The sequence below is a fragment of the Streptomyces sp. NPDC059740 genome (assembly GCF_042733155.1).
Classification (GTDB): domain Bacteria; phylum Actinomycetota; class Actinomycetes; order Streptomycetales; family Streptomycetaceae; genus Streptomyces.
Genome location: NZ_JBHWGP010000046.1, coordinates 1 through 45,844, shown reverse-complemented (window position 1 = coordinate 45,844; position 45,844 = coordinate 1). Strand labels below are relative to the sequence as shown.

Below are 45,844 nucleotides of genomic sequence, written 5' to 3'. Positions count from 1 at the left end.
GCTGGAGCGGATGATGCGGGACGCGAAGATCACCCAGATCTACGAGGGCACCAACCAGGTCCAGCGCATCGTCATGGCCCGCAACCTGCCGTAGCACCGAAGGCACCGCGGCAGCGGGTGCGGCCGGCAGCACGGGTGCGGCCGGCCGCACCCGTCTACGGCCCGGCGTCCCCGGCCGCCGTCCCCGCCCCCGCTGCCGCGGGCCGTCCCCCGGCCGGAGCCGCCGTGCGCCCCGCCAGCCACCGCGTCGTCGCGTACGAGACCACCACCGCCACGATCACCAGCGGTGTCAGCCGCAGCGCGCCGTGCCCCAGCAACAAGGTGGCCAGGAGTACCGAGGTCATCGGCAGCCCCAGCATCGCCACCGCCATGGCCCCGAGCCCCGTCGCGAACCCGGCCACCAGGGAGAGCCCCGGCAGGTGGGAGAGGGCCAGACCACCGGCCGCACCCAGGTACAGCGCGGGGAAGATCGGGCCGCCGCGCAGGCAGGCCAGGCAGGCGGCGTACGCGAGCCCCTTGCAGACCAGCAGCAGGAGCAGCTCGCCCACCGGGCGGGACTCCCCGTGGTCCAGCAGCGGGCCGAGCGCGGACTGACCGGAGTAGAGGACGTCCTCGAACGCCCCGCCCGACCCGGCCGTGTACAGCACCGCCAGCAGGCCCACCCCCACCGCGAGCAGCACGGTCGCCGGCACCCGGCGCGGCACCGTCCACGCCTGCGCCCGCAGCGCACACCACCTCACGCCCGCCCCCACCAGCGCACCCGCCAACCCCACCACCACCGCCCAGCCCAGCTCGGCCGCCGTCGGCGCACCCACCTTCGGCACGTCGTGCAGCGTCAGCGAGTAGGTGCCCAGGCCCGTCCACGAGCCCAGCCCGGTGAAGACCAGCGAGCCCACGCCCGCCGCCAGCAATCCGGGGACCAGCACCGCCCCCAGCGTGGCCCCGCCCACCCCGGCCACCTCCATCAGCAGGAACGCGCCCAGCAGCGGGGAGCCCAGCAGCGCGCTGATGGCCGCGAACGAACCGGCCGCCCCCACCAGTGCCCCCGCCTGCTCCGGCACCGGCCTCGGGGACAGCCGCAGCGAGGCCGCCGCCAGCCCACCGCCCAGCGCGATGAGCGGCGCCTCGGGACCGAGCACGGCGCCGAACACCAGCGTGGCCAGTGCCGCCGCCACCACCCCGGGCAGCGCGGCAGGCGACGGCGCCGTCCCGGCCGTGAACCCTGCCGTCGGCTCGTGGCCGCCGGTCCCCGGCAGGTACCGCACCGCGAGAGCCGTGAGCAGTCCGCCGACGGCCAGCAGCGGAACCGGCCACCACAGCGGAGTGGCACCGAAGCCCAGCGCCCGCGGCACGTCCTTGGCCAACCAGGGCTGCGCCTCGCCGACCAGGGCGAGGAACCCGTAGGCGACCGCGCTCACCGGAGCCCCGATCACGGCGGCCAGCACCAGCAACGCCAGGTAGCGGCGGCTCCCCACCAGCTCCGCCACCTCCGCGCCGCCGGCCGGGGCCGGTCCCGTCCCCTGTGCCATCGCCGCCTCCCGAACCGCGCCCTGACGGGCACACCGGCCGGTGCGCCCCGCGGGCACCCGTACCAGGGAGCGCGGCGGGTGATGCGCTGTGCGCGGCAGGTTCAGCAGGGCGGCGGCAGTCAGGACGGTGCAGAGGGGAGGAGCCGCACCTGCGGCGGGCGGGCACTCCTCACCGCGACGGCCACTGGGTGAGCGAGAAGTCCAGCAACGAGTCGTAACTCCTGGCGTCGGCCTTCGTCACCTCGGCGCGCACCAGCATCCCCTTGTCGGTGAGGACGCACAGGGAGGCCCCCTTCTCCATGCCTCCGTCGGGGGTCCCGCGACGACCGCGGGGCACCCCCTCGCCGGAGGTGCACCCGTGGTCACGGCGACGGTGGTTGGGCGACAGTGCACCGACCAGGCGTGCGACTGAGGGCTGTCCGGTCGATCATGTGACTGGTTCGCTCGTGGCTCGTTGCTCCCAGCATGGGGCGGGCCTGCGTGGTGATCTGTCGGATGCCGAGTGGGAACGGCTGCGGCCGTTCCTGTCGGTGAGCAACGGTCGTCGCGGTCTGTAGCGGGACCACCGGGAGGCGATCGACGGGAATCTGCACCGGGTGCGGACCGGGGCGCAGCGGCGGGTTCTACCGGAGCTGTTCGGGTCGTGGAAGACGGTCTACGAGCGCCGCCGGTTGTGGTCGGCGGACGGCACGTGAGAGAGCCTGCTGCAGCGTGTCCAGGCCGCAGCGGACGGGGCGGGTGACCTCGGCTGGGACGTCTCCGTCGATTCGACCAGTGTGCGCGCTCATCGGCAGGCGGCGGGGGCCCGCAAGGAACCACCATCTGCCCTGTCCTTCTCACTAGGGGGTAGGCGGCGGAACACCAGGCCGAACCTCCGTGGCAGAGCCTGGTCGCCCGCCTGGCGGAGGTGGTGCGGGAGGCGAGGGACCGGGCCGCTCGCGGGGCGGTTTCACCAGCAAGATCCACCTGAGTGCCGACGGATACTGCCGTCCGCTCTCCTTGCTGGTCACTGCCGGACGGCGGGGTGACTGGCCCCAGTTCAGGCCGGTGCTGGAGAAGATCCGCGTCCCTCGCCTCGGACCGGGTAGGCCCGGCAAGAAGCCCGACAGCGTCGCTGAGGACAAGGCGTACAGCAACCGTCCCTGCCGCGAATACCTGCGATGTCGGGGCATCCCGCACACGGTCCCGGAGAAGACCGCCAGCCAGGCCGCCCGCCTGCGCCAAGGCTCACACGGCGGACGGCCACCCGGCTTCGACGAAGACCGCTACAAGAGACGCAACACCGTCGAACGGGCCATCAACAAGCTCAAGAATCACCGAGCCGTGGCCCCCGCTACGACAAACGTGGCTGCGTCTTCCTCGGCACCGTCACCGCTGCAAGCCTCGTCATCTGGCTCCGCACATGATCGACCGGACAGCTCCTAGCGCAACGGGCGTACCGTCTTCAGCGCTGCAATGGCGGCTCGAACCGGTAGAAGGTGATAACTAGACACGCAATGGCGTATACGCTGAACGCGAAACAAGCACTCAGGAATACCCAGAGCGCTATCCTTGCTCCCCTATTGATGATCAGATCGCTTTCTGCTTGCGCGTCGAGACGCTGGGTCGCCCGGTCATAGCGTGGTGGTCGTCTGTTTAGATTTCCCTTGGACGTCGAAGTCGCGGGCAAGCCCAACAGTGTTGAGGTGCGCCAGGTCTGCTTGCTCCAAAGTGATCCCGAAGGGTCCGATTGCCTGCGACTGCGTCGTTCTGTGCTCGCTGGGTACACCCCAGTCGTAGCGTTTCTTGATCTCTGTGTGATAGGTGACTTTGTTTCCGTGCTTCTCTCCTACCATGCGATACTGAAAGTGATTCAGGGCGTAGTAATAATCGAGGCTTTTACCTCCGTCAGCCCTGTTGGGTGCCGTGCTTTGCCATTTGGTCGCGAATGGCCCGTCAGGGCGGTTTTTCACGTCTTCCTGGAGAGTTTTATCGGAGTCTCGTCTGAACTGTGGCACGTCCTGCAGCAAAACTTCCGGATCTATCTCGACAGGTTTACCCGTTCCATCCAAGTAGTGCTGCACGAGGTAAGCCGTATTCACCCACCCCCTTGCATTGGCGGCAGCCCCAACGGTACTTAGTTTATTGGCCGCCTTGCGGTCTTTTTCGTCAGGCTGGGCCGTGCCGAACTTTCGGTTCTCCGACTCGAAGTTGTGGGTGGTGCCAAATATCACCTTCAGGTTCTGTGTCATCCACTGGTCTTCTTCGTCCGCCTCCCGAATTACGCCTCTAGCGCGACGTTGCAGCTCCTCCGCCTTTTTCTTCATCATTTGGGCGTTGCGTCTGGATTCGGGATCGTCAGGGTCATACATGGTGGCCCATTGGACGGATCCATCGTCGTCGACGCGCATCCCGGATTCCACTGCTTCCTGCTGTATTTCGCGGGCCTTGGTTTGAATAGCACGGAAACTGGCGGCCCCAGACGCCCCGTTCACTTCTTCGTCGATGAACTTCCTCAGGCCCTTGACTTCTGCATTGAGCGCTTCGATGTCCATACTGATGCGATCGCAACATTGCCGCGCAGAAGTCGCGGCCTGCCCTCTCCACTTCTCCTCATGCAGGTCGGTCACGACTAGGTCGTGAAACATTTCTCCCACCATTTCTATACGGGAGTGAACGTCCTGCCAGCGCTTGGAGAAGAGGTCGAGACCATCGACATCGAGCGTCAGGATATGTGCGAACGTAACCATCTTCCCTCTTCAGCGAACGATAGATGTGAAGTCGGATTGAACGGTGGTCTCGTTCATCTCATATTCGTTAGCGCATTTACGGAAGTTGGTTGCAGCATTTTCTATGCGCTCACTGATGATTTTATTGAGTGCATCCCAGCGTCTCTGCATGTCATGGATGCCGCCCGCGAAGGACCATGCGCCATCTGCTTTGGCTACTGCTTCGTCAGCGCTGTGCCCTGCTGACCGTGCTGCGTGCAGGGCGTCTGAGCATGTCTCGCAAGACTCCGCCATAGCGCGGAGATGGTTGGGGCTGACCTCGACATCAGCGGCTGTGGAGGTAGTGGCATCGGGTAGAGCGACAGGTCTCACTGCTGGCTGCTCCAAAGGCAGCGGCCTCGACGTGTGCGCAAGTGGCAGACCAGTCGAGTCCGTTTCTCGGTCCTGCGATATCTCGGTTGCATCGACCACGGGCCGTGCGTAAGCGATCCTGGGATCAGGTCCCGTCATGTAGTCCCCCTACCCGTCTGTTGCACCGAGTGGCGCTTACGGTGATCTGAGCCGAATTGTCCGTCACCGTCTCCTCTAGGTCTCCCATCACCTTTCCATAAGGCCACCGCGGCCCTCACCCAGCCCGGGCGTATGCGACCTCGTGAAGCAGGCTCGAACCGGCGTCACCTTGTGCCATCGACTTTTTCGGCTGAACGGCAGCGGAGACGGGGCCGAAGCTGGCAAGCCCCTACGCTCCTGTCCCCTGCTGGGTCCTCACCACGGAAAGTGGTGCCGACCCAGCCGCTTTCATCGCCCTCCAGCCACACCCGGCCCCCCGCTGCGCGCTGCTGCCACCGGTGGACCACCCGTAGCCCGGCGGATGCTTGAGTCAGGTGCGCCCTCGGCGGGGCGGAGAGGTTGTGGCAGCCAAGCCAACCTGGTGCGCATCAAACAGCCAGCCGGGGGCTATCGGCACGCGTTCGAAACCACCACTTCAACCAGCGTCTCGCGGACATGCCAGGCCACCGCGCTCAGGCTGCCTCGAAGAGGCCTGGCCGGGTGGGCCCTGGCGCTCACCGCCGTTGATCGCGAGGCCTGAACCACTCCTGTGCAGCTAGCGGAATGCGGTGCGTTACCTGCCCGTGAGGCCGTGGTCGAACTGGAGTCGGCCGGAAGCGTCTGGAGCACGGCTGGTGGAGAGACCGCCCCGTCTGCTCCGGATGCGCGGCGACCTCACGCCCGAGATGCTCACCGGCACCGGATGACGGTCCCTTTCGAAAGGTTCAGCCCAGGACTCCGAGGAGGGTGTCGGGGCGGCACTGCGGGGCAGGTAAGCGCGCCCTGGGTCAGGGCGTGGAGCGCGCCGGTGCGGTCGATGCCGCACGAGCGCTTGCCACGGGTAAAGCAGTCGCCCGCGTGGATGCGGGAGGGGCGGTCGACCAGGTCGCTCTCGACCAGCCAGTCCGGTGCCGGCGGCCGGGCCGCCTCGCCGCGAGCCCCTTCGACCTGCCGCCGCTCCTCCTCGGCTGTCCAGTTGTCGAGTTGGGCCAGGTGCTGCTGGGTCAGGCGGCGGGGGAAGTGCAGCATCTCCAGGTGTGCGGGCGGGCGCTCGGCTGCAGGCTTCACGGCAGACCCCGGCTGGGCAGGGCGCGGTCGGGGCGGCAGGTCGGGCACAGTGCGGTGTCCGGGTCGGTGAGCGCGTCCACGGCCTGATGGCCGGTTAGCCAGGTCGGGAAGGTGTCGGCGGCGGCGCAGTCGCTGCGGTGGAGAAGGAGACGGCCTTCGGTGTCGCGGGCCAGGCCCAGCGGCTGCGCTCGGCCGGCGGGGCGTCGAGGAGGCTGTAGTCCTGGTTCGGTGGGGGCTGCACTAGCGGCCGGACGGCGGGGTGACTGGCCCCAGTTCAGGCCGGTGCTGGAGAAGATCCGCGTCCCTCGCCTCGGACCGGGTAGGCCCGGCAAGAAGCCCGACAGCGTCGCTGCGGACAAGGCGTACAGCAACCGTCCCTGTCGCGAATACCTGCGATGTCGGGGCATCCCGCACACGGTCCCGGAGAAGACCGCCAGCCAGGCCGCCCGCCTGCGCCAAGGCTCACACGGCGGACGGCCACCCGGCTTCGACGAAGACCGCTACAAGAGACGCAACACCGTCGAACGGGCCATCAACAAGCTCAAGAATCACCGAGCCGTGGCCCCCGCTACGACAAACGCGGCTGCGTCTTCCTCGGCACCGTCACCGCTGCAAGCCTCGTCATCTGGCTCCGCACATGATCGACCAGACAGCTCCTAGTTTCCGTAGCCGCCCTTCATCGTCACCTTCTGGTCGTTGTTGAGCTCGTTGACCAGCTCCTTGACCTTCGGCTTGTCCCAGTTCAGCGAGTTCTGGGGGGCCGGGGTCGTGGTCAGCGGCATGTTCATGGAGTGGCCGTCGCCGCCCATGACGCCCTTCATCGCGAAGAACATCTTCCCGAGGTCGAACAGGCTCATGTCCTTGTCGACCACGAGGGTGTCCAGACCGGCGCTCATCGTCGGGTACAGCTTGAACGGGTTGAGCACGGTGCTGGGGGTCGCCGTCTGCGAGGCGAGGGCCCCGAGGAACTTCTGCTGGTTCTTCGTGCGGTCCAGGTCGCTGCCGGGCAGCGCGTAGCGGGTACGGACGAAGGCGAGCGCCTGGGTGCCGTTCAGGGTCTGGGTGCCCGCCTTGAAGTCGGCGCCGGACTTCTCGTCGTGGAAGGCCTTGGGGATGTCCATCTCGACGCCGCCGACCGCGTCCACGATGCCCGCGAAGCCGGCGAAGCCGATCTCCACGTAGTGGTCGATGTGCAGACCGGTGTTGTACTCGATGGTCCGCGTCAGCAGCTCGGGGCCGTCCGTCGCGTACGAGGCGTTCAGCTTGGACCCGCCGGGGGACTGGTACATCTTCCCCGACTCCGAGCCCCGGAAGGACGGGATGGTCACCCAGGAGTCACGCGGCAGCGAGACGAGGGTGGGACCGTTGGAACCGTCGTGCAAGATCATCATCGAGTCGGTGCGCTTGCCCTCGGCCGACCCGGTGTGCAGGCTCTTCTTCTCCGCGGCGGACATGCCCTCGCGGCTGTCGGAACCGACGATGAGGTAGTTCGTGCCGTCGCCGGACGCCGGGCGGTCGATGACCTTGCTCAGGTCCACCTCGCGGCGCAGCTTGCCGTCGGCCCAGAAGTAGGTGCCCACGGAAGCGGCCACGACCACCACGATCAGCGCGATGACGATGAACTTGATCCGCCGGCCCCAGTTCGGCCTCGACCGCGGACCGCCACCGCCCCGTCCGCCGCCGTAGACCTCACCGGTGTTGTAACCGTCGCCCCCGCCGTCGTACCCCGGGGGCGGCGCCTGCGGCGGCACCGAGGGATGCCGGCGCGGGGAGAGGGAGGGCGGCAGCGGCGGCTCGGCGTAGGGCTCACCGGAACGCTGGGCCCCCGGTCCGGCGGGCCGCGTCACGTGCGGCATGGCACGCGCGCCCTCCGGTTCGGCGCCACTGCCGCGCCCGTACCGGTTCCTGTCGTCGGGGGACCATCCGTCCGGCCACTGAGTCATAAGGGGAAGTGTGCCTGCCGCCGCCTGCCGGGCGGTATGGGAGCGACAGGATCGCGGCGGGCCTGTTGCAGAGCTGATGCACAGCGCCGGGCCTGGTCGCGGGCGTGTGACGGGCCCGCGGGGGTCCCTTGGCCGGGCCTGACCGGAACCTTCACACTGTGGTCAAGGTCGCACGCGGCGCCGGGCCGCGACGTCCCGCCGGCCGGGTCGCCGCAGGTGGCGGCGGTGGCCCGCGGGAGCGCCGGAGACCGGGCACATAAGCTGGACGCATGAGCCAGCAACCGTCCGCAGCCGACCTTCTGCCGGGGAAGCCGACCAGCGCCTCCCGCACCACGCTGAGCCACATCATGACGGGCAACGACACCAACCTGCTCGGCACCGTCCACGGCGGCGTGATCATGAAGCTGGTCGACGACGCGGCCGGCGCCGTCGCCGGACGGCACTCCGGCGGCCCCGCGGTCACCGCGTCCATGGACGAGATGGCCTTCCTCGAACCCGTCCGGGTCGGCGACCTCGTCCATGTGAAGGCACAGGTCAACTGGACCGGGCGGTCCTCCATGGAGATCGGCGTCCGCGTGCTGGCCGAGCGCTGGAACGAGTCCACCCCCGCCACCCAGGTCGGCTCCGCCTACCTCGTCTTCGCCGCGGTCGACGCCGACGGCAAGCCCCGCCAGGTGCCCCCCGTCATCCCCGAGACCGACCGCGACCGCCGCCGCTACGAGGAGGCCCAGATCCGCCGCACCCACCGGCTGGCACGGCGCCGGGCGATCAAGGAGCTGCGGGAGCGGGGCCGGGCCGGCGAGGGGCGCGAGACCGAGGACTGACCGCGGCACCGGCGACTGACCGCGGGGTCAGCCTGCCGTCTCCGTCCGCAGCCAGGCCAGGTAGGCGTCGCTGCCCGCGGTGACGGGCGTCGCGATGACCTCGGGGGTCTCGTAGGTGTGGACGGAGCGCAGGTGCGCCTCCAGGGCCGGGTAGCGCGCGGCCGTGGTCTTGTAGAGAACCCGCCACTCGGTGTCGGTCTCGACGGTGCCCTCCCAGCGGTAGACGCTGGTGACCGGGCCGTCGACCTGCGCGCAGGCGGCCAGACGCCGCTCCACGGCGTCCGCGGCGAGCCGGCGGGCGGCCTCCTCGCTGTCGGTGGTGGTCAGTACGGCGAGGAACTCGGCGTCGGCCACGTCCCACCCCTTCCGCCCCGCAGGGCCGGCGTCGCTCACGTCCGTCTGTCGGTCCGACGGTACCGGCCCCCGGCGACGCCCGGCCCCGCCCCCGCCTGCCTGAGGAGCCGCGCCGGAGCCGGGAGCCCGGCGCCCGAGGGGGCCCGCAGCCGGGAGTCAGGAGCAGGACACCTGGTCGCCCGTGACGGCCTGTGCGTGGCCGGGGGCCGGCTGGTTGCCGCGGACCGGGTGGACGGCGGTGAAGTCCTGCCCCACCGTCACCCGGATCGCCGCGCCCAGCCCCGGCACGGCCTGCAACCGGGCGCCGGGGAAGGCGGCGGCCACGCTGCGCACCGACCGGTCCCAGCGCGGGTCGTAGCGGACGACGGTGTGGGCGCTGTGGGGGAGCGGTGCGGTGCCGGGCGGGCCGTCGAGGGTGAAGCCGGTGGCCCGCAGGCCGTCCGCCACACGGGCGCCCAGGCCGCTGCGCGAGGTGCCGTTGTCGACGTGGACCCGTACCTGGTCCGGCGGGATCTCCACCGTGGTCGGGCGCGGGCCGCGGCCGGCCGGGCCCGGTGCGCCCGCAGCAGGGGTGGAGGCCGGCGCCGGGGAGGTGGCGGAACCCTTCGGCGCGGCCCCGTCGCCGGCGGGTCCGGTCCGCGGCACGAGCGGCCGGTCCTCGCGGACCGCCTGGAACAGGGCACGTGCCCGCTCCTCGTCCCACTTCACGGTCAGACCCACGTACGGCACCCGGTAGTTGACGTCGGCGACGGGCACCGAGGCGAACTCCGAGGAGCCGGGCTGGAAGCCGTGCATGGCCCGGCCCAGGTCCAGCATGTCGTCGGTGCCGAAGCCCTTGTCCGCCCGGACCGAGCCGAGCAGCGAGCCGGTGACGTCCCGCAGCCGCGTCGGGTCGGTGAGCACCCCGGAGCTGGTGACCTTGCGGATGAGGGCCGCCATGAAGCGCTGCTGCCGCCGCATCCGGCTGAGGTCGGCCGCGCCGTCGACGTGCCGGGAGCGGACGTACTGGAGCGCCTGGCCGCCGGTGAGCTCGTGCATTCCCGCGGGCAGGTCCAGGCCGGTGTAGGAGTCCTTCATGGCCCGGTCGGTGCAGATCCGCACCCCGCCCACGGCGTCCACGGTCCGCATGAAGCTCTGGAAGTCGACCTCCAGGTAGTGGTCGATGTGGACGCCGGTCATGTGCTCCACCGTGCGCACCGTCAGGGAGGGCCCGCCCTCGGCATACGCGGCGTTCAGCTTCAGGGGGTGGGCCCGGTGCCGCTTCCCGGTGGCGGGGTCGGTGTGCTCGGGCACCTGGGCGTAGGAGTCCCGGGGCAGGCTGACCACGCTGACGTGGTCCCGGCCGGGCGAGAGGCGCACCAGCATGATCGTGTCGGTGCAGTGACAGGGCTCACCGCCCAGGTGGTAGGCGCGGCGGTCGCGGCGGCTGAGCCGGCCGCGGCCGTCGGTGCCGACCAGGAGGATCGTCATGCCGCTGCGGGCCCGGTCGTCGGCCGGCGGACGGTCGCTCATGCCCTGGAAGGCGTCGACGCGGGCGATCTGGTCGGAGACGCCGGCGACCACCGCGTGACCGGTGCCGCCGGCGGCCAGGACCAGCGCGGAGAGACCGGTGGTGGCCCACACCCCCCAGCGCAGTCGCCGGGGCCTGCGGTGCTGTGCGCGGCGCGCTCTACGGCGTCGGGCGGGGGACGGCCTGGTCACGGGCGGGGACCTCCGCGGCGGGGGAAGGGGCGGGCGCGGCAACGGAAGGTGAGCGTTCGAAATGCACCGGAACCTACCGAAAGCACGGTAGGCCGATACGATCGGCGGGAAAGCGCCACACGCCGGGGCCCGGCCCGGGGGCCACCCGGCTGCCTGCGCCCGCATCGCCCGAACGCGGTAACGTGCAGGGGGTGCCGCGCCGTCCCGGCGGTGCCCGCGTCGCCGACCCAGGAGTCCCAAGGCGGCGGTCCCAGCCCACCGGGCCAGGCCACGGTGAACCTCCGGCCGTCCCGCGCCGGAGCGGCGGACAGGCGACGGAGGACCACCACCGTGCCGCCCGCGCCGCGAGCCCTCACCGTGCCCCGTAGCCCCCGTAAGCCCCGAGGAACCATGCCGCAGCAGCAGCCCCCGGCCGTCTCCGTGATCATGCCGGTGCTCAACGAGGAACGTCACCTGCGGGCCTCCGTCCGGCACATCCTGCAGCAGGAGTACGCCGGCGAGATGGAGGTGGTGATCGCGCTCGGCCCGTCCACGGACCGCACGGACGAGATCGCCGCCGAGCTGGTGGCCGAGGACCCGCGCGTCCACACCGTGCCCAACCCCACCGGCCGCACCCCCGCTGCCCTGAACGCCGCGATCCAGGCCTCCCACCACCCCGTCGTCGTCCGCGTCGACGGACACGGCATGCTCTCGCCGAACTACATCGCCACGGCCGTGCGGCTGCTGGAGGAGACCGGCGCGCAGAACGTGGGCGGCATCATGCACGCCGAGGGCGAGAACGCCTGGGAGGAGGCCGTCGCCGCGGCGATGACCTCCCGGATCGGCGTGGGCAACGCCGCCTTTCACACCGGCGGCGCGGCCGGACCGGCGGAGACCGTCTTCCTCGGCGTCTTCCGCCGCGAGGTGCTGGAACAGCAGGGCGGCTACAACGTGGAGTTCATCCGCGCCCAGGACTGGGAGCTGAACTTCCGCATCCGCGAGGCCGGCGGACTGGTCTGGTTCTCGCCCGAGCTGCGCGTCCAGTACCGGCCGCGGCCCTCGGTGAAGGCGCTGGCCAAGCAGTACAAGGACTACGGCCGCTGGCGGCACGTCGTCGCCCGCTACCACTCCGGCTCCATCAACGCGCGCTACCTCGCGCCGCCGACCGCCCTGTGCGCCATCGCCGCGGGCGTGGTGGTGGGCGTCGCCGTCACGCCGTGGGCCTTCCTGGTGCCCGCCGCCTACGCCGCCGCGATCACCGCGGGCTCGGTGCCCGCCGGCAAGGGCCTCTCGGCGAAGGCACGGGTGCAGATCCCGCTGGCGCTGGCCACCATGCACATGTCCTGGGGGTGGGGCTTCCTGACCAGCCCGCGCTCCCTGGCCCGCCGTGTCATCGCCAGCCGTCGCCCCGCCGTCCAGGCCGACGAGGCCGGCGCGCAGGTGTGACCCCTGGTGGCCGCCGCGGCTCCCGCGGCGGCCACCGCGCACCCCCGCCTACCAGGTGTAGTGCGGGTTGACCTCCATGCACGCGCCGGTGTCGTCGCCCATCAGCGGGTGGGCGCTGCTCGGCACCTTGCCGTGGCCCGGTGCCCGGGAGCCCTTCGGGTAGGACGTGCCGGTGCGCCAGTCGTCACCGATCACCAGCCGCAGCGTCCCCGGGCTGCCCGAGGCGGACGCTGAGGACGAGGCCGGGGCGGAGGGGGACGTGGCGGTGGACGACGAGGGCGAGCCGGTGCCCGTGGGGGACGCCGGGGTGCCGGCCGGGGCGGTGTCGTCCCCGGGTTCGGCGGCGCGCACCGCGTCCGAGGGCAGCTTCAGCGCTTTGGCCAGTGCCAGCGCGTCGCCCCGCAGGTCGGGCGTCGGGTAGGTCAGCGTGGTCTCGGGGACGCTGCTGAGCGTGTCCAGGGCCTTGGCGCGGGACCAGCCGAGCCCCGCCAGCCGGTCCCGGATCACGCTCGCCCGCCCCGGGGCGGCCTGCACGGCTGTGGCGCCCGTACCGTTCGCCACCTCCACGCGCAGCTCCGACCGCTCGGTGGAGGGCGGCGGCGCGGCCGTGGCCTTCTTCTTGTCCTTGCCGTCCAGGGCCCGGTCGTCCCGGATGAGGGCGAAGGTCTGCTCGGCGTCCTCCGGCCGAGGCAGCACGTACGCCAGTCCGGGGCCGTAGACCCACGGCATGGTGATGCTGGTGATCCGGGCGGCCGGCACCTTCTTCAGCTCGCCCGCCAGGTGGTACAGGGCGGTCACCGACCCCAGGTCGTCGTCGACGGTGAGCGCGCTGGTGGCGGCCTCCGCCAGGGCCTGCAGCTCGACGGGGTCGGAGAGCCGGGTGCTGGACTTCAACTCCCGGGCCAGGGAGTTCATGTACATGTGCTGGGCCTTGGTCCGGCCGATGTCGGAGTTGTCCTCGAAGCCGTAGCGGGTCCGCAGCCACTGGAGCGCCTGCACGCCCTTGACCGCGTGCGTTCCCTTGGTGAGCTTCAGGCCGCTGCCGTGGCCCTGCGCGTCGTGCGACCAGACGTCGGCGTCGACGCAGACCGGGACGCCGCCCACCGCGTCGGCCATGGCGACCACGCCCGCGAAGTCGACCATCATGAAGTGGTCGATGTAGATGCCGGTCAGCGCCTTCCAGGTGGCGACCGTGCAGCCCGGACCGCCGTGCTGGAGCGACTGGTTGATGGCGGCGACCGTCGAGGGGTAGACCGTGCCGGTCTCCGGGTCGGTGCACTTCGGGATGGTCACGCGGGTGTCGCGCGGTATCGACATCACCGACATGTTGCTGCGGTCCGCCGAGACGTGGACGAGCATCTGCACGTCGGCGAGCGGCTTGCGGCCGACGTCCGCGCGGGCCCCGCCGAGCCGGACGTCCTCCGCGGTGTTCCGGCTGTCGGAGCCTATGAGCAGGATGTTCAGCGGGGTCTGGCCGGCCTCGTTCGGCGTGGGCCGGGGCAGCGGATGCGGGGTGACACCGATGTCGAGGTGGTCCCGGTGCAGGTTGCCTTCGAGGTGCCGGTAGTAGAGGTAGGCGGCGCCCGCCGTGCCGAGCACCAGCAGCGCCAAGGCCGCGGCACCCCACCGCAGCAGCAGCCGGCCCCGCCGCCGGGGACGCCCGCCGCCGGAAACCCGGTCCGCCCCGGGGCCTCCGGGACCGCCTGCTCCGGCGGCGGCCTCCTGCGGCGGGGAGTCGTCGGCGGGTGCGTCGGCTGAGGCGGCGTCGGCGGTGGGGACGTCATCGGTGGGGACGTCGTAGGTGGGAGCGGCCTTCCCGGCGGCCGGGGGACGGGCGTCCTCGGCCTGCCGGGGGCCGGGTGTCCGGGCGCTCGCGGCGTCCCGTTCCGTGCCGGCCGCGTCGCCCGGCGAGTCCTCGTCCGCAGCCTCCGGGGCGGGGCCGTCAGACGACCGCTCCCCGTCCACCGCCTCGGGCTTCACCGCCTCGGGCTTCGCCGACGGCTCGGTCCCCGGCGGCCGGCCGTCGTGCCGGTCCGGTTCCCCGGCCCCGGGTGGCTGCGCTCCCGCGTCCTCGCCCCGTACCCCGCTCACCCGCATCGGGCCCCTCCCCCTCACTTCTGGTGCGCTCGGCGCCGAAGGACGGGGCATCGGTGCGGCGTGACGCGGGCGCCCCCGGAAGGGGCGCCCGTTCACAGCTACTGCACGACGCGACTACTTGGCGCAGACGTTCTTGTCGTCCGCATTGACGTTCTGCACCCCGTCAGGGGTTGTAGTCGGCGCCTCGATCGGTTCTCCCGCGCCGGAGTAGTCCTTGCCCAGGGTGAGCTTCATCGGCTCCCGCGCCCCGGCGTTCGAGCCCGACTTCTTCATCGCGCTCTTCGGCAGGCCCATCCAGTCCGCCAACGTGGCAGCCTGGTCAGCCTGGTTGGGAGCGTACTCGAGGACCGTCTTGTCGACCGTCGCGGGTGCGTTGCCGGCGTTGGTGGACAACTTGGCGCCCTTGTTGTTCTGCAGCCACTCGACGGTGTCCTGCGCCGCGCCGATCGGGCCGCCGCCGTTGGAGACGTCCACCCGCACCTCGGCGGCCGGGGCCTTCTTCACCGGCGCGGTCTTCTTGTCGTCGCCGCCCTTGGACTTGGTCTTGGTCAGTGAGTGGTCGGCCTGCACCATCTTGAACAGCGGCTCGGCCTTGGCCTTGTCCAGGATCACGGTGGCGGCGTCGTCCGGGTTGTCCAGGACCGGGACGGTGACGAAGGTGATGTTCTTGACGTTCACCCCGCTGAGGTCCTTGGCGAGGTCCACCAGCTTCGAGGCGGAGCCGATGCCGGTGTCGACGGTGAGCGCCTTCGTCGCCGCGTCGCTCAGCTTGTACAGCTTGCTGGGGCTGGTGAGGGTGTCGCCCGACTTCATCTTGCGCAGCAGCGAGCTGAGGAACTGCTGCTGGAGCTGGATGCGGCTCAGGTCGCTGCCGAAGCCGACGGTGTGCCGGGTGCGGACGAACGCCAGCGCCTGGTCGCCCTCGACGACGTGCCGGCCGGCCTTGAGGTGCAGGTGCGACTTGGGGTCGTCGATGTCGTGCGCCGCGCACACCTCGACACCGCCCACCGCCGTCGAGAGCTCCTTGATGGCGTTGAAGTCCGCCATCATGAAGTGCGTGGGCGTCAGCCCCGTCAGCTCCTTGACCGTCTTCCAGGTGCAGCCGGGGTCGCGCCCCTCCTGGCCGAGGCTGGTGTTGAACCGGACGCCCTGCTGGCCGGGGATCGTCTTCTTGGTCCCGTTCTCCTGCTTGACGGTGCAGGAGGGTATGTCGGTGATCAGGTCGCGGGGGATGGACAGCGCCGTGGCGTTGGAGCGGTCCGCGGAGATGTGCAGCAGGATCGTGGTGTCGGCGTGGCCCACGCTGCCGCTGTCGCCGTAACCGCTGTTGCCCTTGCCCTCACGCGAGTCGGTGCCCAGCAGCAGGATGTTGACGGGCCCCTTGACGACCGCTTTGTTGTTGACGCCGACGTCCACCTTCTTGATGTTGTTGTTCAGGTGGTTGTACAGGTACACGCCGAAGCCACCGGCGACGACCAGCACGAAACCCATCGAACCGGCCGTCCAGTACAGGGCCTTGCGCTTCCCGGACCGCTTCCCCGTCCGCGGCCCCTTGCCCTTGCGGCGACCGCCGCCGCCCTGGGCCGCGGCGGCCCGCCGGGCCGCCGCCCGCCCGCCGCCCTCGCCGGAACCCTCACCGCGCCGGTCGCGCTGGGTCGGCAGCTCCCGGGTCTCGCTGTCCCGTTCGGCTCCCGCGGCCGGACCGCTGCGCGAGCCCTCACCCCGTGCGCCCTCGCGCGGGCCGCCGGGCCGGGGAACTCCGGTGGGGGAGCCGCCCTGCGGCCCGGTGCGCGCGGCCCCCGCTCCCTGGGTGCCGCCGCCGTGCGTGGTGGCGCCCCGTGGCGGGCCGCCCTGGGCCGGTCCGCCCTGAGAGGGGCCGAACTGGCGGGGGCCGCCCTGGCGCGGGGTGCGGTTCGCGGGGCCCGATGCGGAACCGGGTCTGCGGGGTGAAGGGGGGGAGGGCGCGTCGGAGGCCGGGTCGAGCCTCAGTTCATAGGTGCCGGTGCTCGGATTGAACACCCACTGGTCGGCGGGGTCGATGTCGTCCCCCCGCCCACGGCCTTGCGCGTCCACGGTGCCTCAAGTCCTCCGTCGTGCCACGCGGCGCCCGTCCCCACGAGGCGCTCGGTCGGTCGATTGTGCGGTGCGCGGTCAGCCGGCAGTGCGGACCGGAGCGCTCACACTATCCGGCCGGTTCGGCGTCAAGCGACGTCGGTGACGATTTCCTCACCCCTACAACTGGGCAATCCGTGCATTATCTGCGCCGGGTTGGCGCGACCTTTGCAACCGTTTTAGGAGCAGACACCCCGGTCCGCGGTGGTTCCGTGGAAAGTGGGGGCGCCGTCCGGGGAGGTGAGGGAGGCGTCGGGGGTGGACGAGGGGGCGCTCGCACCGGGGGAGGCGCTGCCGCCAGTGGCGGCGCCGGAGGCCTCGGGGGTCCCCGGCGAGCTGCTCGACGAGGGCTGCACGGACACCGGAAGGTCCTTCCGCAACCTCCTGAACAGCTCTTTCGCGTCCGGCTCGGCCAGTTCGTCGCGGTTGGGGTCCAGGCGGTACGGGCGGCGCGGCACGGTCAGGAAGCGGATCTTCCCCGGGGTGATGTCGCGGGTGGAGCGGACCAGCCCGTAGAGGCCGCGCAGCGAAGCCAGTCCCTCGTCGGTGGTCAGTGCGCGGGTGGCCGCGTCCATCACCGGGTACAGCTTCGTCGGGTTGAGCAGCACCCCGTTGCTCCGCACCTTCTTCACCAAAGCCGCCAGAAACCGTTGCTGCCGGCCCATCCGCTGGGTGTCGCTGCCGTCGCCCAGCCCCTTGCGCACCCGGACGTAGCCGAGGGCCTGCTCACCGTCGAGGAGATGGCGGCCGGCGGGCAGGGCGAGATGGGCCTCCTTGTCGTGCACCGCGTGCGGCAGGCAGACCTCGACGCCGTCGACCGCGTCCACCATGCGCTTGAACCCGTTGAAGTCGACGCTGACGTAGTGGTCGACGCGGATGCCCGTCATGGCCTCCACGGTGCGGATGGTGCAGGCCGCGCCGCCCACCTGGAAGGCGGCGTTGAACTGCGTGGAGCGCGCCGCCGCGGGCCGGCCGCCCGCACCGGTGCACTCGGGCCGGTGCACCACGAGGTCCCGCGGGATGCTCACCGCGGTCGCGCTGCGGTGGTCCGCCGGCAGGTGCAGCAGGATGGTGGTGTCCGAGCGCCGCCCCTTCTCCCGGCCGTAGCCGGCGTTGGCGCCGCTGCGGTCGTCCGAGCCGATGAGCAGGACGTTCTGGGTGCCGCGGGCGCCGGCCGGCGGGCGCTGCGACTCGTACTTCTCCAACTGCCGGCGCACCGCGGGGTCGGTGTGGATGTTGCCCTCCAGTCGGTCGTAGACCACGTACCCGGCTCCGCCCGCGGCCAGGACCAGCAGGGACACCCCGACGGCGGTCCACCGCAGCCAGTGCCGGCGGCGCCTGGGCCCGCCCGGGCCCTCCCGGCCGGGCCCGGAGGAGGAGCCCTCAGGACCGCCCGCACCGCCTGGCCCCCCGGTTCCCCCCGGCCCGTCCGGCCCGCCGGCCCCGTCCGGTGGCTCCCCGCCGCGTCCGAAGCCGCCGGCTCCGGAGCCGCCGGAGCCCGTCCCGCCGGAGCCCGCCCCGCCGGACCCCGATCCGCCGGGGCCGCCCGCCCCGCCCGGAACCGAGCCGCCGGAGGCGTCCTCGGGCTGCGTTCCGGCGGCGAACGGACCGAAGGGGCCCGAGGGGCCGAACGGGCCGGTGGGCAGGCCCGGACGTCCCGGGCCGGGGTCCGAGGGCCGCCCGCGGCGGGCGGCCCGTCCCGCCCGGCCGGGACGGGGGCGCCGGGTCGGACGGGAGAGGCGGCGTGCGCTGCGGGACGGGCGCGGGGCGCTGCCGTCACCCGGCACCGTGGCGTCCGCGCCGGCAGTCCCGGCCCCTGCCTGTTCCTCCGGTCCCACGGTCACAGTGCGCCCCCTCGCGGAGTCGGCTCGTGCACCCGTGCGGCGTTCGCGCCGGCCGGCCCCACCGGGCACGGTCGGCGCGGCGTCCGGGCCCCGGACCGGCGCGGGAGGCGACGGGCCGACGGCACGAAGCCGCGCGTGCGTATCCCCCGATCATGGCGCGGGCCCGGCGGACCGGCGCGTGGGCGGGCGCCGGACTGCTCCGTCCGGGGGACGCCGGGCCTCGCGCGCCCCGCCGGGAAGGGAGCGGTGCGTCCCCCGACCGTCCGCACGACCGGGTGACGCCGGCCCGGGGGCGTGAGGGCCGGAGCGCCGCCCGGTCGTGCGGACGTCAGTGGCCGGGGTGACGCCGCAGGGGGCGAGGGGGCCGGGGTGAGGTCCAGGCGGGACGGACCGGGTGGCCGGGTGCCGCAGCCGTCGTCAGCTCGCGGAGTGGGTGACGCGCTCGTCGGTGCGCCTGCGCTCCAGGGCCTCGGCGTCGAGGTGCTCGGCGTGGCGGACCAGGACGACCGAGCCGCCCGTCGTCAGCGGTGCCAGGAGGCCCGCGGAGAGCCCCTCCCAGGAGTCGTAGGGCCGGGTCGACAGCAGGCGTGACCCGGCGGTCAGGCCCAGCCGGCCGGCGTCCGCCCGCGCCTCCTGCACCACCTGCGCGCCGGTCAGCTCCCGACCGGCCACCCGCAGTGCGGGCTCGTCCGGGTCGACCGGGGCCAGCGCGGTGAAGCGGTCGCCGTGTCCCGGCACCTCCGCGGCGTAGTCGGCGAACCCCTGCGGCGGCTGCGGGAAGCGGCCCCCCAGCGGGCGCAGCGAGAGGGCGACCCGTTCGCCCTTGCAGGTGCGTGCCCGCTCCAGCTCGTCGGGGCCGGTCACCACGAGGTCGGCGCCGGCGGGGTCGCCGGCCACGTCCGCGACGACACCCACCGACGAACAGGCCAGCAGCCACACGGCGGTCAGCCAGTGGGCGGGCAGCAGCAGCGAGGCGGTGTCGCCCGGCTCCGCGGCGAGGTCGGACTGGAGGTAGTTGGCGGTCTTGGCCACCCAGTTGTCGAAGGTGGCCACCGACAACTCCACCCGTTCACCGGTGGCGTCGTCGTAGAAGGTGAGCAGGGGGCGGGCGGGGTCCGCGGCGAGGGCGGACCGCAGGGTCGCGGCGGGGGTGCGGTCAGTGGCGTTCATGGTGGGGCCACTGTAGGACGCCGCCGCGGGCCGTCCACCGTGCCCCGTGGGGTCGGCGGCCGGTCGGCGGCGGCGGGGGCCGGGGCGCCCGTCAGCGGAAGGGTGGTCGGGGTGGCCCGGTCAGCCGAATCGATCGACACTCCGTCAGATAAGCATGACGGCGCAGTGGCAGATGCTCAGGATGTCCGCTATGCGTACCCTTCTCGCCGCATCGCTGGGCGCCGCCTGCTCCGCCGCCCTGAGCCTTCCCCTCGTCCCCGCGGCGAGCGCGGCGTGGTCCGCCCCGGCAGACGTCACCGCGGGCAGCCGGCCCCTCGCCGCAGGCAGCACCCAGTCGCTGCCGCTCGCCCGGCTCGGCGGGGGAGGGGACCGCGCGCTGCGCCCCGGCCCGGCGGCCGCCGACGGCGCGCAGGGGCTGCCGGCCCGCACGGTCCGGCCGTTCTCCCTGCTCGGCGTGGTCTGGGACGACCCCGGGGCCGAACTGGGCGGGCGCGCACAGGTCCGCACCCGCGCCCTCGGCAGCGGCAGGTGGTCGCCGTGGCAGGACCTGCAGGCCCACGACGAGGACGCCCCCGACCTCGACGCGGCCGAGCGCCGCGGTGAGGCCCCGCGCGGTGCCACCGCGCCCCTGTGGGTGGGTGCCTCCGACGCGGTGCGGCTGCGCGTCGTCCCCACCACCCGCCACCGCCCGTCCGAGCCCCCGCGGCTGCACCGCACCGCACTCCACCCGGGCAGCACGGCACGCACCCCCGTCCTCGCCCCGACCCCCAGCCGCAAGCCGCGTGGCGGCCGGCCCGACCCGCGCGGCGCCCGCACCACCACCCACCGGCCGCTGCCCAAGGGGCTGCGCCTCGAACTCGTCGATCCGGGGCCGGAGAAGACGACCGCCCGCCCCGCGAAGCAGAGCGGCACCACCCCGGCCCGGGACGAGGCCTCGGCCGCCAACGCCCCCCTGGTCAAGGCGGGGGCGCGCGCGATCCCGGCGGCCGGCAGGGCCGCGGCCCGGCGGGACGTGCGGCTCACCGGCGACCGGCCGCCCGCACACCCCCGCACCGGTCCCCGCCCCCGCATCGTCACCCGCGCGGGCTGGCAGGCCGACGAGAGCCTGCGCCGGCCCGGATTCGCCTACACCGGCCCGGTACGCGCGGTCTTCGTGCACCACAGCGCCACCGGCAACCACTACACCTGCCAGCAGGCACCGGCCGTCATCCGCGCCGTCTACCGCTACCACGTCAAGTCCAGCCACTGGCGCGACCTCGGCTACAACTTCCTGGTCGACAAGTGCGGCACCGTCTACGAGGGCCGTGCCGGGGGCGTCGCCCGGCCGGTGCGCGGCGCCCACACCCTGGGCTTCAACGAGAACACCACCGGCGTCGCGGTGCTCGGGAGCTACGACCGCACCGCCCCGCCGAAGGCCGTCACCGCCGCCCTGGCCCGGCTGGCGGCGTGGAAGCTCGGGCTCTCCGGCGCCGACCCGTCCGCCACCACCCGTCTCGTCTCCCGCGGCGGCGACCGGTACCCCAAGGGAACCCGGGTGGGCCTGAAGGCCATCTCAGGCCACCGGGACGGTTTCACCACGACCTGCCCGGGTGACCGCCTCTACGAGAAGTTGGGCGGGATCCGCACTTCCTCGGCCCACCTCCAGGGCCGTTGAACCACAGCCCCCGGCGGAGGGTGACATTCCCCTCCCGCCGAGGTGTACAACCTGGCGGGACCAGGACAATCCCCGCCACCCCGTCTGCCTACACTGGTCCGCCGATCCGGCCGACCCCAGCAGGAAGCAGAGAGAACAAGGTGACTGAAGCGATCCTCCTGGTCGGCGGCAAGGGCACCCGACTGCGCCCGCTGACGGTGCACACACCCAAACCCATGGTCCCCGCGGCCGGGGTGCCGTTCCTGACCCACCAGCTCGCCCGCGCCCGCGCGGCCGGCGTCGAACACATCGTCATGGCCACCTCCTACCTGGCCGAGGTCTTCGAACCGCACTTCGGCGACGGCTCCTCGATGGGCCTGCACCTGGAGTACGTCACCGAGGACGAGCCGCTGGGCACCGGCGGCGCCATCCGCAACGTCGCCCCCCGGCTCACCTCCGCCCCCGGCGAACCCGTGCTGATCTTCAACGGCGACATCCTCACCGGGCTGGACATCCCCGCCCTGGTCGCCACCCACCGCGAGGCCGGCGCCGACGTCTCCCTGCACCTGACCCGGGTGGAGGACCCCCGCGCCTTCGGTCTGGTCCCCACCGACCCCGACGGGCGCGTCACCGCCTTCCTGGAGAAGCCGCAGACGCCCGAGGAGATCGTCACCGACCAGGTCAACGCCGGCGCCTACGTCTTCAACCGCGAGGTCATCGACACCATCCCGGCCGGCCGCCCGGTCTCCGTCGAGCGCGAGACCTTCCCCGGCCTCCTCGCCGCCGGCGCCCACCTCCAGGGCATGGTCGACTCCACCTACTGGCTCGACCTCGGCACACCCCAGGCCTTCGTGCGGGGCTCCGCCGACCTGGTGCTCGGCCGTGCACCCTCGCCGGCGGTCCCGGGCCGCTGCGGTGAACGCCTGGTGCTGGAGAGCGCCACGGTCGCACCGGACGCCAAGCTGTCGGGCGGCACCGTCGTCGGCGCCCGCGCCCGGGTGGGGGCGGGCGCCAGCATCGAGGGCAGCACGGTGCTGGCCGGCGCCGTCATCGAGGAGGGCGCCCGCGTCCAGGACTCGCTGATCGGTGCCGGGGCGCGCATCGGGGCCCGTACGGTGCTGCACGGCGCGGTCATCGGGGACGGCGCCGACATCGGCACGGACAACGAGCTGCGCGACGGCGTACGGGTGTGGTGCGACGCGCACATCCCGGACGGGGCGGTCCGCTTCTCCTCGGACCAGTAGCCGGGACGGCCCGCGCCACCAGCAGTGATCCCGCGCACCCGCTGCCCGGGACGCGCAGACGGCGCCGGCCGGTCGCCGCCCGTTAGGCTCGAAGACGCCCCCCAGCGTCAGGAAGCACGTGGAACCCTCCGCCGACCCCCTCACCACCGCCGCCACCCCCGGCGGTGGCGGTCACCCCGCGCCGGGCGCGGCCCATGGGCAGCGGCCGGACGGGGCGGCGAGCGGTGCCGCGGCGCCGGACGGCGGCGGCATCCCCCCGGCCCGCGCCGGCGAGGCGCTCGACGCCGCCACCGTCCGCACCGGGCCTGCCGGGCTCCCCGAACCCGCCGCGCAGGCGCCCGCCGGCCGGGCTCCGCGCCCGGCGCCCGGCGCCGAGGAGCCCCGGGTCCGCCGCTGGACCCCGACCGGGCCGCTCCACCTCGGTCTCGTCCTCGGCCCGCTGCGGCGCGGCCCCGGCGACCCGGCGTTCCGCACCACCCCCGACGGCGCCGTGTGGCGTGCCAGCCGCACCCCGCAGGGGCCCGGCACCCTCCGCGTCGCCGCGGCCGGCGGGGCGGTCGAGGCCCAGGCGTGGGGGCCCGGCGCCGAGTGGCTCCTGGAGACACTGCCCGACCTGCTCGGCGACCGCGACGACCCGTCCGCCCTCACCCCGCGCCACCGCGTCGTCCACGAGGCGCACCGCCGCAACCCCGGACTGCGGCTGGGACGTTCGGGGCTGGTGCTGGAGGCGCTGATCCCCACCGTCCTGGAGCAGAAGGTCACCTCCGACGAGGCGTACCGGGCCTGGCGGCTGCTGCTGCAACGCTTCGGCGAGCCCGCGCCGGGGCCCCTGGAGCGGCTGCGGGTCATGCCGGACGTCCGCACCTGGCGGCTGATCCCCTCCTGGGAGTGGCACCGGGCCGGCGTCGACGCCAAGCGCTCCGACACCATCGCGCGGGCCCTGCGCGTCGCGCCCCGGCTGGAGGAGGCCGCGCAGCTGACGCCCGCCGAGGCCGAGCGGCGGCTGCGCCTGGTCCCCGGCATCGGCCAGTGGACCGCGGCCGAGACCCTCCAGCGGGCCCTCGGCGCCCCCGACGCCCTCACCCTCGGCGACCTGCACCTGCCCCGCATCGTCGGCTACGCACTGACCGGACGGCTCGGCGGCACCGACGAGGAGATGGTGGAGCTGCTCCGCCCCTACGAGGGCCAGCGCCACCGCGCGGCCCGGCTCGTGCTGCTCTCCGGCCGGGTGCCGCCGCGCCGCGCGCCCCGGTTCCCGGTGGGCGACATCCGGGGCCTGTGACCGCCCGGCACTGGCCGGAAGAAGGACCTCCGAAGCCGCCCGCCCCCAACCGGGTGCGGGCGGCACCCCGGAGCCTCAGCGCACCGCGGTGAAGTCGGCCCCCGACCGCGGCGGGCGGGGCCGGGGCGGGCCGGCGGGGTGGCCGACCGCGACCGCGCCCATCGGGTCCCAGTCGGCGGGCAGCTCCAGCACCTCGCGCACCACGTCCCGGCAGAACATCGTCGAGGACACCCAGGCCGAGCCGAGGCGCTCACCGGCCAGCGCCACCAGCAGGTTCTGCACCGCCGCGCCGGCCGCCACGACGAACATCTCGCGTTCGGCGGCGCTGCGCCGCGGGTCGGGGTAGGTGTGCGCGCCGTCCGCGACCAGGCAGGGGACGACCAGGTAGGGGGCGTTGCGGAGCACGTCGCCGCGGCGCACCCGGCGGGCGACGGACTCCTCGCTCTTCCCGTCGGCCCGCAGGTCGGCGATCCACTGCTCGCGCATCGCGTCCAGCAGCCGGGTGCGGGAGGCAGCCGACTCCAGCAGGACGAACCGCCAGGGCGTGGTGTGGTGCGGGGCGGGAGCGGTGACCGCGGCGTCGACGGCCCGGCGCACCGCCTGCCCGTCGACCGGCTCGTCGGTGAACTCCCGCACCGTGCGGCGCAGTGTGACCGCCTCGCGCACCGCCTCGGAGGTGCCCAGGCGGAACATGTCGTCCCGGGCGACCCGCACCAACTGCCAGGCGCCCACCGGACGCTCCTCGTCCGCCGCCTGCTCCCCACCCGCCGGACGCTGCCGGCCGGCCGGCTCGCCGGCGCCCTCCTGCGCGGCGGCCCCGGTCACCGCGGGCAGGCCGCGGACCACCGCCACCGGCAGGCCGGCCGCCTTCCCCTTGACCAGGTCGGCCGCGGCGGCCAGCTCGTCGGCGGTGGCGACCACCGTTGCCGAGAGCGGGTTGCCGTGCGCGTCGGTGCCGCCCCGCAGGTCGTCCAGGACCCGCACGCCCGCCGCGCCGATCGCCACGTCGGTGAGGCCGTTGCGCCAGGGCCGGCCGAAGGTGTCGGTGACCAGCACCCCGACGTCCACGCCGAGGGTGTCGCGCAGCCCCTGCCGCAGGGCGCGCGCCGAGGCGTCCGCATCCTCGGGCAGCAGCAGTATCGTGCCGGGCTCGGTGTTGGAGGCGTCGACCCCGGCGGCGGCCATGACCAGTCCCTGCCGGTTCTCCACGATCCGCAGCGGCCCGCGGCGGGCCACCACCCTCACCGTCTCGGCGTCGATGGCCGCCTCCCGGTCCTCGGCCCGGACGATCCGGCCCTCCGCCTTGGAGACGATCTTGGAGGTGACCACGACGACGTCCCCGTCGACCAGGCCGGGCACCCCGGGCTGTGTCGCGGCGGCGGCCACCAGCTTCACCAGGTCCTCGCCCGGCCGCACCTCCGGCAGGCCCGGCAGCGCCCACACCCGGAAGGCGGGCGCCTCCTCGGTGTGCGGGGTCACGGGCGGACCTCCTCGGCCAGCGCGAGCGCCTGCCGCGCCATCTCCGTCGTCGCCGCCAGGTCGCTCATCATCAGCGGCACCGCGCGGCAGACGATGCCCGCCGCCTCGACCCGCTCCACCACGCCCGCGTCGACGGTGTCCACCAGCCAGCCGTCCAGCAGTCCGCTGCCGTAGTGCTCGGCGACCGCCGCCGCGCTGGACTCCACGCCCACCGCGGCGAGCACCTTGTCGGCCATGCCGCGCACCGGGGCGTCACCCACGATCGGCGAGAGCCCCACCACCGGCACGCCCGCCTCCGCGATCGCCTCGCGGATGCCGGGCACCGCAAGGATGGTGCCGACGCTGACCACCGGGTTGGACGGCGGGAAGAGCACCACGTCGGCCGCGGCGATCGCCTCCAGCACCCCGGGCGCCGGCTTGGCCTGGTCCGCGCCGACCGGGACCACGGCCTCCGCGGGCACCGAGGCCCGCAGCCGCACCCAGTACTCCTGGAAGTGGACCGCCCGGCGCGTGGCCTCCGCCTCGCCCGCGGCCTGCGGGTCGTCCGGCGGCAGCGTCACCGCCACGTGCGTCTCCACCCGGTCGTCGGTCATCGGCAGCAGCCGCACCCCCGGTTTCCACCGCGCGCACAGCGCCTCGGTCACCGCGCTCAGCGGGTAGCCGGCGCCCAGCATCTGGGTGCGGACGATGTGCGTGGCGAAGTCGCGGTCGCCGAGCCCGAACCACTCCGGGCCGACGCCGTACGCCGCCAGCTCCTCCTTGACCCGGAAGGTCTCCTCGGCCCGCCCCCAGCCCTGCTCCTCGTTGATGCCGCCGCCGAGCGTGTACATCACGGTGTCCAGGTCAGGGCAGACCTTCAGCCCGAAGAGGTGGATGTCGTCACCGGTGTTCCCGATGACGGTGATGTCCGCGTCCGCCGCCGCCGCTTTCAGGCCCCGCAGGAAGCGGGCGCCGCCGATACCACCGGCCAGAACCACAATGCGCATGCCCACAGTCTCGCAGTGCCGGCCGCGCCCGGTGTGCCGGAGTGCCGGACCCGCCGCCGGGGCCGGGGCGCGCGCACCGCTCAGGCGTCGGCGACGGGGACGGCTGCGCACCGGGGGAGGGCGGCGGCCGGGGCGAGCGAGCCCTCCCGCATCGGCATCTCCGTCAGCCCCGGGTGGTAGACGTGCAGGCTCACCGCGGGCGTCAGCGCGTGGTTGACCACCTCGTGGACGTACCCGGGCGCGAAGGCCCGCTGCGCGCCCGGCCCCAGGGCCCGCTCGCCGCCCGCGGTGTGCTCGGTCAGGGTGCCGGTCAGGACGGTCAGCAGGCCGTGGGAGGCGCCGTGGCCGTGCGTCCCGCTGCCCTGTCCCGGCAACCAGCTCAGCAGCCACACCTCGTACCCGGGGCCGGTACGCAGCCGGTGGTACCAGCGCGTCGTGGCGTCGTAGCGCACCAGCGGCTCCCAGGCCGGGCGGTCCGCGGCGATCCGGCGGGCGAGCCCGGCGAACTGCGCCACCGTGGACGGGTGGGCGGGGACGGGCGGCAGGAGGTGGGGGAGGGCGAGCGGGTCGCCGGCGATCTGGATGTCGCTGTTCATGCCGGTGGATTCCTCGGGAGGGGCGCGGGCGCCGAAGGCGCGCCCGGTGTGCGGGCGGGAGGACGTGCTGTTCAGGTGCGTGCTGCGGGGAGGGCGTGCTGCGGTGCCGGTGGCCGCGGGGGGCGGGGTCCGACGCCGTGCGGCGGTGCGGAGCCGTCAGGACCCGCACGGTGCGCGGCGGGACGTCAGGAGGGTGCGCCGGGCCCCGGCGCACCGGCTACCGGACGCGGGGCGCGGCAGCGCGTGGACAGGGCGGCGGTGGGCCGGGGGCGTCGCGCGGGGCGCGGACACGGTGGAACCGGGCGGGGCCGAGGGGCGTCAGGCGCCGTCAGCAGCCGGCGGGGCGGCGACAGCGGCCGCAACAGGCACAGCGCGCGCGACACCGGTGGCACGTCACGGAGACGCGCTGGGCTCCCGCGGTGCGGGCCGGTTGACGGCGTGAAGTCGCTGGCATGCCGTCAACCACAGCGGGTACACGGGCTGAAGTCAACTGCGTGTCGGGTATGGGGGAAATGATTCACCTCATCCGGTTACTGTGCCTGGCGAAAGGTTTGTGCGTGTGAGCGGGCGGAGAAGTGGCCCAGCAGTCGTAGCGCGAAACGTCGTTGTGCTCCTGTGATCTGATCGTGATCAAGATCTCTTCGGGTGGGCGGCGGGGGCGGTGCAACGCTCGCGTCCGTCCCGGCGTCCTCCCCAGAGGTGGAGACACCACCGGACCGGCGCGTCGAGCGGTGGAGTGCCCAGGGCCATCCCTATTTGCGCACTTTTCCTCTCGCCTTGGTTCCGCAGGGTGAATAAGGGGCCTAATAGCAGATCTCGGCTTGACTGCCCGGGAGCACACACTTGTAATTTCACTCGTGTCGTTCAGCCGTGGAAGATCACGGCAGCATCACGGGGACGCCAGACAGACGAGGGGCGCACATGACCGAGCTGTTCCAGGAATTGCTGGTCGAGGAGGCGGACGAGGAACTCGGCTGGCAGGAGCGCGCGCTGTGCGCCCAGACCGATCCCGAGTCCTTCTTCCCGGAGAAGGGAGGCTCGACGAGAGAGGCCAAGAAGGTCTGCCTGGCCTGCGAGGTCCGCTCGGAGTGCCTGGAGTACGCCCTCGCCAACGACGAGCGCTTCGGCATCTGGGGCGGACTGTCCGAACGCGAACGCCGACGCCTGAAGAAGGCCGCGGTCTGACCCACCGCCACCCCCGCCGGCACCGCGCAACCACCGCCGCGCCGACACCGGGACGCCCGGGCCGGACCGACCACCCGGCCACCGGCGCCCCGCGCCCGACCACCCCGCTCCCCGCGCCGCAGGCCGCCGAGCCGGGCCACCGACCCCACCCCGGCATGGCCGCGCCGCGCACTGACCACCCGTGCCGGCCCGCCCCCGCGCGACCCACCGCACCGGTGACGGCTCCGCACCCACCGCCCTCCCGCCCCCACCGGCCGGGAGGGCGGCGCCGCGCCCGGGCGCGCCGGGCCCCTCCCGGAGACGAAGCGGCGGCCGACCCCCACCCGCGCAACCATTAGTGTGGTGTGCCGACCGAGACGCGCCGACGCCCCACCGGGGCGCGCGTCCACCGCCGCCGACACCTCAGCGCACCGCGCTGTACCGGGGAGAGCACCCCGCCGCCCCCGGGGAGGGCCCGCACCTCGATGACCGTGCACAGCCAGCCGGCCGCGCAGGCCGCCCAAGCAAGCGCCGCACCGGAGTTCCCCCGCCACGTCGTCACCGCCGTGATCGTCAGCCATGACGGCGCGCGCTGGCTGCCCGACGCGCTGGGCGGCCTGCTCGGCCAGACCCGGCCGGTCCAGAACGTCATCGGGGCCGACACCGGAAGCGCCGACGACTCCGCACGCCTGCTCACCGAAGCCCTCGGCGACGACCGCGTCCTCCACCTCGCGCGGCGCACCGGCTTCGGCACCGCCGTCGACGAGGCCCACCGCAGCGCCCCCGTCCTCAGCCCCGAGGACCTGCCCTACCTCCGGCGCCCCAGCAGCTGGGACCCCGTCAGCCGCACCTGGCGCGACGAGGCCTACGAGATGCCGGAGCTGCCCCACGGCGAACCCGTCCAGTGGCTGTGGCTCCTCCACGACGACTGCGCCCCCGAACCCGAGGCCCTCGCCGAACTGCTGCGCGTCGCCGACGCCAGCCCCGCAACCGCAGTCGTCGGCCCCAAACTCCGCAGCTGGTACGACCGCCGCCAGCTCCTGGAGGTCGGCGTCAGCATCGCCCGCAGCGGGCGCCGCTGGACCGGACTGGACCGCCGCGAGCAGGACCAGGGCCAGCACGACCAGATCCGCCCCGTCCTCTCCGTCTCCAGCGCCGGCATGCTCGTCCGCCGCGACGTCTACGAACAACTCGGCGGCTTCGACCGCCGGCTGCCGCTGATGCGCGACGACGTCGACCTGTGCTGGCGCGTCCAGGCCGCCGGCCACCAGGTCCTCGTCGCACCCGACGCCGTCCTGCGCCACGCCGAGGCCGCCTCCCGCGAACGCCGCCCCATCGACTGCGTCGGCCGCGCCGGCCGCACCACCACCGCCGACGCCAAACGCTTCAGCCTTCGCGGCTCCGCACCCCACCGCGTCGACAAGGCCGGCGCCGTCTACACCCTCCTGGCCAACACCCCCGGCAAGGTCCTGCCGTACGTGGTGGTGCGCCTCGTCCTCGGCACCCTGCTGCGGATGATCGGCTACCTCGTCGGCAAGGTCCCCGGCCAGGCGCTCGACGAACTGAGCGGCCTGCTCGGCACCCTGCTGCGCCCCGGCGCCCTCCTCGCCGCGCGCCGCCGCCGCGGCAAACCCGCCGTCCCCGCCGCCGAACTGCGCCCGCTCTTCCCACCCGTCGGCGCCACCGTCCGCGCCACCGTGGAACAGGTCGTCGGCGACCTCGCCGGCCGCACCACCACCGAGACCTCCTCCGTCGGCCGCCACGGCGCGGTGGAGAGCGGACCCGGCGACGACGACGCCGAGTTCCTGGAGATCGAGCAGTTCGCCCGCCTCAAGCGCATCGCCCGCGCCCCGGCGCCCGTGCTCTTCCTCGTCCTGCTGCTGGTCTCCCTCATCGCCTGCCGCTCCCTGCTGGGCTCGGGCTCGCTCGCCGGCGGCGCACTGCTGCCCGCCCCCGCCGGCGTCGGCGACCTGTGGGCCTCCTACCTGCAGAGCTGGCACACCGTGGGTGTCGGCTCCACCGCCTCCGCCCCGCCCTACCTCGCCGTCCTCGCACTCGTGGCCACCCTCTGCGGCGGCTCCACCGCGCTCGCCCTGACGCTGCTGATGGTCTTCTCGGTGCCGCTGGCCGGGCTCACCGCCTACTTCGCCTCCCGGCCCCTGGTCACCTCCCGGCTGCTGCGCGCCTGGGCCAGCGTCGTCTACGCCTTCCTGCCCGCCGCCACCGGCGCCCTCGCCGGCGGCCGGCTGGGCACCGCCGTCCTGGCCATCCTCGCCCCGCTCATGGCCCGCGCCGCCGTCGCCGCCGCCGGCCTCCGGCTGCCGACCGGCGCGCGCCCGAGCTGGCGGGCCACCTGGGCCTACACCCTGCTGGCCACCTTCACCACGGCGTTCACCCCCGTCATCTGGCCCCTCACCCTCCTCCTCGGCCTCGCCCTGCTGGTCCGCAGGCTCCTCGACGGCAGCCGGGCCCAGCTCCCCGGCTACGCCCTGCGCACGGCCGCAGCCGTCCTCACCCCGCTGGTCGTCCTCGCCCCCTGGTCGCTGTCGCTGCTCAGCCACCCCTCCCACCTGCTGACCCAGGCCGGCCTGCCGGACACCGCGGGCCAGGCGAGCCCGACCGGCCTGCTGCTGGAGCTGAGCCCCGGCGGCCCCGCGACCGCCGGCGGACTGCTGCTGGTCGGCGTGGTGCTGGCCGCCGTGGCCGCCACCCTGCGCGCCGAGCGCCACACCGCCATCCGCACCGCCTGGGCCGTGGCGGCACTCGCCCTGCTGACCGCAGCCGTCACCAACGGCTCGGCCTGGGCCGGCCCCTCGATGCTTCTCGCCGGACTCGCACTGCTGAGCGCCGCCGCCCTCGGCACCGAGGGCATCAGGACCCGCATGACCGCACGCGGCCTGGGATGGCAGCAGCCGGTCGCCGTCCTGATCGCCGCCTGCTGCGCCCTCGCCCCGGTGTACGCCGCGGTCACCTGGATGATCGGCGGCGCCGACGGCCCGGTGGAGCGCCGCGACGCCACGCAGGTACCCGCGTTCGTCGCCGAGGAGGCCCGCACCTCCGACCAGCCCCGCACCCTCGTCCTGGACGGCACCGCCGACCACGTCCGCTACGCCCTCGTCCGCGGCTCCGGCGCGCGCCTGGGCGACGCCGACCTGGCGCGCACGGCCGGGCGCGACACCCGCCTCGACGGCGTCGTCGCCCACCTCGTCGCGGGCTCGGGCGCCGACCAGACCAGCCGCCTCGGCCAGTACGCCGTCCGCTACGTCCTGGCCGGCAAGGACGCCGACCGCGGTATCAGCCGGGTCCTGAACACCACCCCCGGACTCACCCGCCTCAGCCAGGAGGGCGGCCAGGCACTGTGGCGCGTGGACCAGCGCGTCTCCCGGGTCAGCGTCGTGGACGGCAAGGCCGCGGCCGGCCAGGAGCAGACGCCCGTCCCGGTGGCGGCCGGGCCGGTGGAGGTCCACACCACGCTCCGCTCCGGCGCCGCGGGCCGCGTACTGCGCCTGGCCGACGCGGCCGACGACGGCTGGGAGGCGACCCTCGACGGCCAGCCCCTCACCCCCGTCACCCTCGACGGCTGGGCCCAGGGCTTCAAGCTGCCCACCACGGGCGGCACCCTGGACGTCACCCACTCCTCCCCGCTGGGCCACATCCTGTGGACCACCGCACAGGGCCTGCTCGCCCTCGTCCTGGTCGTCCTGGCCCTGCCGGGGCGGCGCCGCGACATCGACGACGACCTGCCCGAGGAGCCGCTGCCCGCCACCGCCACGGCCGCCGACGGCCCGCTCCCGGGCGAGGGCCGCCGGGCCCGCCGCCTGCGCGCCGCACAGTCCGCCGGGGACACCCCCGAAGCCCCCGCCGCCCCGCAGTCCGCGCCGGGCGGGCCCGGCGCGGCCGACGAGGTCTTCGCCGCGACCGACCCCGCCACGGGCGCCCCCCTGCCCGAGGGCGCCATCCCCCACCAGGGCGCCGCGCCCGACCCGTTCCACCCCGGGAGCACCGACCCGGACACCGGTTCCCTGCCGCCGTACGACCCCGCACAGCCCGGCCCCTACGGCGAGGTGCCGCACCCGCAGCCCTACGGCGAGGTGCCGCACCAGCAGCCCTACGGTGACCAGGACGGCTACGCACACCAGACGTACCAGGAGTGGCAGGGCGGCCAGTACTACCCGGCCGACGCCCCACCCGGTGCGGAGCAGTGGCAGTACCAGGGGGCCTACGAGGACGGGACGCACGGCGGCACGCCCTACGGCGCCGACCCCTACGCCTACCCGCAGGCGCCGGCCCACCCAGCGCAGGACCCGTACGGCAACCCCTACCCGGCAGCCGGGTACCAGGGGGCGGACCACCCCGGCGACCAGTACCCGGGTGCCGAGCCCTACCCCCCGGTGGACCGCTACGCCCAGCACACCGCACCGGGCGGCTACCCGGACGACGGGACCTACGGCGTGCCCCAGCACCACGACGTCCAGCACCACGACGTCCAGGACCATGACCCGCAGGACCCCGGCCGGCCGCCCTACGGCGACCCGCCCTACCCGGGCTACCCGGCCCCGCCCGAGGAACCGCGCCGCGACGGGAGTGACCAGCAGTGAACCGGACCACCCTCTCCCTGGCAGGCGCGGTCGTCGCGCTCGCCGCCGTGACCGGCGTGGCCTCACTGACCGCCCCGGACGGCACCTCCCAGGCACGCCCCGCCGGTGCCGCGGGCCTGCCGGTGCAGCAGTCCACGCTGCTGTGCCCCACCCCGTCCTCCTCCGACCTCGGCGAGACCGACTACACCTCCTTCACCCCGCTCGGCTCCGGCTCCAAGGGCGGCACCGCCCGGCTGACGCCCGCCGCCGCGGCGAACCCCGACGGGGGCGAGGACAAGAGCAGCGGCAAGAGCGGCAAGGGCGGGAAGAGCAGCAAGAAGGACGCGGACGGCAAGACCGCGACCGAGCCGCTGCTCACCGCCGACACGGCCGGCAAGCCCCGGACGGCCACGGCCGACGGCAGCGACGCCACCGCACTGACCGGCACGGCGGACGGCGCGCTCGCCCCCGGCTGGACGGTCCAGCAGACCACGACGGTCAGCGCCGGCAGCGGACGCGGCCTGCTCGGCACGGCCTGCTCGGCGCCCGACACCGACTTCTGGTTCGCCGGCGCCAGCACCGCCAAGGGCCGCCAGGACTACGTCCACCTCACCAACCCCGACGCCACCCCCGCCGTCGTCGACGTCGAGCTGCGCGGCGCGGACGGCCGCATCGACGCCCCCACGGGGGAGAACCTGACCGTCCCCGCCCACGCCTCGCTGCCCGTGCTGCTCTCCACTTTGACCGGGGCGCAGACCGACGGCCTCGGCGTGCACGTGGTCGCCCGGGAGGGCCGGGTGGGCGCCCAGCTCCAGGCCACCGACGACACCACGGGCGGCGACTGGCTGCCGGCCTCCGCCGAGCCCGCCGCCTCCGCGGTCCTGCCCGGAGTCCCCTCGGACGCCGGCGACGTGCAGCTGACGGCCGTCGCCACCGGCAGCGCCGACGTCGACCTGAAGGTGCAACTCGCCACCCCCACCGGCCTGATCACCCCGGCCGGCACCGAGGACCTGCACGTCAAAGGCGGCATGACCCAGAGCGTCGACCTCAAGAAGCTCACCCAGGGCGAGGCCGGCTCACTCGTCCTGACCCCGGCCGACTCCGGTGACCGGGCGGCCTTCGCCGCGGCGCTGCGCGTCACCCGGGGCTCCGGCTCGAACCGGGAGATGGCGTTCATCCCCGCCACCGCCCCGCTGGAGCGGGAGGCCACCGCGGCCGACAACCGCGCCAAGGGCTCCACCCTCTCGCTGGTGGCCCCGCGCAAGGGGGAGGACGCCCGGGTGAAGGTCACCGCCTCACCCGGCGACGGCGGCGGCACCGCGGTGTCCAAGACCTACACCGTCAAGGGCGGCACCACGCTCGCCGTCCACCCGCCCGTCCCCAGCGGCCTCAAGGGCTCCTACGCCCTCACCGTGCACAGGGAGGGCGGCGGCCCGCTGTACGCGGCACGCACCCTCGCCCTCCCGCAGGACGACGTGCCGGCCTTCACCGTCCAGACCCTGCCCGACGACGGCGGCGTGGTGCGGGTCCCGAGCGCCGAGGGCGACCTCTCCCTGCTGACCCGGTGACCGGCCCGGCGCCGGCCCGGTGCGCCGCCCACGCGGATGGCCCGCCGGGCGCGGGCCGGCGGCGTCCGAGCCGGGGGTGGCTTCAGTCCTCGCCGTACCGCGGGTCGACGGACTCCGGCGCCAGCCCGAGGAACTCGGCGACCTGCTCGACGACGACCTCGTGCACCAGCAGCGCCCGCTCGTCGAGGTTGCGGGTGCGGATCTCCACCGGACGCCGGTAGACCACCACCCGGTCCTCCGCGCCGTCCGCGGCGCGCAGCAGGGCGCCCAGCGGCACCGTCTCCTCGTCCAGCAGGCCCAGGCCCTCCCCCTCGGGGGTGGCCGGCGGCACCTCCCGCACCAGGAACTCGACGTCCGCGAGTTGCGGGAAGCGGCGCTCCAGCCGCTCCACCGAGTCGTGCACGAGGTCGATGAAGGCGTCGGCGCGGCTCACGGCGAGCGGTACCTGAGGGGGCGCGATCGGCCCGCGCATCCCTCGGCCGTGCCGGTCTCGGCGGCGCGGACGGGCTTCCGGCGCTCTGGGGGGAACGGGCGTGTCCATCCCCACCAGACTAGCCCTCGGCAGCCGCCCGGACCCGGTGAGCGGGACGATCCCGGCCACTTCCCCCCACCACACCCGCCCCGGCCCGCGGTGGCGCGGAGGCCGCCGGCCCTTGCCCACCGATGACCGGAACACGCCGACCCGGGTGCAATTCCAGAAAGATCGCGATCATTTCTGTAGTGGGTGCCGACTCGTCCGTGACCTGTCCTGACCAGCACGCTTGCCGTGGCCCCCTCGCCACAGCGGTCGCCCCCGCAGGTCACCCCCGACGCCGCAGGTCGTGACGGTTCGGACGAACCCGGACGACACGGTCGGGTGAGGTCGGGGAGAGTCGTCGCGGCCCGCTCAAGAGTGCGGTACCGTCCAACGTCGTGAGCCTTGTACGTCGCTGTTCGCGTACCGCGTGCGGCCGCCCCGCCGTCGCAACGCTGACGTACGTCTACGCGGACTCCACCGCAGTCCTCGGACCCCTCGCCACGTTCGCCGAACCGCACTGCTACGACCTGTGCGCCGAACACTCCGAGCGGCTGACCGCCCCCCGCGGCTGGGAGGTGGTGCGCCTCGCCACCGACTCGGGCCCGGCCCGGCCCAGCGGCGACGACCTCGAAGCGCTCGCCAACGCCGTCCGCGAGGCCGCCCGCCCCCAGGAACGCGCCGCGGGCACCACCGGCGGCCACCGCGGCTCCGCCGGGCGTGAGGCCGACCCGATGGAGGTCGCCCGCCGCGGACACCTCCGCGTGCTGCGCTCACCCGACTCCTGACCCGGGCCGGGCCCCTCCCACGGCACCCGGGCCCACGCCCGCCCCCACGGCTCGTCAGCCCGTGCCCGGCCCCACCAAAACACCCGCCACTCGGCTTTGTCATGACCATTGACGCGGTACCGCACGGCCGCGAGCATTCCTCCCCCGGCAAGATCAGCTCTCTGCGGGAGGCACCGTGCCCAACGCCGCAAGCTTCGTCCAGCCCCTCCACCCGGTCGCCGACTCCCTCGCCCTGTCCGCCCTCGTCTCCGCCCTGCCACTGCTCACCGTCATGGTGCTGCTCGGCGCGGTACGGATGCGGGCCCACTGGGCGGGCCTCGCGGGCCTCGCCGTCGCCTTCGCCACCGCCTGGTGGGCCCAGTCGATGCCGCTGGACCAGAGCCTCTCCGCCGCCGCGCAGGGAGCCGTCTTCGGGCTCTTCCCCATCCTGTGGATCGTCGTCAACGCCCTGTGGGTCCACCGCCTCACCGTCCGCACCCGCCACTTCGACGTCCTGCGCCGCTCCTTCTCCCGCCTCTCCGACGACCCCTGCATCCAGGCCCTGGTCGTCGCCTTCTGCTTCGGCGCACTGCTGGAGGCCCTCGCCGGCTTCGGCGCCCCCGTGGCGATCTGCTCGGTCATGCTCGTCGCCCTCGGCTTCGACCCCGTCAAGGCCGCCGTGGTCGCCCTCGTCGCCAACACCGCCCCCGTCGCCTTCGGCGCCATGGGCACCCCCGTGGTCACCCTCGCGCAGGTCGCCGACCTGCCCCTGGCCGACGTCGCCCGCGTCGTGGGACGCCAGACCCCGCTGCTCGCCCTCCTGGTCCCCCTGCTGCTGGTGGCGCTGGTGGACGGCCGCCGCGGCCTGCGCCAGACCTGGGCCCCCGCCCTCGTCTGCGGAGCCGCCTTCGCCGCCGCCCAGTTCGCCTTCGCCAACTTCGTCTCCGCCCAGCTCGCCGACATCGCCGCCGCCCTCGTCGGCGCCGCCGTCCTCGTCGCCCTGCCCCGCGCCCGCCGCCCCGCCGACGCCACCGTCCGCGCCACCGTCCTGACCGGCGTCCGCAGCGAGGACCTCGACCAGGCCGACCCCCGACGCGAAGTGGTCCGCGCCTACGCCCCCTACCTCCTGATCATCGTCGTCTTCTCGCTCGCCCAGGCCGGCCCCCTCAAGGACCTCCTCGCCCGCGCCACCTGGACCTTCCACTGGCCCCTCCTGGACGTCGCAGGCCCCGGCGGCCGGCCCGTCGGCGGCAACGTCTTCTCCCTCCCGCTGCTCGCCACCGGCGGCACCCTCGTCCTCCTCGCCGGCGTCCTCAGCGTCCCCCTGCTCGGCGTGCGCCCCGCCACCGCGCTGCGCGAATGGGGCGCCACCGTGCGGGAACTGCGCACCGCCATCGCCACCGTGACCGCCGTCCTCGCCCTCGCCTACCTCATGAACCTCTCCGGACAGGCCGCGATCATCGGCCACGCCGTCGCCGCGGCCGGCGCCGCCCTCGCGCTCCTCTCACCCGTCCTCGGCTGGTTCGGTGTCGCCGTCTCCGGCTCCGACACCTCCGCCAACGCCCTCTTCGGCGCCCTCCAGGTCACCGCCGCCCGCCAGTCCGGCCTCTCACCCGCACTGCTGGCCGCCGCCAACAGCTCCGGCGGCGTCCTCGGCAAGATGATCTCCCCGCAGAACCTCACCATCGCCTGCGCCGCCGTCGGCCTCGCCGGCCGCGAGGGCGACCTGCTGCGCCGCGTCCTGCCCTGGAGCGCCGCCCTGCTCGCCGTGATGTGCCTGATCGTCCTCGGCCAGAGCACCCCCGTCCTCGGCTGGATGCTGTCCTGACGCCCCCTCAGGGCCCGCCGCCCGCCCGGGCCTCGGCCCGCCCCACCGCCACACGGCCGAAATCCGTGCCTGAACTGCGGAAAGACGACGCCTTCCTCCCGGTCTGCGCGCCACTGTTCCGGGTAGGTTGACCCCACCGCTTGAGGACACCAGGAGGCAGGCTGTGGCCGATCTGTCGCAGATCGTGAAGGCGTACGACGTACGCGGTGTGGTTCCCGACCAGTGGGACGAGCCGATGGCCGAACTGTTCGGCGCGGCCTTCGTCCAGGTCACCGGCGTCGACGCGATCGTCGTCGGGCACGACATGCGCCCCTCCTCACCCGGCCTGTCCCGGGCCTTCGGACGCGGCGCCGCCGCCCAGGGAGCCGACGTCACCGAGATCGGCCTGTGCTCCACCGACCAGCTCTACTACGCCTCCGGCGCCATGGGCCTGGCCGGTGCGATGTTCACCGCCTCCCACAACCCCGCCAAGTACAACGGCATCAAGATGTGCCGCCCCGGCGCCGCCCCCGTCGGCCAGGAGACCGGCCTCGCCGACATCCGCGCCCTGGTCGAGCAGTGGATGGACGCCGGCGCCCCCGAGCCCGCCGAGAAGCCCGGCACCCTCACCCGCCGCGACACCCTCACCGACTACGCCGCCTACCTGCGCGACCTCGTCGACCTCAGCGCCATCCGGCCCCTGAAGGTCGTCGTCGACGCCGGCAACGGCATGGGCGGCCACACCGTCCCCACCGTCTTCGACGGCCTCCCCCTCGAACTCGACGCCATGTACTTCGAGCTCGACGGCACCTTCCCCAACCACGAGGCCAACCCCCTCGACCCGAAGAACATCGTCGACCTCCAGGCCCGGGTCCGCGAGGTCGGCGCCGACATCGGCCTCGCCTTCGACGGCGACGCCGACCGCTGCTTCGTCGTCGACGGCAACGGCGACCCCGTCTCGCCCTCCGCCATCACCGCCCTCGTCGCCTCCCGCGAACTGGCCAAGCACGGCGGAGGCACCGTCATCCACAACTGCATCACCTCCTGGTCGGTGCCCGAGGTCGTCAAGGAGTGCGGCGGCACCCCCGTGCGCACCCGCGTCGGCCACTCCTTCATCAAGGCCGAGATGGCCCGCACCGGCGCCATCTTCGGCGGCGAGCACTCCGCCCACTACTACTTCCGCGACTTCTGGAACGCCGACACCGGCATGCTCGCCGCCCTCCACGTCCTCGCCGCCCTCGGCGGACAACAGGGCCCGCTCTCCGACCTCGTCGCCCAGTACGACCGCTACGCCGCCTCCGGCGAGATCAACTCCACCGTCGACGACCAGGCCGGCCGCCTCGCCGCCGTCAAGAGCACCTACTCCGGCCGCGACGGCGTCGACATCGACGAACTCGACGGCCTCACCGTCACCGCCGACGACTGGTGGTTCAACCTGCGGCCCTCCAACACCGAGCCGCTGCTGCGCCTCAACGTCGAGGCCCGCACCACCGCCACCTGCGACAAGGTCCGCGACGAGGTCCTCGCCCTGGTCCGCGGCTGACCACCGCCCACGCCCCCGGGCGGCGGGGCGGACGACGGGCACGCACACCTCACGCGCGCCCCCACGCCCCGCCGCCCGCACCGGGCTCCCGGCCCCCACGGCGGTAGGCTGGCACCGCCGGAACGTTCCGGCGCGACGACGGAACGGGCCCGCCCCGACCGACGTGCGCACCGGCACCCCGCACCCCCGGGCACCGCCCGGCCCGCGGCCCCGGCCGCACCACCACACAGCCGCACCCGCGCCCCAGCCACAGACGAAGAGGGAAGCCCCATGCCGGTCGAAGCCAGTCTCCTGGACATCCTCGCCTGCCCGGCGTGCCACGCCCCGCTCCAGGACCGCACCGAGGCCGACCCGGCCGAACTGGTCTGCACCGGCGGCGAGTGCGGCCTGGCCTACCCGGTCCGCGACGGCATCCCCGTCCTCCTCGTCGACGAGGCCCGCCGCCCCGCCTGACACCCCGGGCCGCCGCCGACCGGACCCGCCCCCGACGACCCCGGCGGGCCACCCCGGCAACGGGCGGCGGCCGGCCGAACCCCCACCGGCGACCGGAGGCAGCGCCCACCATGCTCGACGAGACACTCCTCGACGACCCCGAAGCCCTCGCCCGCACCGACCGGGGCGGACTGCTGCGCGGCGTGGCCGACTCCGGCGCCCGCGTCCGCACCGCCGCCCGCAACGCCACCGAGGCCGGTATCCCCGGCCTCCAGCCCGACGGCCGGCCCCGGAGCGTCCTGGTCGCAGGCCCCGGCCCCGCCGCCGCCTGCGTCGCCGACCTCTTCGGCGCACTCGGCGGCGGCAACTGCCCCGTCACCCTCCTGCGCCCCACCGGCGTCGCCCCCGAACCCGGCGCCCTGCGCTGGAACCTGCCCGGCTGGGCCGGCGGACTGGACCTCCTCCTGATCGCCGCCCCCGACGGCACCGACCCGGGCCTGGCCGCCCTGGTCGAGCAGGCCTACCGGCGCGGCTGCTCCCTCGTCGGCATCGCCCCCGCCGCCTCCCCGCTCGCCGGCGCCGTCCAGCAGGCCCGCGGCCTCGCCGTGCCGCTGGCCACCACCCCGCACGACGCCGAGTTCACCGCACAGGGCGCGCCCCCCGCCGCCCCCGGCCTGCTCTGGGCGCTCCTGGTCCCCCTCCTCGCCCTCGCCGACCGCATCGGACTGCTCAGCGCCCCAGCCGCCACCCTCACCGGCCTCGCCGACCGCCTCGACCAGGTCGCCGAGCGCTGCGGCCCCGCCGTCGCCACCCACGCCAACCCGGCCAAGACACTCGCCGCCGAGGTCGCCGACTCCCTCCCGCTGATCTGGACCGAAGGCCTGGTCGCCGGCGCGGTGGGCCGCCACTTCGCCACCGCCGTCACCGCCCTCGCCGGCCGCCCCGCCCTCACCGCCCAGCTCCCCGAAGCCGTCCTGGACCACCGCACGCTGCTGGCCGGCACCTTCGCCGCCGCCGCCGACCCCGACGACTTCTTCCGCGACCGCGTCGAACAGCCCGAACCGCTGCACGCCCGCGTCATCCTGCTGCGCGAATCCGCCCCCGGCGCACTCTCCGCCGCCCCCGCCGCCCGCAACGCCGCACTGGAGCACGCCACCCCCGTCAGCGAGCTCGAACCCGAAGCCGGCAACCCCCTGGAAGCCGCCGCCGAGCTCCTGGCCACCACCGACTTCGCCGCCGCCTACCTCGCGCTCGCCGGCACCGGCTCCTGACACAGCCGCACCACCCACAGGTCCAGGCCCCCGGCCCACCACCGGCCCGCCCCCGCAGCACACCCCCACACCGACCGAAGGGAACCAGGAACCCCCGCCATGGACCGCCTCACCAACACCGTGCGCCCCTACGCCTGGGGCTCGACCACCGCCATCCCCGAACTCCTCGGCGTCGAGCCCACCGGCGAACCCCAGGCCGAGATGTGGATGGGCGCCCACACCGGAGCCCCCTCCCACCTCACCCGCGACGGCGCACAGGTCTCCCTGGCCCAGGCCCTCGCCGCCGACCCCGAGCGCGAACTCGGCCCCGCCGCCACCGCCCGCTTCGGCCCCCGCCTGCCGTTCCTGCTCAAGCTGCTGGCCGCCGGCTCCCCGCTCTCCCTCCAGGTCCACCCCGACCGCGCCCAGGCCCAGGCCGGCTTCGCCGACGAGGAGGCCCGGGGCGTCCCCCTCGACGCCCCCCACCGCAACTACAAGGACGATAACCACAAGCCGGAACTCATCTGCGCCCTCACCCCCTTCGACGGGCTCTGCGGCTTCCGCCGGCCCGAGGAGGCGGCCGAACTCCTCGACGGCCTCGGCGTGGACGCGCTCAAGCCCTACGTCGACATCCTGCGGGCCAGCCCCGAGACCGACGCGCTGCGCGAGGTCCTCACCGCCGTCCTCAGCGCCGAGCCCGCCGCCATGGCCGAGGCCGTCGAAGCCGCCACCGCCGCCGCCGGACGCCTCGGCGCGGGCGACGGCCCCCACTCCGACGCCTACGCCGCCTACGCCGCCATCGCCCACCACTACCCCGGCGACCCCGGCGTCATCGCCGCGATGCTGCTCCACCACGTCCGCCTCCAGCCCGGCGAGGCCCTCTACCTCGGCGCCGGCATCCCGCACGCCTACCTCAGCGGCCTGGGCGTGGAGCTGATGGCCAACTCCGACAACGTGCTGCGCTGCGGCCTCACCCCCAAACACGTCGACGTGCCCGAACTGCTGCGCGTCGTACGGTTCGAGGCCGGCGACCCGGGCGTGCTGCGCCCCGAGGCGACCAAGGGCGAGGAGGTCTACGAGACGCCCATCGACGAGTTCCGCCTCTCGCGCTTCCTGCTGGCCCCCGACGCCGACGCCCGCCCGCTGCCCGCCGGCGCCCCGCAGATCGTGCTCTGCACCGCCGGCTCCGTGGCACTGCGCAGGACGGGGGAGGGCACCGGCCGCGGCGCCGACGAACTCACCCTCGCACCGGGCGAGTCCGCCTTCGTCCCCGCCGACGAGTCGGTACTGCTCACCGGCGACGGCACCGCCTTCCGCGCGACGGTCGCCCTCACCACCCGCTGACCGGCCACCGCTCGGCGCCCACCGGCCCGGGCGGTCGGCCGGCGCGAGGCCCCGCCACCGGACGTCCGCCCAGGTCACGCCGGGGGTCCGCAGTCCCCGACCGCCGGGCCGGGGGCAGATGCCCGGGTCCCTGAACACGGCGGGTCGGACCCTGCGACAATGTCGCCTCAGCTAAAGGACTCGCAAAACGAAGAGGTGGCGGCGGTTCGCGCGGCGCCACCCGCCGGTCGCCGGACCGGTCGAGGGAAGGGACCCGGCACCTATGAGCGCATCAGGCGGAACGAAGGCGATCGTCGCGGCGCTGGGCTCCAACCTGGCGATCGCTGTCTCCAAGTTCGTGGCCTTCGCCCTCAGCGGTTCCTCGTCCATGCTGGCCGAGGGGGTGCACTCCGTCGCCGACTCCGGCAACCAGTTCCTGCTGCTGCTCGGCGGCAAGCGCGCCAAGCGCGCCGCCACCGAGGAACACCCCTTCGGCTACGGCCGGGAACGCTACGTCTACGGCTTCCTCGTCTCCATCGTCCTGTTCACCGTCGGCGGCGTCTTCGCCCTCTACGAGGGCTACGAGAAGATCAGCCACCCGCACCCGCTGGAGAACTGGTACTGGCCCGTCGGCGTGCTGGTCTTCGCCGTCCTCGCCGAGGGCTTCTCCTTCCGCACCGCCATCAAGGAGTCCAACGAGCTGCGGGGCAGGCACTCCTGGGTGCAGTTCGTACGCCGCGCCAAGGCACCCGAACTCCCCGTCGTGCTCCTGGAGGACTTCGGCGCCCTGATCGGCCTGGTCCTCGCCCTGCTCGGCGTCGGCCTCACCCTCGCCACCGGCGACAGCGTCTGGGACGGCGTCGGCACCATGTGCATCGGCGCCCTCCTCGTCGTCATCGCCCTCGTCCTGGCCGCCGAGACCAAGTCCCTCCTCCTCGGCGAGTCGGCGGGCCCCGAGCAGGTCGCGAAGATCCGCTCGGTCGTGGTGGACGGTGAGACCGTCACCCGCGTCATCCACATGCGCACCCTCCACCTCGGCCCCGAGGAGCTGCTGGTCGCCGCCAAGATCGCGGTGCCCGGGGACACCACCGCCCAGCAGGTGGCCGAGGCCATCGACGCCGCCGAGGTCCGCATCCGCGAGGCGGTCCCGATCGCCCGCGTCATCTACCTGGAGCCGGACGTCTACCGCGAGAGCGCGGCCGCCGCCGGCCCCGACCCGGACGCGACCCCCGGCGGCCGCTGACACCACCGGGGGACGGGTCGACATGTCGCCGCAGCAGGCGTGCGTCCTGTCACACCCCACCGGCCCGGCCCACCGGCCGCACCGCGCCGTCCACCCAGGTCACCCCGGCCCCACCACGCCCCGCCCCCGCCCCCGCACTGCTCGGCAGGCCGGACGGACACCCCGCGGGTCCCCCCGTCCCCTGGGGCCGGGGGAGCCCTCAGGTGTAGATTCGTGACCCAGAGCCAGACGTCGCTGCTGATGGCGGTCGGGCGGTCCGCACCGCGGACGGCCCGAGGGAGAGAGGGCCTCCGACGGACTGCGCCGCGGCCGGGAGAAGGCCATGCCTGCCTCGCGTAGGCTCGACCTGCCTGCCGCGCCGCGGACTGCCAGCCGAAACGACCCTCCACCCTGCGAGGAGCAGCATTCCGATGACCACAGCAGCCACCGGCCAGGACTTCAAGGTCGCCGACCTCTCGCTCGCCGAGTTCGGGCGCAAGGAGATCAGCCTCGCCGAGCACGAGATGCCCGGCCTCATGGCGATCCGCGCCGAGTACGCCGAGGCACAGCCGCTCGCCGGCGCCCGCATCACCGGCTCCCTGCACATGACCGTGCAGACCGCCGTCCTCATCGAGACCCTCGTGGCCCTCGGCGCCGACGTGCGCTGGGCCTCCTGCAACATCTTCTCCACCCAGGACCACGCCGCCGCGGCCATCGCCGTCGGCCCGAACGGCACCCCCGAGGACCCCAAGGGCGTCCCCGTCTTCGCCTGGAAGGGCGAGACGCTGGAGGAGTACTGGTGGTGCACCGAGCAGGCGCTGACCTGGCCCGGCACACCCACCGGCGGCCCGAACATGATCCTCGACGACGGTGGTGACGCCACCCTCCTCGTCCACAAGGGCGTCGAGTACGAGAAGGCCGGCGCGGCCCCCGCCGTCGAGAGTGCCGAGAACGAGGAGCACGCGGCGATCCTGACGCTGCTGAACCGCACCCTCGCCGAGGCCCCGCAGAAGTGGACCCGCCTCGCCTCGGAGATCCGCGGCGTGACGGAGGAGACCACCACCGGTGTCCACCGCCTGTACGAGATGCACCGCGACGGCACGCTGCTGTTCCCGGCCATCAACGTCAACGACTCCGTGACGAAGTCCAAGTTCGACAACAAGTACGGCTGCCGCCACTCCCTCGTCGACGGCATCAACCGCGCCACCGACGTCCTCATCGGCGGCAAGACCGCCGTGGTCTGCGGCTACGGCGACGTCGGCAAGGGCTGCGCGGAGTCGCTGCGCGGCCAGGGCGCCCGCGTGATCATCACCGAGATCGACCCGATCTGCGCGCTCCAGGCCGCCATGGACGGCTACCAGGTCGCCACCCTGGACGACGTCGTCGAGACCGCCGACATCTTCGTCACCACGACGGGCAACAAGGACATCATCATGGCCTCGGACATGGCCCGGATGAAGCACCAGGCCATCGTCGGCAACATCGGCCACTTCGACAACGAGATCGACATGGCCGGCCTCGCGAAGATCCCCGGCATCGTCAAGGACGAGGTCAAGCCCCAGGTCCACACCTGGACCTTCACCGACGGCAAGAAGATCATCGTGCTGTCCGAGGGCCGCCTCCTCAACCTCGGCAACGCCACCGGCCACCCCTCCTTCGTGATGTCCAACTCCTTCGCGGACCAGACCCTGGCCCAGATCGAGCTGTTCACCAAGCCGCAGGAGTACCCGACCGACGTCTACGTGCTCCCCAAGCACCTCGACGAGAAGGTCGCCCGCCTCCACCTCGACGCGCTCGGCGTGAAGCTCACCAAGCTCCGCCCCGAGCAGGCCGCCTACATCGGCGTCCCGGTCGAGGGCCCCTTCAAGTCGGACCACTACCGCTACTGAGCGGCCGGGGGCGGGCCGAGGACTCCCCGGCCCGCCCCCCCGGTACGTCCCGCGGGCCGGCCCCAGCACCACCGGGGCCGGCCCGTGGCACTGAGCCCCCGCACCTCCCCGCCGAAGGACGCCATGCCCCGCGGCCGTTACTCCCTCCACGACCCCCACGACCACACCCCGCTCGGCGAGGAGCGCTTCCACTGCGCCACCGGCCCCTCGGGATGGCGCTACGTCTCCCAGATCACCGACCCCGCCGGTGAGCACGCAGGCTCCGTGGACCTCACTCTCGACGACCTCGGCCGCCCCCTGCGCCTGGAACTCCACTCGGCCTCCTGGCGGGTCCGCGCAGCCGCCGTCGAAGGCGTCTCCTGGGTCCGCTCCGATCCGAGCGGCGCCCACGCCACCGACGGGAACGCCCCGGCACACGCCTTCACCGGCGCCTCCCCGGCCTTCCTGGTCGCCACCGCCCGCCTGCTGCGCCCGGCCGAGGGCGGCACGCCGGTACGGGGCCGCCTCGTCGAGTTCGCGCCGCCCGTCCTCGCACCGCGCACCCTCGACCAGGCGTGGGCCCGCCTCGCCGACACCGAACACCCCACCGACACCGGTCCGTTGACGGTGACCGAGTACCGCGTAGACGACCTGGACACCGGCGAGCGGCGGTCCGTGCACCTCGCCGGGGACGTCGTCCTCGCCGCGCCGGGCGTCGAACTGGAGGACCTGGAGAACCCGCCCTCGGTCTTCCCCTGACGTGCCGGGCCGCCCGGCCGGAGAGCGGATGTGCACCGGGCCCCCGGCGGCTGCTAGTCTCCTTCCCTCGCCAGAAAACCGTTGACGCGGTCATCCTGACGAGGTAGATTCGAACGGTTGCCGTCGAGCTGGACAGCTCGCGAGGCAGCCACTAGGGTCTTCAAGCCCGCACCGACCCGTCTGGGATCTCTCCCGGATAAACGGCGCAGGGAATTCGGAACCACTTCAGCCCGATCATCGCTTTCGAGCGGCTGATCATCGTCTGATAGAGTTTCGAAAGTCGAAAGACAAACCCCCTCCGACGGGGAATCGGAAACACCTTCCGAGTTCGGAACGGCCAAGCGGCCGGGACGGAAACGGAAAACGGATCTGATAGAGTCGGAAACGCCGAAAGGGAAAGCCCGGAAGGGCCGGACCGGAAAGCGAACCCCGCTCCGACAGGGGGCCGGAACCGGAAAACGGATCTGGTAAGGTTGGAAACACCGAAGGGAAGCGCCCGGAGGGCC

General features: G+C 73.9%; 35 protein-coding genes and 1 pseudogene. 20 read left to right on the top strand and 16 right to left on the bottom strand.

The genetic code is table 11. From position 1 onward, the window contains the following. On the top strand, positions 1-94 hold a 94-nt coding region (locus ACFV3R_RS31085; protein WP_385590041.1), incomplete at its 5' end, for an acyl-CoA dehydrogenase family protein. 61 nt (positions 95-155) lie between these two features. On the opposite strand, the gene ACFV3R_RS31080 is transcribed toward ACFV3R_RS31085, so the two are convergent. Continuing rightward, positions 156-1,529 carry a chloride channel protein gene (locus ACFV3R_RS31080; RefSeq protein ID WP_385590108.1) on the bottom strand — a complete coding sequence of 458 codons (1,374 nt, stop codon included), beginning with the start codon at positions 1,527-1,529 and terminating at the stop codon, positions 156-158. A gap of 169 nt (positions 1,530-1,698) precedes the next feature. After that, positions 1,699-1,830 (bottom strand): hypothetical protein, encoded by a 132-nt coding sequence (locus tag ACFV3R_RS31075; RefSeq protein ID WP_385590106.1) that lies wholly within the window; start codon positions 1,828-1,830, stop codon positions 1,699-1,701. A 175-nt stretch (positions 1,831-2,005) separates the two neighbouring features. Here ACFV3R_RS31075 and ACFV3R_RS31070 point away from each other — a divergent pair. Further along, positions 2,006-2,935: pseudogene (locus tag ACFV3R_RS31070) on the top strand (IS5 family transposase). 207 nt (positions 2,936-3,142) lie between these two features. Here the strand turns inward: ACFV3R_RS31070 and ACFV3R_RS31065 are convergent. From ACFV3R_RS31065 to ACFV3R_RS31055, 3 genes are all read right to left on the bottom strand, one after another. Next, a complete protein-coding gene (locus ACFV3R_RS31065) occupies positions 3,143-4,258 on the bottom strand; it encodes a hypothetical protein (RefSeq protein WP_385590104.1) in 1,116 nt (371 codons plus the stop codon). A gap of 1,218 nt (positions 4,259-5,476) precedes the next feature. Continuing rightward, the gene (locus ACFV3R_RS31060) at positions 5,477-5,854 is read right to left on the bottom strand and encodes a hypothetical protein (RefSeq protein ID WP_385590102.1); all 378 of its coding nucleotides are present in this window, start codon (positions 5,852-5,854) and stop codon (positions 5,477-5,479) included. Continuing rightward, positions 5,851-6,186, bottom strand: a complete 336-nt coding sequence (locus ACFV3R_RS31055; protein ID WP_385590100.1) for a DUF6233 domain-containing protein — start codon at positions 6,184-6,186, stop codon at positions 5,851-5,853. The genes ACFV3R_RS31060 and ACFV3R_RS31055 overlap by 4 nt, the downstream gene beginning before the upstream one ends. Between ACFV3R_RS31055 and ACFV3R_RS31050 the strand changes: the two genes are divergently transcribed. Continuing rightward, positions 6,083-6,514, top strand: coding sequence for a transposase (locus ACFV3R_RS31050; protein WP_385590098.1), 432 nt, complete (start codon positions 6,083-6,085; stop codon positions 6,512-6,514). The two genes, ACFV3R_RS31055 and ACFV3R_RS31050, sit on opposite strands and share 104 nt — an antisense overlap. Here the strand turns inward: ACFV3R_RS31050 and ACFV3R_RS31045 are convergent. Further along, positions 6,511-7,797 carry an LCP family protein gene (locus ACFV3R_RS31045; protein WP_385590096.1) on the bottom strand — a complete coding sequence of 429 codons (1,287 nt, stop codon included), beginning with the start codon at positions 7,795-7,797 and terminating at the stop codon, positions 6,511-6,513. The two genes, ACFV3R_RS31050 and ACFV3R_RS31045, sit on opposite strands and share 4 nt — an antisense overlap. A gap of 269 nt (positions 7,798-8,066) precedes the next feature. On the opposite strand from ACFV3R_RS31045, the gene ACFV3R_RS31040 reads away from it, so the two are divergent. Continuing rightward, positions 8,067-8,621, top strand: coding sequence for an acyl-CoA thioesterase (locus ACFV3R_RS31040; protein WP_385590094.1), 555 nt, complete (start codon positions 8,067-8,069; stop codon positions 8,619-8,621). A 27-nt stretch (positions 8,622-8,648) separates the two neighbouring features. Here ACFV3R_RS31040 and cutA read toward each other — a convergent pair whose 3' ends face one another. Next, positions 8,649-8,975, bottom strand: a complete 327-nt coding sequence (gene cutA, locus ACFV3R_RS31035) for a divalent-cation tolerance protein CutA (RefSeq protein ID WP_385590092.1) — start codon at positions 8,973-8,975, stop codon at positions 8,649-8,651. Positions 8,976-9,131: 156 nt separating this feature from the next. Next, a complete protein-coding gene (locus ACFV3R_RS31030) occupies positions 9,132-10,598 on the bottom strand; it encodes an LCP family protein (protein WP_385590090.1) in 1,467 nt (488 codons plus the stop codon). Between the two features lie 468 nt (positions 10,599-11,066). On the opposite strand from ACFV3R_RS31030, the gene ACFV3R_RS31025 reads away from it, so the two are divergent. Then, positions 11,067-12,101, top strand: coding sequence for a glycosyltransferase family 2 protein (locus ACFV3R_RS31025; RefSeq protein WP_385590088.1), 1,035 nt, complete (start codon positions 11,067-11,069; stop codon positions 12,099-12,101). Between the two features lie 48 nt (positions 12,102-12,149). Here the strand turns inward: ACFV3R_RS31025 and ACFV3R_RS31020 are convergent, their stop codons facing one another. From ACFV3R_RS31020 to ACFV3R_RS31005, 4 genes are all read right to left on the bottom strand, one after another. Beyond that, on the bottom strand, positions 12,150-14,198 hold the full coding sequence (locus tag ACFV3R_RS31020; protein ID WP_385590086.1) for an LCP family protein: 2,049 nt from the start codon (positions 14,196-14,198) through the stop codon (positions 12,150-12,152). A gap of 114 nt (positions 14,199-14,312) precedes the next feature. Next, positions 14,313-16,271: an LCP family protein gene (locus tag ACFV3R_RS31015; protein ID WP_385590084.1), complete on the bottom strand. Its 1,959-nt coding sequence runs from the start codon at positions 16,269-16,271 to the stop codon at positions 14,313-14,315. A gap of 218 nt (positions 16,272-16,489) precedes the next feature. Continuing rightward, positions 16,490-17,611 (bottom strand): LCP family protein, encoded by a 1,122-nt coding sequence (locus tag ACFV3R_RS31010; protein WP_385590082.1) that lies wholly within the window; start codon positions 17,609-17,611, stop codon positions 16,490-16,492. A 960-nt stretch (positions 17,612-18,571) separates the two neighbouring features. After that, on the bottom strand, positions 18,572-19,324 hold the full coding sequence (locus ACFV3R_RS31005) for a TIGR03089 family protein (protein ID WP_385590080.1): 753 nt from the start codon (positions 19,322-19,324) through the stop codon (positions 18,572-18,574). Between the two features lie 190 nt (positions 19,325-19,514). On the opposite strand from ACFV3R_RS31005, the gene ACFV3R_RS31000 reads away from it, so the two are divergent. The 3 genes from ACFV3R_RS31000 to ACFV3R_RS30990 all read left to right on the top strand — a co-directional run bounded on the left by ACFV3R_RS31000 (position 19,515) and on the right by ACFV3R_RS30990 (position 23,483). Beyond that, the gene (locus ACFV3R_RS31000; protein WP_385590078.1) at positions 19,515-20,978 is read left to right on the top strand and encodes a peptidoglycan recognition protein; all 1,464 of its coding nucleotides are present in this window, start codon (positions 19,515-19,517) and stop codon (positions 20,976-20,978) included. Between the two features lie 140 nt (positions 20,979-21,118). Beyond that, positions 21,119-22,201 (top strand): sugar phosphate nucleotidyltransferase, encoded by a 1,083-nt coding sequence (locus tag ACFV3R_RS30995; protein WP_385590076.1) that lies wholly within the window; start codon positions 21,119-21,121, stop codon positions 22,199-22,201. A 439-nt stretch (positions 22,202-22,640) separates the two neighbouring features. Next, complete coding sequence (locus tag ACFV3R_RS30990) at positions 22,641-23,483, top strand: DNA-3-methyladenine glycosylase family protein (RefSeq protein WP_385590112.1); 843 nt, start codon at positions 22,641-22,643, stop codon at positions 23,481-23,483. A gap of 75 nt (positions 23,484-23,558) precedes the next feature. On the opposite strand, the gene ACFV3R_RS30985 is transcribed toward ACFV3R_RS30990, so the two are convergent. From ACFV3R_RS30985 to ACFV3R_RS30975, 3 genes are all read right to left on the bottom strand, one after another. Beyond that, entirely contained in the window at positions 23,559-24,962 is a 1,404-nt protein-coding gene (locus tag ACFV3R_RS30985; RefSeq protein WP_385590074.1) for a coenzyme F420-0:L-glutamate ligase, read from the bottom strand. After that, positions 24,959-25,948, bottom strand: coding sequence for a 2-phospho-L-lactate transferase (cofD, locus tag ACFV3R_RS30980; RefSeq protein WP_385590072.1), 990 nt, complete (start codon positions 25,946-25,948; stop codon positions 24,959-24,961). The genes ACFV3R_RS30985 and cofD overlap by 4 nt, the downstream gene beginning before the upstream one ends. Positions 25,949-26,028: 80 nt before the next feature. After that, positions 26,029-26,544, bottom strand: a complete 516-nt coding sequence (locus tag ACFV3R_RS30975; protein ID WP_385590070.1) for a cysteine dioxygenase — start codon at positions 26,542-26,544, stop codon at positions 26,029-26,031. Positions 26,545-27,465: 921 nt separating this feature from the next. On the opposite strand from ACFV3R_RS30975, the gene ACFV3R_RS30970 reads away from it, so the two are divergent. The 3 genes from ACFV3R_RS30970 (at position 27,466) to ACFV3R_RS30960 (ending at position 33,853) form a co-directional block, all read left to right on the top strand. Beyond that, positions 27,466-27,729: a WhiB family transcriptional regulator gene (locus tag ACFV3R_RS30970; RefSeq protein WP_003983763.1), complete on the top strand. Its 264-nt coding sequence runs from the start codon at positions 27,466-27,468 to the stop codon at positions 27,727-27,729. A gap of 464 nt (positions 27,730-28,193) precedes the next feature. After that, positions 28,194-32,306, top strand: coding sequence for a glycosyltransferase (locus tag ACFV3R_RS30965; RefSeq protein ID WP_385590068.1), 4,113 nt, complete (start codon positions 28,194-28,196; stop codon positions 32,304-32,306). Beyond that, on the top strand, positions 32,303-33,853 hold the full coding sequence (locus tag ACFV3R_RS30960) for a DUF5719 family protein (protein WP_385590066.1): 1,551 nt from the start codon (positions 32,303-32,305) through the stop codon (positions 33,851-33,853). The genes ACFV3R_RS30965 and ACFV3R_RS30960 overlap by 4 nt, the downstream gene beginning before the upstream one ends. An 82-nt stretch (positions 33,854-33,935) precedes the next feature. On the opposite strand, the gene ACFV3R_RS30955 is transcribed toward ACFV3R_RS30960, so the two are convergent. After that, a complete protein-coding gene (locus ACFV3R_RS30955; RefSeq protein WP_385590064.1) occupies positions 33,936-34,394 on the bottom strand; it encodes a metallopeptidase family protein in 459 nt (152 codons plus the stop codon). 371 nt (positions 34,395-34,765) lie between these two features. On the opposite strand from ACFV3R_RS30955, the gene ACFV3R_RS30950 reads away from it, so the two are divergent. The 9 genes from ACFV3R_RS30950 to ACFV3R_RS30910 all read left to right on the top strand — a co-directional run bounded on the left by ACFV3R_RS30950 (position 34,766) and on the right by ACFV3R_RS30910 (position 45,338). Next, complete coding sequence (locus tag ACFV3R_RS30950; protein ID WP_385590062.1) at positions 34,766-35,155, top strand: DUF3499 domain-containing protein; 390 nt, start codon at positions 34,766-34,768, stop codon at positions 35,153-35,155. Between the two features lie 175 nt (positions 35,156-35,330). Continuing rightward, positions 35,331-36,962, top strand: coding sequence for an L-lactate permease (locus ACFV3R_RS30945; protein ID WP_385590060.1), 1,632 nt, complete (start codon positions 35,331-35,333; stop codon positions 36,960-36,962). Positions 36,963-37,125: 163 nt separating this feature from the next. Beyond that, positions 37,126-38,484 carry a phosphomannomutase/phosphoglucomutase gene (locus ACFV3R_RS30940; protein WP_385590058.1) on the top strand — a complete coding sequence of 453 codons (1,359 nt, stop codon included), beginning with the start codon at positions 37,126-37,128 and terminating at the stop codon, positions 38,482-38,484. 270 nt (positions 38,485-38,754) lie between these two features. Then, positions 38,755-38,937 (top strand): Trm112 family protein, encoded by a 183-nt coding sequence (locus ACFV3R_RS30935; RefSeq protein WP_385590056.1) that lies wholly within the window; start codon positions 38,755-38,757, stop codon positions 38,935-38,937. Between the two features lie 110 nt (positions 38,938-39,047). Next, positions 39,048-40,187: an SIS domain-containing protein gene (locus tag ACFV3R_RS30930; protein WP_385590054.1), complete on the top strand. Its 1,140-nt coding sequence runs from the start codon at positions 39,048-39,050 to the stop codon at positions 40,185-40,187. A 99-nt stretch (positions 40,188-40,286) separates the two neighbouring features. Continuing rightward, a complete protein-coding gene (manA, locus tag ACFV3R_RS30925; protein ID WP_385590052.1) occupies positions 40,287-41,510 on the top strand; it encodes a mannose-6-phosphate isomerase, class I in 1,224 nt (407 codons plus the stop codon). A 262-nt stretch (positions 41,511-41,772) separates the two neighbouring features. Next, positions 41,773-42,732 carry a cation diffusion facilitator family transporter gene (locus tag ACFV3R_RS30920; protein ID WP_385590050.1) on the top strand — a complete coding sequence of 320 codons (960 nt, stop codon included), beginning with the start codon at positions 41,773-41,775 and terminating at the stop codon, positions 42,730-42,732. A 410-nt stretch (positions 42,733-43,142) separates the two neighbouring features. After that, the gene (gene ahcY / locus ACFV3R_RS30915) at positions 43,143-44,600 is read left to right on the top strand and encodes an adenosylhomocysteinase (RefSeq protein ID WP_385590048.1); all 1,458 of its coding nucleotides are present in this window, start codon (positions 43,143-43,145) and stop codon (positions 44,598-44,600) included. Positions 44,601-44,723: 123 nt separating this feature from the next. Further along, positions 44,724-45,338, top strand: a complete 615-nt coding sequence (locus ACFV3R_RS30910) for a hypothetical protein (RefSeq protein WP_385590110.1) — start codon at positions 44,724-44,726, stop codon at positions 45,336-45,338. Positions 45,339-45,844: the final 506 nt, after the last annotated feature.

Coding starts and splice junctions, on each gene's coding strand:
- ACFV3R_RS31040 (WP_385590094.1), top strand. CDS start 8,067: ATGAGCCAGCAACCGTCCGCAGCCGACCTTCTGCCGGGGAAGCCGACC.
- ACFV3R_RS30975 (WP_385590070.1), bottom strand. CDS start 26,544: ATGAACAGCGACATCCAGATCGCCGGCGACCCGCTCGCCCTCCCCCAC.
- ACFV3R_RS30955 (WP_385590064.1), bottom strand. CDS start 34,394: ATGGACACGCCCGTTCCCCCCAGAGCGCCGGAAGCCCGTCCGCGCCGC.
- ACFV3R_RS31045 (WP_385590096.1), bottom strand. CDS start 7,797: ATGACTCAGTGGCCGGACGGATGGTCCCCCGACGACAGGAACCGGTAC.
- ACFV3R_RS31065 (WP_385590104.1), bottom strand. CDS start 4,258: ATGGTTACGTTCGCACATATCCTGACGCTCGATGTCGATGGTCTCGAC.
- ACFV3R_RS30910 (WP_385590110.1), top strand. CDS start 44,724: ATGCCCCGCGGCCGTTACTCCCTCCACGACCCCCACGACCACACCCCG.
- ACFV3R_RS31005 (WP_385590080.1), bottom strand. CDS start 19,324: ATGAACGCCACTGACCGCACCCCCGCCGCGACCCTGCGGTCCGCCCTC.
- ahcY (WP_385590048.1), top strand. CDS start 43,143: ATGACCACAGCAGCCACCGGCCAGGACTTCAAGGTCGCCGACCTCTCG.
- ACFV3R_RS31000 (WP_385590078.1), top strand. CDS start 19,515: ATGCGTACCCTTCTCGCCGCATCGCTGGGCGCCGCCTGCTCCGCCGCC.
- ACFV3R_RS30965 (WP_385590068.1), top strand. CDS start 28,194: ATGACCGTGCACAGCCAGCCGGCCGCGCAGGCCGCCCAAGCAAGCGCC.
- ACFV3R_RS30930 (WP_385590054.1), top strand. CDS start 39,048: ATGCTCGACGAGACACTCCTCGACGACCCCGAAGCCCTCGCCCGCACC.
- ACFV3R_RS31075 (WP_385590106.1), bottom strand. CDS start 1,830: ATGGAGAAGGGGGCCTCCCTGTGCGTCCTCACCGACAAGGGGATGCTG.
- manA (WP_385590052.1), top strand. CDS start 40,287: ATGGACCGCCTCACCAACACCGTGCGCCCCTACGCCTGGGGCTCGACC.
- cofD (WP_385590072.1), bottom strand. CDS start 25,948: ATGCGCATTGTGGTTCTGGCCGGTGGTATCGGCGGCGCCCGCTTCCTG.
- ACFV3R_RS30935 (WP_385590056.1), top strand. CDS start 38,755: ATGCCGGTCGAAGCCAGTCTCCTGGACATCCTCGCCTGCCCGGCGTGC.
- ACFV3R_RS31025 (WP_385590088.1), top strand. CDS start 11,067: ATGCCGCAGCAGCAGCCCCCGGCCGTCTCCGTGATCATGCCGGTGCTC.
- ACFV3R_RS30970 (WP_003983763.1), top strand. CDS start 27,466: ATGACCGAGCTGTTCCAGGAATTGCTGGTCGAGGAGGCGGACGAGGAA.
- ACFV3R_RS30920 (WP_385590050.1), top strand. CDS start 41,773: ATGAGCGCATCAGGCGGAACGAAGGCGATCGTCGCGGCGCTGGGCTCC.
- ACFV3R_RS31080 (WP_385590108.1), bottom strand. CDS start 1,529: ATGGCACAGGGGACGGGACCGGCCCCGGCCGGCGGCGCGGAGGTGGCG.
- ACFV3R_RS31020 (WP_385590086.1), bottom strand. CDS start 14,198: ATGCGGGTGAGCGGGGTACGGGGCGAGGACGCGGGAGCGCAGCCACCC.